The sequence below is a fragment of the Enterobacter sp. A8 genome (assembly GCF_004296595.1).
Lineage (GTDB): Bacteria > Pseudomonadota > Gammaproteobacteria > Enterobacterales > Enterobacteriaceae > Enterobacter > Enterobacter cloacae.
Genome location: NZ_SCMF01000002.1, coordinates 747,054 through 794,235, shown reverse-complemented (window position 1 = coordinate 794,235; position 47,182 = coordinate 747,054). Strand labels below are relative to the sequence as shown.

Below are 47,182 nucleotides of genomic sequence, written 5' to 3'. Positions count from 1 at the left end.
GGACGGCAGCAACGTGCTGGGCACCACCACCGCGGGCGCGGACGGCACCTGGAGCTTCACGCCGAGCGTGGACCTGGGCCGCGGGGACCACACCTTCACCGCCACGGCGAAGGACCCGATGGGCAATGAATCGAGCAGCAGCAGCTGGACCGTGACCATCGACACCGATGCACCGGTGAAACCGACCATCGACGCGGCGCTGGACGACGTGGGCAGCGTGCAGGGTAACCTGGCGAACGGCGGCACCACCGACGATCCGACCCCGACCCTGAGCGGCAAGGCGGAAGCGGGCAGCACCGTGAAGATCTACGATCAGAACGGCCTGCTGGGCGAAGTGACGGCGAAGGCCGACGGCACCTGGAGCTTCTCACCGGTGGCGAAACTGCCGGAAGGCGAGCACCGCTTCCACGTGACGGCCACCGACAAGGCGGGCAACACCAGTGTGGCATCGGACGACTTCGTCCTGACCCTGGACTACACCGCGCCTGATGTGAGCAAAGTGAGCATTACCGATGTGGTGGATGATTTTGGTTCCGTCACCGGATCGATTGCTTCGGGTGGTAAGACGGACGATAACACGCCGTTGATCAAGGGTACGGGCGCAGAGCCGGGCAACACCATCACCGTCTACAACGGCGACAAGGTGATCGGCACCGCGAAAGTACAGGCTGACGGCACCTGGGAACTTCAGGTCACGAAAGCCCTGCCTGATGGGACGTACAACCTGACGGTGAAAGAGACCGACAGCGTGGGTAACACCACGGCGGCATCACCAGAATACATTATTCAGATCGATGCTGGCGGTCAGCCGCTGCCACCGACCCTGAGCAGTGTGGAAGATGATGTTGCGCCGCATACCGGCCCATTACAAAAGGATGCGACAACCAACGACAACACCCTGTTGTTGACGGGTACGGCTGAAGCCGGTGTCACGGTTCGCATTTATGGCGGCCCGAACGGTACCACCCTGCTGGGTGAAACCAAGGCCGATGCCCAGGGTAAATGGAGCTTCAATACGCCGAAACTGGCGGACGGCGTTCATACGTTTGTCGCGGAAGCGATTAACGACATTGGTCAGGTAAGCCCGCAGACTGGCGGCTTCCCAATCACGGTCGATACCAGCGCGCCGGGTGAGGTCACTGGCTTTATCGTGAGCGATAACGAAGGTCCGAAGACCGGTACATTGTCCAATGGCGATACCACTGACGATGCGACACCGACGATCAGCGGTAAAGCAGAGCCAGGCAGCGTTGTTCACATCTATGTGAACGGCCAGGAAAACGGTACTGCGATTGCAGACGCGAACGGTAACTGGACTTACACCACCGGTTCTCTGGTGGATGGAGAATACACCTTCACCGCGCGTGCTGAAGATTCAGCAGGCAACCTGGGGGCTGAAAATGCCGGAGTCACCGTCACGCTTGATACCTCCAGCGTTCCGGTCACCATCGTCCGCGTAATGGATGATAAAGGCAGCGTCACGGGTGAACTGAAGGCGAACGACGTCACTGACGACGCGCGTCCGGAAATCATCGGTAAGGCGAAAGCAGGCAGCACTGTCACCATCATGGATGGCAACGTGGTGTTGGGCAGCGTCAAGGCCGATGCCAGTGGCAACTGGGTATTTACGCCTACCAGCGATCTGGGCGATGGTGTACACAACATTACGGCAATCGCGAAAGATCTGACGGGTAACGAGGATACCTCCAGCACCTTCAGCTTCGAAATTGACAGTAAAGCACCGAACCGTCCGAGTATCGATTACGCGGAAGATCAGGTGGGAACGATCAAGGACGATCTGAACAGCAACGATGTCACTGACGATCCGCAGCCAATCCTGCACGGTACGGCTGAAGCGGGCAGCACCGTCAATATTTACACCGTTGACGGCACCCTGCTGGGTTCAGTCACCGCGAACAGCAACGGGGCATGGAACTTCAAACCGGGCAGCAAGTTACCGGAAGGCAAAAACACCTTCTACGTGACGGCCACGGATGAAGCCGGCAACGTCAGTGACAAGTCTGCGGACTTTATTCTGACTACCGACTACACCGCGCCGGATGCGAGCAAAGTGACCATTGATTCCGTAACGGATAACGTGGGTAACGTTCAGGGTATTGTTGCAGATGGCGGGGTACTGGATGACTCACGTCCGGTGATCCGTGGCTCTGGTGCTGAAACGGGCAACGTCATTACCGTCTATACCACCGACAAAGACGGCAACACGAAAGTGTTGGGCACGACCAAAGTGGATCAGAATGGCAAATGGGAACTGACGCCATCTGAGTCTCTTTACGGTGATTCAATCAACAAACTGACCGTGACGGAAACCGATAGTGTTGGCAACGTGGCGAAACCGGCTGACAGCTATGACGTCATTATGTCTGACACCCCGAATGCGCCAGCGATTGTTAACGTCCTGGATGATACTGGCACAACTGTTATCAATCTGGCCGACAATGCGTTGACCAAAGATGACACGCCGACCCTGAAAGGGACTGCGGATGGTGTTGCAGGCGATACCATCACCATCTACAACGGTAGTCAGGTTGTGGGTAAAACAACGCTGAACAGCGATGGCACCTGGAGCTTTACGCCATCACCAGCGCTGGCTGATGGTAACTATATCTTTACGGTGACCAATACCAACAGCGCGGGTCAGGAGAGCGATCGTAGTGGTTCGTTCACCCTCACTATTGACTCAACAGCACCAAATCCGGTTTCCGGTTTACAGGTGGCTGACGATCAGGGGGCCTGGAAAGGTCAGTTAACCGACGGTATGACCACCGACGACAACAAACCGACCTTCACGGGTAAAGCAGAGCAGGGTAGCACGGTCACTATCTACGATAACGGCCAGGCGATTGGTTCAGTTGTTGTGACTAACACTGATGGTAGCTGGCAGTACACGCCAACCACGCCATTAGCAGATGGTGAACACCAGTTTGCGACCCAGGTAACGGATCCGGCGGGTAACGCGAGCGCGATCGTTGACGATATCACCGTTAACGTCTCCACGGGCGCAAGCTATCTGCAACTGCTGCAGGTGGTGGATGATGTCCAGGAAACGGGCGGCTCACGCGTGCTTCGCGAGGGTGAAGTCACCAACGACAGCCAGGTACAGCTGGTTGGTAAGGCGACGGCAGGCAGCACCATTATCATCACTGACGTCGGTGGCGTTCAGCTTGGCACGGTGAAAGCAGATGCCAACGGTGACTGGGAATTCACGCCGCTGAGCAGCCTGAGTGATGGCGCGCATACGCTGCGTATTACCGGGACCGATCCGTCAAATAACCCGCTCACCCCGATTGACTTCGATCTGGTGGTGGACACGGTTGCGCCTGTTGCGCCGGTTATCACAAACGTGCTGGATGATGTGAACCCTGTTCAAGGTTCCGTTGCTCACGGCAAGCCTACCAACGACACCACGCCGGAAATCACCGGTACGGCGGAGAAGGGAAGCACGGTCAATGTGTACCATCAGGTGGATGCGACCACGCGTATCCTGCTGGGTACCGCCGTTGCCGATAGCACGACGGGCCTGTGGACGCTGCAGATCACTGACGCGAACAAGCTGACTGAAGGCACCTGGAATCTGGTGGCAACCTCCACGGATGCGGCTGGCAACATCAGCACGCCGAGCAACACCTGGACGATTGTTGTCGATACCACCGTGTCTGACGCGGTTATCAATATCAGCTCTATTTCAGAAGACCGGGGGGCATCAGATACTGACTTCATCACCAGCGATAACACGCTGTTGATTAACGGTCAGCTGACGAAAGCCCTGCAGGCGGACGAATGGGTTGAGATTAGCCTCGACAACGGTGCAACCTGGACGCGTGCCTCAACGGTGACCAGTACATCCTGGACTGTGGATATGCAGAACACGCCGCTGAATGATGGTGCTTACACCATTCAGGCTCGCGTGGTGGATAACGCCGGTAACGTTGGCAGCACTGATTCTCAGGCGCTGCAGGTGGCAACAGGCGGCAGTGACATGAATGGTCTGTCTACGACCACCAAAGTCACCACCGATACCAGCCATGGTCTGACGACCGGTGATCACTTCAGCCATGCTGCGACAGCAACTAACAGCGACATGGTTACCCGTGACCGTACGGTGACCATCAGCGGTAACCTGAGCGCGGCGCTACAGGCGGGTGAGCATCTGCAGATCTCCCTGGATAACGGCAAAACCTGGCAAACGCTGGCACTCAACGGCCAGAGCTGGAGCTATGTACTGCCGGAAGCGACAGCAAGCACCACTCACAGCTTCAAGCTGCAGGTGATTGACGTTGCGGGCAACCCAGGTACGAACACGAAGTTTGCGGATAGCTACAACGTGGTTATCGATCTGGATTCTCCGAACGGTATTACCGGGGCGCCAGATGTGCCGCAGCACACCACCACAGGAGATTCGTTTACCTTCTCCAGCGGTCAATACGGTCGTGTTGAAGCGGGGGCGATTGTCTCGCTGGTGAGTGACGTCAACAACAACGGGACATATCAGGAAGGTCTGGATCAGGTCATTGGCTTCGTGAAGGCTAACGCTGACGGCTCCTGGAGTCTGAATACGTCACTGCCTTCTGGCGCACATAACCTGGCCTTTGTGGTCTGGGATGAAGCGGGTAACCGCTCAAGCATGAGCGCCAGCACCAGTACAGGTGTCACCGAAGGTGGCGGCAGTACGCTGATTGAACAAACCTGGGGGGGGACGACCGATGCGGATAGCCGCGGTCTGAACGCCGCTGCGGTGACCATCAGTCAGGACGGTTTGTGGTCATTCTTCCAGAGTGCTCGCGGCACGTCAGGTACAACAACCGCTAACGCCGGACGTGTCTATGACGCTGTCACGCGTGAAGACTACGATTCAACGTACCTTGCGCAACCGTCCACCGGAAATGGTGCAGGCTATAACGTCGATGACGCGTCCTACAGTCGCTATATCAACTCGGCAGCCTTTGCGGACATTAACCGTGATGGTTATGCCGACGTGATGTCGCAGGTCAGTAGCTATGGTAACGCGGGTCGTACCGCCTACTGGCTGCAGAACGCGGACGGTAGTTACTCCGCGAAGGCGCTGGATCAGGGCACCCTGAACCACCTCGGCGGCGTGATTTCCTATGACCGTGAAGGTGATGGCTATCTGGACTTTGTGCTGGGTGACTCCGAAGCAGACTCCATTTCGTTCATCAAAAATACGCAGGGCACGCTGAGTTACGAGGACAACTCCGGCTTCTCTGACGGACATCCTGGCGGGGCATTGCCAACGTCGCTGAGTGTGCTGCACGAAGTCGGGGCTGTGGATATCGATAACAACGGTACTGTAGATATTACGGCACATATTGACTACAACGGCGCTGGCAACCTCGTCGGCAACAACTCCCGCGGTCTGGGTATCTTGTATAACCAGACTACCGGGACGTCGAACACCAACTTCGGTGAAGTTGGCTACTACGCGAACGTGTTCCGTGACGATGGCCATGAAGACTACGGTAACTTGTCTATCTCCATGACCTATGCGGATTACAACAACGATGGTTGGCTGGATCTGTTCCTGAGCCGTGGTTCGAAGGGGGGCAGTAACAGCGACGAGAGCCGTATCTATCTGAACGATGGTACCGGTAAGCTCAATGCAACGGACAGCCAGGCGCAGTGGTTTGGCGATAACGTTGATGGCGGCACGTCGCTGGCAGTGGACTGGAACCACGACGGTAAGATGGACATCATCGAAGTGCCACGCTCTGGCGTGACTGGCTCGCCGATGTTGTATACCAATACCGGTAGTAACAACTGGGGCGCCAATAAAGTCAGCCTGACAGGTAGCACGACGTTCAACAACATGACGGGTGCCGTCGCACTCGACTATGACTGGGACGGTTCGATGGACCTGGTGCTGTACCGCTCTGGAGCAGATGCTGATGTCGTGGCAAGAGACGACGCGGGACGCACGATGCTGGTGAAAAACACCAATATCGCGGCGGACGGCACGAGCCTGCAGATCCGTATTGTTGACGGCAACGGCATCAATACCTTCTACAGCAACACCGTGAAGTTATACAACTCAGCGGGCGAGCTTGTGGCAACCCAGTTGATTAACCCGCAGTCCTCTGGTTCCAGCAACAGTATGGGTCTGGTGAGCTTCTTCGGGCTGGATCCGAATGAAGTTTACTCCGTGCAGATGCTGCGCATTACCGATGGTAAAGCGGATCACGTTGGCGCAACGAGCAGCATTGGTGGGTACACCAACGGTACGGTAAATGAGAGCTGGGGGGGCCTGACAACAGGTAAAGCCCATGACTCTTACGTACTGACGGCGGAAAGCAGCAATGCGGCGAACAACACCTCCGGAAACAACGGGATCATCGGGACGGGCTATAACGACACCTTCTTCGGTTCTGCAGGCAACGACACCTACAACGGTGGCGGCGGCTGGAACCAGATTGTGAGCGGTAATCCGGTCTGGAGCGAAACTGCCGGTATGGACGTTGTTGACTACAGCCGTTCAACCACTGCGATCAACGCGAACCTGTGGACAGGCACTGCAACCGGTAACGGCACCGATCAGCTCCTCAACATCGAGGGTCTCGTAGGTTCCAGTCAGCAAGATACGTTTACGGATAACTCCGCGAATAACGTGTTTGAAGGACGTGGTGGCAATGACGCCTTCTACCTGGTCAACGGCGGTAACGATACGCTGATGTACAAGGTGTTGGCAGGTCTGAGCAACGACAGCACCGGTGGCAATGGTCATGACACGATCCACGGCTTTAAGGTGGGTAATCTGGTGAAAGATAGTGATGCAGATCTGCTCGATATGAGTGAACTGCTTGACTACAAAGGTTCTATCTCCTTCTTCGAAGACGAAGGAAAACTGGAGCTGGATTACTCCTCCCGCGGCGTACTTGACTACGTCAAGGTGGAAGTTGTGGGTAGTGATACCGTGATCAGTATCGACCGTGACGGTCAGGGCGGACAGCATGGATTTACGCAGGTTGTCACGCTGGCTGACGTGCAAACGGATTTGGTGACGCTGCTACAGAATAACCAAATCATGATGTAACCCAGTAAATACCCGCCATCTTCGGATGGCGGGCTTTCTGCACGCATCTACCAATCGTTGTTACACAGTCATTCACTGGGTTAATCGGGAATTTGATAAATGAAAGTAACCCTTAATAAGTTTAAAAAAATAAACCTGGCGTGTGCGATTACTGCCGCGCTCAGCATATTGATATCCAGCACTGCATATTCGGCAGAACGAGTGAAGCACGTCATCGATATACCGGAAGACGTCAAAACCACTTCAGGGAAGACGGCACCACAGCCTTACCGTCCGGTTGCGGATGTGACACCGGAACTGGCACAAATTGTGGTTTATTACCCTGAGGGGAGCGTGCCCGCGACGATTTACGTCGACCGCGAGCTGCAGTCGGTACTGCTGCCGGGGCAATTTACCGTCCTGTGCGCCGCGCCAGGCGCGCATGCGGTGGAGTCCTGGTTCAACGATCACCCTGCTTATCAGGGGAAACAAAATCCTCTGCAACAGCTCAATGCCGAGAGTGCGCAAACCTATTTTATTCAGGTTAATCCAGGTACGTCAGGAAATACGGCGGCCCTGGAAGAGCGTTCCCGGGCTGAAGCCCTGTTGAGTAAGATGCATAAACAGACCAAAATTATTAACCGTGCATCGCAGGTAAAAACCTGTGATTACATTAATAACAGCGGTGTGGTGCTTATTCAGGAGCAAGTCCTGTTCCGCTTTGCGGCAAGTAATGCGGCAGGGATTTTTGCTGAATCCCGCAATAAGCTGGACGAGGTGGTGAAATTCACCAAAAAGGCGAATAACGTCAGTGAGATCCAGATTGTGGGTTATACCGACGCAATTGGTAGCCGTGAGGCTAACCAGCGCCTGTCTGAAGCACGTGCCGATACCGTTCGTTCATTGCTGATCGAGAAAGGGATTAAACCGGAGCTGATCAATAACACGACGGGCAAAGGAATAGCACAAAGCGCTGAAGGCTGCGGTACCTCTGCCAGCCAGCAAGCGGCAGGATGTAACGTCAATAGCCGCCGCGTAGAAATTTTAGTGAAAAGCCACTAAGTCAGCATCGATACAAAAATACGGATTGCGGAGACGCTTTCCGTATTTTTTTTTGTGAATAATTTGACGGTGTTATGGAGACACGGGGGACGTGTTAGAGGCGGTGAGGGATTAAGCAGTTTGTGGTTCGTACATCTTAATGTGGGCAATGCTGTAGTACTTTTTCTTTTCTCTGATTATGTCATGGTCAATCGAGGATTTAATGATTTCGCCGCAGGAATAGATTTTCTTTAAAGAGTTAAACCCCAACTGTTTCATTATGCTGTTGCTGTAGGTATAGGTGGTTTTGGGTTTGATGTTATATAAGGTACTGATGTCATCAATCGTGTAGCCTGAGATCATTAACTTCAGGACACAGAACTCCATATGCGTCAGTTCGATATGTTTTTTGACGATCCCGCTTTTGCTGGGGTGACGCTGGGTATGCATTTTCCTGACGATTTCATCGTTGGTCAGATTATTGATATTCACGAGACGATGTTTGTAATGCGAGCAAATGCAGGCGAAAAGCTCCGGAAAGATATCCGAGTGGTAAGCGATGATGATCTCTTCAATGGCGTGGAGGTTTGTTTTCTGTTTTAGTGAGATAAGCCACTGAAAGTAGATGATGTTGCTATAAATAGAGTCAGGAAGCACCAGGTACAAGGTAAAAAAACTATCTTTTTTCATACCTTTTACCCAGTCATGAAAATGGTGCTGATTATAAAAAGAGAGAATCTCTTCTTTTTTGAACGTATTGGAAAGTAAATGGCGCAATCCGATGTTGCTGAAATGACATCTTGATAATATGACCCGCGACGTATCCATTTTTATCCCTTTGGTTAATGTATTCTGCACGCCTCTTTTTGGTGTAAGATTTGCATGCTAACGATCTTATGATACGGTATGTATATATTTTCATTTTACACGATGTCTCAGAGTTAATATGTGAGAATAGTCTTCGCATAAATGGGAATTGTTTACGTGCCTGATGATTGGACCGCTTTCTATATTAATAATAAGAAAGTGATGTCAGGGGTTAGGATTACTCCACGTCTACAGGATATGCATACTTTTAAGGTTTATCATTTAATCAATTGTGGAATGCCACGCTTCATTCTCTCTGCACCGCCATGGGTGATTGATTAATTATAAGGAAATGTCATTTCACCGAAATGGCATAAAGAAAAGTATGAGAAAATTGCCAGCTCTGTTTATTTTCACCACGCTATTTTTACTGGCAGGGTGTCAGATAACCCCCGGAAGCCATATTGATACCGACGGAAAAACGGTTGTCGAAACGCCCGACCCCGATAATATCAATGACGTAAAGGTGAATGTTTACCCCGTTACGCCGGCGCTGATTGAGAAATTACGTGAAAACGTCGTAGTCGCCCACGCCAATGCGGAGCTGAATAAACGACTCGAAGCGTATGAGTACCGTATTGGGGTTGGTGACATCATTATGGTCACGGTGTGGGAACATCCTGAGCTTACCACCCCGTCTGGCCAGTATCGTAGCGCCAGCGATACGGGAAACTGGGTCCATTCAGACGGCACTATTTTTTATCCGTACATCGGGAAAATCCATGTTAAGGATAAAACGGTCACTGAAGTCAGAGAGCTGATTACCGAACATCTGGCGAAATACATTGAGTCCCCACAGGTCGATGTGGGGATTGCCGCGTTTCGCTCTCAGAAAGTGTATGTCTCTGGTGAAGTTAATCAGTCCGGGCAGCAGCCCATCACTAACGTTCCATTGACCATCATTGATGCGGTTAATCTGGCGGGTGGGCTGACTGAAAACGCAGACTGGGGGAATGCTGTTTTAACCCAGGGGGGTAAAAAATCAATCATTTCGCTGCAAGCGCTTATGCAGTATGGCGATCTGCAGCAGAACAGGTTGCTCTATTCCGGCGATATTCTGTATATCCCGCGTAATGATGATTTAAAAGTCTTTGTTATGGGCGATGTGGTGAAGCAAACCACCATGAAAATGGATCGCTCAGGCATGACGCTGACCGAAGCGTTGGGTAATGCGGAGGGCATGAATCAATTAACCAGTGATGCCAGCGGTATTTTTGTGATCCGTTCGGAAAACAAACCGGATGCGTCAAAGGGAAAACAGGCAAATATTTATCAGCTTGATGCCAGGGATGCGACGGCGCTGGTGCTTGGCACCGAATTCAGGCTCAAGCCGTACGATATTGTGTATGTGACGACCGCACCGATTGCGCGCTGGAACAGAGTCATTAATCAATTAATGCCAACCATTAGTGGTGTCTACAGCCTGACTGAAACGACGCGCTTCATCAGAAACTGGAGTAATTGATATGAATGGCAGGTATCAGTCCATTCTTGTCGTCTGCACAGGCAATATTTGTCGTTCCCCGGTAGGGGAACGCATTTTGCGTTCACGCTTGCCCAATATGATCGTAGATTCCGCCGGGATTGCTGCGTTAACGGGTGAAGCGGCAGATCCCGTAATGGTTAACACTGCACGTGAGAATGGCCTTTCGTTAGAGGGTCATTGTGCCAAACAACTTACACCGCTGATGTGTCGTGAATATGATTTGATTCTGGCCATGGAGCAAAACCATATTGAAGCCGTGACCCGCCTGGCAATGGAAGCCCGGGGAAAGACATTTTTATTCGGATATTGGCTCCAGCAAATGGAAATTCCTGATCCTTATCGTCGGGGTCGAGATATCTCAGGTGTTATTTTTCAACAACTTTTTTCCGCTGCCGAAGAATGGGTCAAGGTTTTCCAGCAGGTTAAATAATCAGGGCTGATTAGAGCATGTTTGACAAACAGATTAGCAATTCGCAAACCGATAATGTTCCGCGGCAGGAGGATATTGACATCGTTCAACTCCTCAAAGTCTTATATTACAGTAAGGTCTGGATAGCGGCGACGACATTACTGTTTATCGCTTTCGGCATTGTTATTGCTTACACCTTAGCGCCGGTCTATAAAAGTGATGCGTTAATTCAGGTTGAGAGAAATGCATCTACGGGGCTGTTGAATAAGCTCTCTACGATGCTGCCTGAAGGTTCCGGGGTCGCTTCAGAATCTGAAATTTCGTTAATTAAATCGCGGATGGTGATCGGTAAAACCGTGCGCGATCTGGGGCTGGATATCTCCGTGACTGAAAAACGCTATCCATTTGCGAATGGCCTGCTCCTGCGCCTGCTTGGTAAACCCACGGGTAACATTGAGGTTTCAACCTTAACTGTGCCCGAGGAGTTCCTGAACGAAGCGTTGATCCTGACGATAACTGCTGCGGGTGAGTACACCCTGCAGGTCGGCGAGGCCGTTTTACACGGTAAAGTGGGGGTTCCTCTTCACGCGCACGGCATTGATTTTATGATTGAACGTGCCGAACTGACCCAGGACACCGTGTTCATTTTACGTAAGCACAATGAATATTCGGTAATTGATGAGATCAAAAACAATATCGTCGTGGATGGAAAATCCGGTGGCAATGGGATGCTGCATCTGAGCATGACCGGCACCGATCCGGTCATGATCAGCAAAATCCTTGAAACCATCAGCCACAATTATCTTGCCCAGGACGTTGAGCGTAAGTCAGAAGAGGCCAGCAAGAGTCTGGCCTTTGTGAACGAACAATTACTGCAAATCAAAAACAATCTGGTGACGGCAGAAACGAAACTCAATGATTTCAGAAAGAATAACGAGTCGGTGGATTTATCCCTTGAAGCGAAATTCATTTTAGACAATGTGGTGTCCATTGATACCCAACTGAATGAATTAACCTTTAAAGAAGCTGAAATATCAAAGCTCTATAAACGTTCGCATCCGGCTTATAAAGCGCTGTCAGAAAAACGTGCGGTACTGCAGGAAGAGAAAGAGAAGCTCAATCAACGTATCAGTACGATGCCGCGGACTCAGCAAGAAATTTTGAGCATGACCCGTGATGTGCAGATGGGAAATGATATCTATATGGTGCTGTTGAATAAGCAGCATGAACTCAATATCAATAAGGCCAGCACGCTGGGCAATGTTCGCATTATTGACAATGCCGTCACGCAGCATAAGCCGATTAAACCGAAAAAAACGTTGATTGTCATCCTGTCGGCGCTGTTGGGCTTCCTGTTCGCCTCCGGTGTGATTCTGCTACGCAACATGTTAATTAAAGGGATCAAACAACCCGCGGAGCTGGAAAAACGGGGCATCCCTGTCCACGCCGTCGTACCGCTGGCACCTGAACTGACAAAGAGCAGACGCTGCCGGGCGATTACCACCTATCAGTCTGATGAGCTGTTAGTGAAATCGTCGCCAACCTCGCTGGCGGTCGAAGCGATAAGAGGGCTGCGGACCAGCCTTCATTTCGCCATGCTGAAGTCAGAAAATAAAATATTAATGATTTCAGGCACCTCTCCGGGGGTGGGTAAATCCTTCGTCAGTTCAAACCTTGCGGTGCTGATGGCGCAGGCCGGTTCACGGGTGCTGCTGATTGATTGCGATCTGAGAAGGGGATATTTGCACAGCATCTTCTCCCAGACGGAAGGCCATGCCGGGCTTGCCGATTATCTCTCTGCGAATGCGGCGGTGTCCCAGGTGATAGAAGAGACAGAGTACCAGGGCGTCGATTTCATTGGCCGGGGAAGAATGGTCAATAACCCCGCCGAGCTGTTTATGACGGAGAAATTCCAGACACTCGTTGACGCCTGTTCAGCGCAATACGATGTCATTCTTCTCGATACACCGCCAATTCTGAGCGTTACGGATGCCGCGATTATTGGCCGATTTGCCTCAACGTCTCTGATGGTCGTCAGGTTCGAACAGAACTCGGTCCAGGAGGTGGAAGCGGGGCTGCGTCGATTCAATCAAAACGGGATTGCCATCCAGGGGGTCATATTCAACGGCGTTGAAAAACGCGCTTCGGCCACCTATAGCTATGGCGATTACTCATACCAGGAGTAATTCATCTCTCTTCTTTTAAGGAATAAGTCTTGACAGGCCGGGAATGTGTAATATTCCTAATGCCTGTTGACTTGTTCCTGGTTAAAAGTTCCCGTTATGTAATGCAGTCTGAATGCCAATTCCAGATAAAAATGCCAGAATTAATACCAAGGAATGCTCTTAAAATCTAAATTAATGAACCATCAGGGAACCACAAGGGGGATAAACAGTAATCAACGGATGTGAAGTAGTTATTTAGAGTGGTGATGTTATATTTTGAAAAAATGTAATGATTCCGAAATAAAGAGTCGATTAAATGAATAGTAATAAAAATAAAGTCTTTCAACTCGAGTTGAAGTGGCATCCTGTTGCCGCTTCTGTGCTACTCGCTCTGCCAATTGTTGCGCACTCAGCAGAGATCAACATCAAGAACGGCGTGGTTTATACTGCCGGGAATGTGCCTGTCATTAACATTAATAAAGCCAACGATAAGGGGCTTTCTCATAATGTGTATGACAACTTAAACGTTGATAAGAATGGGCTTATCTTCAATAACAGCATGACTGAATCAAATACCGTTCTGGCGGGTAAGATTCAGGGGAACAGCAATCTGACGTCCGGGACGGCGAAAGTCATCCTGAACGAAGTCACGTCTAAAAATGCCTCTGCGATTAACGGCATGATGGAAGTGGCTGGCGATAAAGCCGATTTAATTATTGCTAACCCGAACGGTATTACCGTTAACGGTGGCGGCTCCATTAACACCAGTAAACTGACCCTGACAACCGGTACGCCGGATATTCAGAACGATCAGTTAGCCGGTTATTCTGTTAACGGTGGCACCATTACGCTGGGTAAACTGAATAACGCCAGCCCGACGGAAATTTTGTCTCGCAATGTTGTCGTGACCGATAAAGTGACAGCTAACGAGCTGAACGTTGTCGCCGGTAATAACTACGTTAACGCTGCAGGTCAGGTGACCGGTTCAGTAACCGCAGCCGGAACGCGTAATGCCAACAGCATTGACGTTGCTGCACTGGGCGGTATGTATGCCAATAAGATTAACCTCGTCAGCACCGAAAGCGGTGTCGGCGTGCGTAACCAGGGCATTATTGCGGGTGGCATCAACGGCGTAAATATTGACGCTAACGGTCAGTTGCTGAACAACACTGCGCGCATTGAGTCCTCTGGTCAGATCAATATTAAAACCAACGGCGCACTGAGCAACGTCACCGGGGATATTACCTCTGTGGGTACCATCGCGCTGGACACCAATAAAAACAGCCTCAACAACAGCCGTTCAGGCAACATTTCGACAATGGGAGACCTCTATGTTAATAGCGGCGCCATTGATAACACCAACGGCAAAATGGCGGCGGCAGGCATGCTGGCTGCGGATACCAACGGCAACACCTTAACCAACTACGGTAAAGGGAATACTGTCGGTATTGAAGCCGGTATCGTGGCGTTAAAAACCGGTACCCTGAATAATAGCAACGGCCAGATCAAGGGCGGGTATGTGGGTCTTGAATCTGCTGCTGTGAACAACAACAGCGGTTTAGTCGACTCCCTGGGCGATGTGAACGTGGTGAGCGGCGGTAACGTCGATAACAACCGGGGCATGATCCGTTCTGCGGGCGGTTTCACCAAGATTGCCGCGAAAGGTACGATTAACAACGGCGCGACCAAAACCGCCGACACGGCCAGTAATGACTCGTTAGGCATTATCGCTGAGAAGGGCGTGCAGATTGCCGCGAACAGCATCAATAACAACGGCGGGCAGATGGCGTCAAATGGCGATATCTCCCTTGAAAGTGCCGGCGCGATTGATAACTACTCGGGCAAACTGAACTCAAACAGCAAGGTTATTGCCAAAGCGGCCTCTATGCGTAACGACAACGGCGGTGTTGCGGGTCGTACCGGTGTGAGTGCCGCAGTGGGTGGAAACATCACCAACTACATCGGCGTCTTCAGCTCTGAAGAAGGGGATGTTGCCCTGGCATCGAATGCCCTGAACAACCGCGGTGGCTTCATTATGGGACAAAACGTCACCATTAATGCCAACGCAGGGGTGAACAACAACACCGCGTTCATCGTTGCCAGTAAGGTATTGAGCGTCACTGCAGGCGATAACATCGAAAACCGTTACGGTATCGATTTCGGATCCACGTTTGGTACCTACTTCGGCATGCCGCAGCAGAACGGCGGTATGGTTGGTAAAGAAGGTGTCTCGCTGTCCGGGAACTATATCTATAACGGCGAAAGCCGCATCATTGCTGAAAATGGCCCGCTTACAATGCAGGCACGAGGCAGCATTGATAACGCGCGTTCGTTGCTGGTCAGCGGCGGGGATGCCTCCATCAAAGCGGGAAGCACCCTGACGAACAACTACGCAACCATCTACAGTATGGGCGACCTGCTGATTGATGCGAACAGCGTGAGCAACTACAGCAACGGTGCGCTGGAAGATAACAACGCGACTGGCGTTATCGCGGCAGATAAAAAACTGACCATGAATGTGAAGAACAGCTTCACCAACTATGGCTGGATCAGCAGCCTCGGTGATGCCATTCTCAATATTCTGAACGGTTCTTTAACTAACCGTAATACGCTCTCCGCTGAGAAGTCTCTGACCGTGTCTGCACAGACCGGGGTTGAAAACCTGAAAGATATCGCCGCGGGCGAGCATCTGGTGGTGAACAGCCAGCGTGGTGTGACCAACAACTCCAACAGCAATATGGTGGGTGATAAGGTCACGATCTCTGCGGTCTATGATATTAACAACCGTGGCAATATCGTGGCTGACAGCAGCCTGGCGATGAGCGCTAAAGGCAATATCTATAACGATCTGTATATGATCAGCTATGGCGACATTGCGTTAAGTGCCAATAACATTGATAACGCCTCGCGTAAAATCAAAGCGGTGGGTGATGTCACGCTGACAGCGGCCGGGAATGTGAGCAACAGCCGCGGCGAAATCAGCTCTGAGACTGGCGATATCACTATCAATGCGGGTGGCACCGTAGATAACTACTACGGCCAGCTCCTGTCCGGTAGCGATATTGCGCTGAAAGCGAACCGTCTGAACAACGACTACGGTCGGGTTGCCGCTTACGGCAATATCGATCTGGCGCTGACGGGGTATTTCGACAGCAACCGTGGTTCCGTCCTTTCTCAGACGGGTGATATCACACTGGCTGCCAACACCGTTGATAACAACAACGGTCTGATTGCCGGTAAGAATGTCACCGTCGAGTCAAAAGGTGCGGTTTACAACAACACTGCGATGATCGTGGCGGACAAAAAGCTCTCCGTGAACGCGGCAGGGAATGTTGAAAACCGTGACGGTAACAACTTCGTACGTAATCATGGCGAAACCTTCGGTGTGACGGGCGATGTGGGTGGCATGATTGGCCGTGAAGGTGTCGCGGTTTCCGGTCAAAACGTCTACAACAACAACAGTAGCATCATCGCTGATAACGGTGCGCTGAGCGTGCTGTCCAAAGGGACGCTGGACAACACCCGCGCTATGCTGGTGAGCGGCGCTGACGCCATCATCAAAGCGGCCGGTACGTTCTATAACAACTATGCCACCACCTATAGTGCAGGCAACCTGGACATCACTGCAGGTACGCTGAACAACTACAGCGATGGCAGCATGGAGAGCAACACGGCGACCGGCGTTATCGCGTCAGATAAGAATCTCAATCTGACGGTTGATAACAACGTCACCAACTACGGTTGGATCAGCGGTAAAGGCGATCTGAACTTCACTATCCTGAAAGGTGCACTGACTAACCGCAATGCAATCTCTTCAGGTAACGCTCTGGCGATTAATGCCCTGAACGGTGTTGAGAACTTTAAAGACATCGTGGGTGTGGCCAGCGCGAAAATTGATACTCAGCGTCATGTTACCAATAATGCCAACGGCAATATCCTTGCACAGAATATCGTGATTAATGCCGGTGCCGACATTAACAACCGCGGTAATATTGTGAGCGATTATACGCTGTCTGTGAAAACAGCAGGGAATATCTATAACTACCTCAATATGCTGACTTATGGCGTTGCGGGTGTCACTGCGAATAACGTGACAAACAGCGGTCAGGATGCAGTATTTGGTGGCTTATACGGTATGGAACTGATTACCAATAAAGTGACCAATACCGGCACGATTGTTGGTATGTAATCTAAAGGTGTAACAAAAGGCAGCAGCTATTGTCTGATAGCGCAAAGTCAGCACGAGACCCTGCTGCCTTTTTTTCTGAGAAAGTGAATGGAACTGCGATTTAAATTTTTACTGTCATTGCTGGTAATGTCGTCTCAAGCGTTTGCAGTTGACGATATTAATGCCCTGATTAAACAGCAGCAAAATGCAGATCTAAATACTTTCAAAGAACACAAGGTGTATCGGCAGGATGTTTTCTCCAGCACCGAACGTAAAGTATTTAGACTGGACAAATTATCTGAGGAGAAAAACTGTTTTACCCTTAAAGCACTTGTTCTTGATAATGATTTTTTGAAACGTAAAACCGAAAAGGCGATAAAAAAAGAGATCGTCGGACGCTGCGTGGGCAGCATCGGTGTGGTGAAAATTGCCGCCGCGTTACAGGATTTTTATATCGATGCCGGTTACATCACGACCCGCATTACGATCCCTTCGCAGAATATTTCGTCTGGCACGCTGAAGCTTGACGTCAATGCGGGGAAAATAGAAAAAATTATTGTCGAGCATAATGATATTAATCCATGGATGCTGCCGTTTGCGAAGGAGGACATCCTTAATATTCGCGATATCGAGCAGGGTCTGGAAAACCTGCAGCAAGAACCCGGCGTGGATGTGAAGATCAATATCGAGCCGGGTACGAAGCACGGGTATAGCACCATTCGCATCAGCACCAACCGGGAAAAACAGTGGAGCGTGCGGGCGAGCTATAACAACTGGGGCGATAAAGCGACAGGTGAACACCTGACCTCTGTGGTGGGCTATCTCTATAACATCGCCCGGTTTAGCGATCTGTTTTATCTCGCCGGAACGAAGAGCACAACGGGTCAGTATCAGAGTGTAAGTGGTTACTATGCCTTGCCGGTAGGCTACTGGAACTATTCGCTGTTTTATAGCAGCAGCAAGTCGCGTCAGGCGATACCGCTCTATTACACCACGGTGGATTACGCCGGTAAGAGTGAGTACGGCAGCGTGAAGGCGACGCGCACGGTCTACCGGGATAAAAGCCGGAAGGTGACGGGGAATGCCGAGCTGATCCGTCGAAAAGCCAGCTATACCCTTAATGGCGAGGAACTTGTCTTACAGAAGCGTGACATGGACAACGTCAGGTTTGGCGTGAATTACACGCAGCAGCTGGCAAATGCACACTGGGATTCAACGGTATCCTGGCAGCGTTTTGTCACCTGGTTCGGCGCCGAAAAAACGCCGGATATGGTGTATGGCAATGTCAGTCCCGTCAGTCAGCTGGTGAATGTGGAAAGTCGCTATACCCGACAATTTTCTCAAACCGCCTATAGCGCTTTTTTTTTGGCGCAATACGCACCGCGTGAGCTGACGCTGCAGGATCAAATGACGATGGGCGATCGCTGGAGCGTGCGCGGGTTTGAAAACAGCATTGGCCTGACCGGGAACAGCGGGTACTACCTGCAAAATACATTTTATCGCCCGGTGCGAGGAATGAACGCAAATTATTATGTTGGCGTAGATGCCGGTCATATAAGACGGGACAGTGTCTATGGCGAAGAGATTATCGTCGGCAGCACCCTGGGTATTCAGGGGAATGTGAAAAGCCTGGCGTACGATTCATCAGTCTCCATGCCGGTTAAATATCCTGGCAGCATGGACGTGAATAAATTTAATTTTAATCTGAATCTTTCTTATCAGCTTTGAAAGGGAAGCACGATAAATGCGTATCGGCACGGACATTGTGGAAGTTTCGCGCATACAGCGAGCGATAACAAACTGGCAAAGCGATTTTTTACAGCGCGTCTTTACCCCGCAAGAAAATATAAAAATTAACCGGGAAGATCCTAACTATGAACGCGCATCAGGTTTCTGGGCCGCAAAAGAGGCGGTCGTTAAGGCGCTTGGCTGTGGATATCGCGACGGCATCACCTTTAAGGATATTGAAATAAACCATGACGAATTGGGTTGTCCCCATCTGATTTTCTCTGGGCGAGTCAAAGAGCTGCTTATTGAAAAGCAGATGGCGAATGCCTCGCTCAGTATTTCGCATTGTCAGCACTATGCGACAGCCGTTGTCATACTTTATTAACCTAACTAATTGTGAATATTATGTATCAATACAATGATCTTAAGGAAAAGACGGTTCTGGTCACCGGCGCCAGTGGTGATATTGGCCTGGCGATCTGCGCTAAATTTCTTGACCAGAACTGCGATGTTTATGCGCTGTATAAATCCAATGCCACGCAATTAACGGAACTGAAAGAAACGCATCCGGCAGGAAGCAAGCTCACTGTCATTCAGTGCGATCTCGCCGATGCGCAGAGTGTCACTGCACTCTGTTCACGCCTGACCGAGGAAGCGGGCAAGCTTGATGTGCTGGTTAACAACGCCGGGATTGTAAAAGACAGCCTGTTTGCCTCGATGAGCTTTGATGACTTCAGCCAGGTGGTAGACACCAACCTGTTCAGCATTTTCCGTCTGACGAAAGAAGCCTTAATGCTGCTGCGCTCCGCAGAAAACCCGGCCATCATCAATGTGGCGTCCATTGCGGCCATTATCCCAAGCGTCGGGCAGGCGAACTACAGCGCGTCGAAGGGCGCAATCCTGGGATTCACCCGCACGCTGGCGGCTGAACTGGCGCCGTATGGCGTGCGCGTAAATGCCATCGCGCCGGGGATGATTGAATCCAAAATGGTGAAAAAAGTATCCCGCACGGTGGTGCGTGGCGTAACGGCATCTATTCCATTGCGACGTCTGGGTAAATGCGACGAGGTTGCCAATACCGTCGTTTATCTGGGCTCCACTGCCTCCAGCTACATTGTGGGTCAAACCATCGTTATCGATGGCGGCCTGGTGATGCGGTGATTTATGTCTAAATACGTTATCCCCTCGAAGATCTTTCTGGAAATGGGCGGCTGGCGTCAGCCGCTGCTGATGGTCGACAGAATTGATGACTTCAAATATGGCGAAAATGGCTTTGTGAAGGTGACCAAACACATCACCTACAACGAGCCCTATTTGCTCGGGCATTTCCCGGACGATCCGATCATGCCTGGGGTTATTATTTCTGAGATTTTTGGTCAGGCCAGCGAGTATCTCTCGTTCCTCACCGATATTTGCGATATCTACAACCAGACATACGGCACGGAACTGAAATCGTTACGCGATATTCATGCGCTCATTCAGCGTGACGAGATGCGGGAGATCATTCGCACGCGCCGCGCGCAGGTTCGCGGTGTTCTGGCGGCCCAGAATTTGAAATTTAAAGATATTGCCTACCCAGGTGATTCGATTGAAGTGACCAGCAAGCTGGCATTTTCTGATGCCCATGGCTTTAAGCATTATTCCGTGACGGCTAACGTCGGCAAGCGGTTAATTAGCCATGGCACCATTATTAATTTCCGCGAAACAAAGTAAACCCCTGAGAGAGTTAAAACCATGTCTACAATGAAAAACGAAATTGACCAGCGCAAGGACGTGCTGATGACAATTAAAACTGAGATTATTCAGCGTTTAAATATTCAGCGCGATGAGTCTCAAATTGATGATGATACCGCCCTGTTTGGTAATGGTTTAAAACTGGACTCCGTTGATGCAACGGAAATCGTGGTCATGCTGGATAAAGTTTTCGATATCAAAGTGAGCGAAAGCGATGATCCTTCTTATATGAGAAGTATCAACAATCTGGCGACGTTTATCATCCAGAAGAAAAAAGCTTAATTTATCATTGCGAATAACAGGATCACGTTATGAAGTCTCTTTATGATTTTCATTTAAAAAACAATGCGAAAATGGGCATTTACAACAATGCCAACGTTCCTTCTGCCTATCACGATCCGATGGTGGAATATAAAGCCGTACGTGAAAATGCCCTGCTGGTGGACTATTCACACATGTCCATTGTCAGCGTGATGGGTGATGATGCCTGGGCACTGGTGAATTATTTTGTCTCTGCCGATGTTTCAATTATCCGTGACGAGCAAGGGATCTACTCGCTGGTACTGAATGAAGACGGTACGGTGCGCGGTGATGTATATGTGCTCTGCTCATCCGACGGCTATTACATCATGTCCGAGAATATTCCGGCGGCGGAAATTATCGCTGGCCTGAACGCCCTTCTGGAAAAAGCCGACGAACTGGATATCCAGGAAACCCCTGAAATTGCTGACATGCGCGAGCAGAACTGGGGCGCGATCATGGTAGAAGGACCGTACTCCTGGGAGCTGATGTCTGAAATCCACGGTTTCGACGTGATTGGTCTGCCTTATTACGAGTACATGAATACCGACGACGAGCTGATGGTATTCCGCTGCGGTAAACACGGGGAATTCGCCTATATGGTTATTGGCCAGCAGGAACAGCTGCTGGATCAGTGGCAGCAACTGCTGGAGCACGGCGGCAAATACCTGCTGCAGACCGGTGGGCTGGACTACCAGAAAATTGTACGTATCGAAAACCCAGGCTGGGATGACGCGCTGTGGGCTGAGTACAACCTCAATCCGGTAGAGCTGCAGTTGCAATGGGCTGTGCAGTACGACAAAGAGGGATTTGTAGGTAAAGACGCGGCCGAAGAGCTCTCTCACCGCGAAGGCGCACGCAAGGTGATCGGCATGATTGTCGAGGGCGAATGTTCGGGCATTGAATCCGGCGATAACGTACTGGTTGAAGGTCAGGTGGTAGGGAAAGTCGCTAAGGCTATCTATTCTCCAGCCCTGCAGTGCTTTATTGCCCTGGCGCTGATCGACAATGAATATGCATGGTCTGATATTAGCGGCTTTGCTATTCAAACGCGCTCTGAAACGGTAGCCGCGAAAACCAAAGGTATGCCATTTATTTATAACCTGAGCATGCTGGTTAATCCAACTGAACACAGTTTTGTGGATGCCTCTAAAGCGAAAAGCGCACTGTAATTATTAATCGATACAGCGAGAAGCGAATCCGTGGGAATAACACCACGGATCCTTTTCGCTGCTCATTACCTGTACATGGCGGTACATATATTTATGAAGACAAACAGAAAACGGGTTGTCATTACCGGGATCGGTATTCTCTCTTCGCTGGCTGAAAACCTGCAGGATTTCAGAAACGCCTTACTGAATAAAAAAAATGGCGTCACGGACAGCGTGCGTTTTTCAAAATGGTTTGAAAACGCCAGAGCCGCTGAAGTCTTGCATGACATTGACTATTCGGAATTACCGGACGACGTTATCGCCTCCCTGGATAATGCCGCACTCTGGGCCTACAAAGTGGGTAAAGATGCGCTCAATCAGGCGGGGCTGGCTGAGAACAAAGCGCACCTCAAAGAAACCGGTTTAATTGTTGGCGTGTCATCTGCCGGGACCGAGGCATTTCTGCCGCTGTTTGAGCAACGCATGGAAGACTTTTCCCTGCGTAAGGCGCTGTTCTCTGGCGGTTTCTCCTCCTGCTGTTCCAGCGTCTCCACGCTGCTTGGGTTACAGGGCGGTGTTGAACTGGTCGCGACCGCCTGTACGGCCAGCCCTAACGCGGTCGGCATGGCGTTTGACTACATCCAGAACGGCAAAAGCAAAACCATGCTGGCCGTCGGGACAGAACCTATCTACCTGCCCACCTTCGCGGGCTTTTATGCCCTGAACGTGATGCATCCGGACGCCTGCACGCCGTTCTCCGGCAATTCGGGTATGTCCATCGGTGAAGGGGCCGGGGCGATCGTGCTTGAAGAGTACGAACATGCTGTCGCACGTGGCGCCACCATTTACGGTGAAATTCTCTCTTATGCCACCTCCTGCGATGCGTTCCACGAAACCGGACCGGATCCACGCGCCAGCGGCGCGGTACAGGTGATGCATAAGGCGATGGAAAATGCCGGCGTCACCCCGGATCAGATCGAATATGTCAACGCCCACGGTACCGGAACAGAAGCCAACGATCGTATCGAAACGCTGGCGATGAAAAAGGTGTTTGCCAACAATGAGAAACTGTTGGTGAGCTCTACCAAGTCTTATTTTGGTCATAACATCGGCGCTGCGGGGATCGTCGAACTGATCGCCTGCCTGGTCACGCTGCCGGATAACCGCGTTCTGCCGACGCTGAACTTCACCAACGCGCGTCCAAACTGCGATCTGGATTACGTGCCAAACGACTTCCGTGACCAGAAAATCAACCTCTTCATGAAGAACAATTATGCCTTCGGCGGTAACAACTGCAGCATGATTATCAGCATGGAGCCTTGTTCGATCCCGGTCAGTACCTACGACGAAAAGCGCGTGGCGATCACCGGCCTGGGTGCCGTTTCCGCGATTGGTCACACCGTTCACGAGATCCTCGACAACGTATGGAAACAGAACCATACCGTTGAGCTGGGCGGCGTCACCTTCCCGGAAGACACGCTGGAAGAGGCAAAAGAGTTACTGGATGTGCTGGAAACCACCCGTCAGTTCGAAGCGCTGTTTGGTGACGATTTCAACGCGCTGGCCGAAACGCTGCCGGAAGCGAATGAACACTTTAAAACCTTCCAGGTTTCCGGACTGGAACCGCGTAAACATCTGCGCCGCTTTGACCCTCGTAAGGCCACGCGTGGCGGTACGTTCGCATTGATTGCCCTGTCCGAAGCGCTGGAGCAGGCGAAGCGTAAAATCAAGCGTGATGGCGATGAGCTTGGCATGGTCATGGGAATGTCCAGTGGCCCGCAGGAGACGACCTACAAATATCTGCAGAGCCTTAAGCCAGACCCACGTAAAGTCAGAACCTCTGAATTCCCGGGATCGTTGATGAACTCCATCCCGACGTTCTGCGGCATTTCGGAAGGGATCAAGGGCTACACCACTACGCTGGCGACCGGCGAGAATGCGGCATTAGGCGCATTAACCTACGGCTACGAAATCGTGCGTCAGGATCTGCAGCCGCAGGTGCTGGTGGGCGGCGCGGACGAGTATTTCCCGTCCATGTCACTCTATATGGGCGCTGTTACCCGCAAGCTGCATATGACCTCCGACGCCAGGGAATATCAGATCTACGGTAACGATCCGAAGGGTTACATTCCTGGCGAAGGTGCCTGCATGTTGCTGCTGGAAGATCCGCAGCGTGCAGCCGCGCGTGGTGCAGAAGTGCTGGCGGAAGTGGCCGGTTACGGTAAAGCCTGTAGCAACAGCTATTTTGATGCCTCTCAGCGGGACGAGAAATCCTCCTCCATGGCGCTGGCTATCGCCCGTTCGCTGGCGGATGCCGGTGTAACGGCGCAGGAGATCGACCTGGTCTGTGGTACCAGCAACGGTAGCGATGAGAGCTCACGCATTGAAATCGATGCGATTTACGCCACCTTCGCCCAGGCAAAACCGGACGTACCGGTCGTGAACTACAACGCCTGCTTTGGCTTTGTCGCGTCTGCTGCCGGACTGCTTAACCTGGCCGTCATCATTGACTGTTTTAAGACGCAGGCGGTTCCCGCTATTCCTCATACCGTCGAGTTTTTCGATAAGCGAATTAACTTCGTTCGTGAACCGTTAAAACTTGCCCTGAAGCACGTATTGCTGGTGGGTGCGACGGAAGGCGGTAACTACTACGCGTTTGTGATTAAAGGATAATATTGTGGATAATGCCGCTATCATTTCGGGGTTCAGTTCTTGTCTGCCATTTGCCGAAGACAGTCTTCAGCTTATTCAAAATCTGAAGCTGGGCAAACGCGTTGAAAGAAAGCCATGGTTTAAATCCGACGACGAGGCAATTAAATGTGGGTTCGATGGCAATAAACATATTGCCACGCTGGATCATACGGATGATAGCGCATTAGATCTGCTTTATCGTCTGATTGACGATGCACTCGACCAGGCCGACCTGGATGTTCAATGGCTGGCCGGGTGCAATGCCCGGGTTTATTTAACCGGTATTGGCCCGCGGGTCGATGGCATGGCCTTTAAGAGTTTCTATAACAAAAATGATGTGGAAGATATTTATCTTTCAAAATCATTAATGCAGCTGCATGTGGATAATATGTCGCAGGATCGTATTGCCGGTCACCTTGCGCGTAAATATAACCTGCAGTATTTACCCCCGAATATGAATTGCACCAGTAATTCATCCATGACAGCCGTGCATTTAGGTTGCCAGGCCATCGAGCATGGCGGCGTAGATATTGTCCTGGTGGTGAACTGCTCAAAAATTAAAACGCAGGATATCTGGTTTCTGGATACGCAATCCATGCTGGATAGCCATCTTGTTCAGCCCTTTGGTGAAAACAGCCAGGGGGTGCTTTTTGCGGAAGGCTATAGCGCCATTCTGCTGGAAAATTCCCGCCACCGTCGCGCCAGAAAGGCGAAGGGCGGCGTGCGGTTGCAAACAACCTATACCCAAATCAGCGCAGGCAGAAGCAACGACAGCTCATGGCTCAGCACCAATATTTTAAAAGTGATGCAGGCCACAATGAAAAAAGCCGAACTGGACGTTGAGGCACTGTGCGCGATTATCCCTCACGGTAACGGTTCATCCGTCAGCGATAAAGCGGAAGCCAAAGCAATAGCGATGTTGACGGAAGGACATCCGGTTCCGGTTCTGGCTTATAAAGGCCAGATTGGCTATACCGCCACCGGCTCTGGGATTGTCGATTTAATTATTGGTCATCATTCGCTCACCCAGCAGGAGCTTATTTCCCCCGTTGGTAATGACACCATTATTGATGCCGTTGCTCAGCATGTTTTGATTGACCGTGGCGTTATTGGTCATCACAAAAACCATCTGCTTAAAGTTGGGGTTGGCGTGGATGGATCCATTATTGGCGCCGTCATGTCTACGGGTCATCCAGGCTGTTGAACGATCATGGAGAGTAACATGTATTTATCCTCATTTTCGCTCATTGAGCCGGAAGATAAATTTTATTTCTATCAGCCCAGCTGGCTAAACGCGTGGGAGTCGCATTTATTTAATAAAGCGCTCAAATCAACCCATGCAAACGGCTGGGGTCTGAAACGTTTTGGTACGCAGCCGGAGTTATATGCCGGTGAGATGATCCGCAATCCTCAGTATCAAAAATACCTGGATGCGATGGAGCAAGCGGCGGATGACGCGCTCATGGCGCTGCCGGCGAAAGAGCGAATGAAGCTGCTAAAGCAGCGTACGGCATTTATTTATGTCGACTCCTGGGGGGAATCCGGGCCGTTTGAAAATATCTCCAGCGCATTACACATCTCAATGATTGATACGCTGCCAAAAAACCTGGTGAAGAAATTCTCTGTGAATTCACCGACGTGCAAAATCCGGGGTGAAAGGCAATCCTTCATCCAGGCCCTGAGTCTGGCAAAGGATTATCTGAGCTGGGATGTGTTTGATTACGTGGTGATCTGCGCCGCCTACCGTGCGATCCCGGTGCTGGTGTTTTCGGACGAAGATATCGCGCTGAAGTGGGGAGAGAAGCGCAGGGGGAAAGCCCAGGATGTCAATTTAACCGTTGAGCGCGCGGGCTGTTTCATCTTTAGTCAGCATGAAAGTGCAATCCGGGTGAACGGCGGTCAATACGTGATGGCCGATACCCTTGAGGACATGCAGGCAGCGGATCGCGTGGCGTTTGCCGGTCTGCGTAAAGAGATGCTGTCTCGCTCAACCGTTGCGCCGCAAAAGACGTTAGATCTGGTCGATACCTTTGGTGCCAGCGGCTGTCTGACGCCAGCATTAAGCTTTGCGTATCTCCAGCAGGCTCCTCATTTTGCGGGAAAATTAAGAACTGTCGTTCCCGATAAACAGTTCGGTTACAGCTATTTCGACATTGACTATTGCAAGGAATAACGGCACCCCCATGAGCGGAATGATTAAAGAACTCCCAATGATATCGCTGAACAATATCTATAAGAGTTATGGCTCGGGCGAAGGCAAAGTCGATGCCCTGAAAAATATCAATCTTGAAATAGAGAAAGGCGAATTTCTGGCACTGTGCGGCCCCTCCGGCAGCGGTAAAAGTACGCTGTTAAATATCCTGTCGGGTATTGATAAACCGGGATTTGGTTCGGTGATGTTTTTGCGAAAATTACTCAACAATTTACCGGAAGAACAATTAGCAGAAATTCGTGGCAAGCATCTGGGGTTCATATTTCAGTTTTTTAACCTCATCCCCGTGCTGAGCGTATTTGATAACGTTTTTTACCCGCTGGTGCTGAATGGGCATATTGGCAAAAAAGAGGCGAAAGAGCGGGCGCTGCATTTTATCGAGAGCGTAGGACTGGCGGGATATACCGATCGTAAGCCGGGCCAGCTTTCGGGTGGACAACAGCAGCGTGTGGCTATTGCCCGTGCACTGGCGCATGACCCTCAGGTCGTGATTGCCGATGAGCCAACCGGAAACCTCGACCTGGTCACCGGTGAGGCCATTCTCGATCTGCTGCTGAAAATCAACCGGGAGACACGCACCACTTTCATTATTTCGACGCACTCAAGCCAGCTGAAAGAGCGCGCGCGGCGTGTGGTTGAAATTAAGGACGGAGTATTAGTTCATGATTCACAATCGTAATTTCTTCATTCTCTGCTGGCTATTGATCTGCATGGCCTATGCCGGGAGCGTTAAAGCCGCCGCGGCCCCCATGGCTGAGCAGGTGATAAAAAATGGCTTCCCGACGCAGGCCGATAAGCTAGCCGATATCACCCGTGCGTTGTTTACCGAATACAAGGCCAATGATAACGCGCTGTCGCTGGTTTTTTATGCCTACGGCATGCTGCGCCAGGCGGAGCATGCCCTCAATACCAATGACGTCATTCGGGCGTCTGAGTATGGCAAAACGGGCTTTTTCTATCTCGATGAAGCGGTGGACCTCTACGAGGGCAATCAACGGGTGCGCTACATGCGTGCCCGTGTGGACGCGTACCTGCCAGCCGATATTGGCCGCTGTGTGGTGACGTTAAAAGATACGGAACAGATGGCGAAAAGCCCTGACGTATTCAGTGCCGGGTTGATGAAGCACATTGACGAAATGCGTTATCGCGCGCTGTTGAGCTGTAACCGTGCCGCCGAGGCAGACGCGCTGCTGGCGCAAACAGAACTGCGTCACGCCAACTCTGCATTACCACTGGCTTCTGGCGACGCGCCAGAGTGGGATATCAACGAAGTGACAGAGGTCTTGTTACCGCTGGTGAAAGGGAACTAAATGTCCGGGGTTATGGTGTTAGCGAATAGTGTTGTTGTACTGATTCTGATTTTTGTCCTCTGGTGCGTATTATTCCGCTCGCGGGATGTGAAGTTTGCTTTTTTAAACCTCTTTCGCCACAAGAGACGATCTTATTCAACCATTGCCGCCATTATGCTCGGTGGCGTGTCGATTTTTCTGTATGGCGGGTTTATCGATTACTCTTTCTGGATTTTGAAAGAGCAAACGATTCGAACCAATATTGGTCACGTGCAAATTTATAATGAAAATTATTTCCAGACGTCGAATAAAAATAAAAGCCTGATTGCCGATTATGCATCCCTGAAAAAGGCGATTCTCAACGATCCGGATCTTGCACCGCATATTTCGACGCTGTCCGGTCAGCTGGAATTTACCGGGGTGATTTCGCAATATGAAAGCGAAACGTCCAGCTATTTTTCCGCACTGGGTGTGGAGCCGCTGCCTGCGTTAAAGCTGGGATCGTTTGATAAATTAATTTCCGGCAGCGATCTCTCCCGGGTGCGTACCGACGAAATCACGCTGGGCAGTGGGCTGGCGAAAACGCTCAATGCCCACTACGACGACTGGCTGGATGTGCTGGTGGTGAATACCGAGGGCGGGCAGGGCGCGTTATCGATGAAGCTTCGCGGCATCTTTGAGTCCGGTATTAAGGATTACGATGATGTGGCGATGAAAATCCCGCTTGATACCGCACAGCGCATCATGGGAACCAACAGCGTCAGTAAGGTATTAATCCTGCTGAAGGACGACGATACCGCCGTCTTTAGCGCCAAACTGCGTCAGTTTATTGCGAAGCATCATTTACCGCTGCTGGTCAAAGACTGGAAAGAGACCTCGATCTTTTATCAGCAAGTCGAAGGCTTATTATCCGGGATCTATTTCTTCATTAAGCTCATCGTCGGATTGATCGTGATCTTTATGATCGGCAATTCGATGACCATGAATATTATCGAACGTACCCGGGAAATAACCACCCTCAGGGCGATTGGCCTGAAACCCCTGCACGTCACCAGGCTGTTTTTACTGGAAGGGATTTTCATTGGTCTTATCGGCGCCCTTGGCAGTCTGGCGACAGGTTATGCCATTGCCTCTGCCATCAATCTTTACGGTATTGCGATGCCGCCGTCACCGGGGCAATCGCTGGGCTATACGGCCTTTATTAAAACCGACAGCGTAGCACTGACCTGGATAACCCTCGTATTACCGATCCTGGCCGCAACCGGCGCCTCTGTGCTGCCTGCATTACGTGCTTCACGGCTGAATATTTCAGATGCTTTTAAATTTTCGTAAGGAAGCGATATGAAACGCGTTGTCATCACAAAACTGCTCTTTTGTCTGTGCCTGTTTTCCTCGGCGGTATTATCAGCGCCGGTGGATAACGAAGCATCAGAGATTATTCGTCGTGCCGATGAGGTCCGTTCCCCGAATAAACCTTTTCGCTACACCCTGACCATTCATGAATATAAGTCGGGCGCATCTCAGCCTGACAATAAGCAGGTGCTGGATATTTCCATGCGCTTTATGAAACCCGAAGGGGGAATGAAAGCCGATGCCCGTTCGCTGGCGCGTTTTATTTATCCTCCGCGGGACAAAGGCAAAGTGCTGCTCTCTGACTGGTACGATCTTTGGTTCTACACGCCAGAACTGCGTCGACCGGTGCCCGTTTCGCGCCAGCAGCGCCTGATTGGACAAATATCCAATGGCGACGTCATTGTCACCAATTTTGAGTATGCCTACCACGCCACGCTGCTGGGCGAGGAAGCATGCGGCGATACGCAGTGCTATAAGCTGGAGTTGGTGCGCAAAACGGATGACGTTACGTGGCCAAAAGTCATCTATTACGTCGAAAAAGAGGGGGAGAACCGTCCTTTTAAAGCGTCGTATTACTCTCTGGATAATAAATTGATGAAAGAAGTGCTGTACCAGGATTTTCAGATGGTATTAGGGAAGATGCGTCCGATGAAAATTATTGTGAAGGAGGCCCGTCACGGCAACAGCTATTCGGTGATGGAGTACAGCGATGTTCGCCTGGAATCCTTGCCTGAATCCCACTTTACTCGCGAGTCTATTCAGCGAGGTGCCAATTGAAACGCACATTACTGGGGTTAACCCTGGCACTCTCCGCTCTGCCGGTAAGCGCACTGGCGGACTGCCTGTCCGGTTCCGACTTCGCACAAAACAGCACTGTCACGCTGTATGAGCAGGTGTCGCTGGTCAAAAAACAAATTTCAGACTGGCGAATTAACGGCCGAAATCCGTATACCAGACACAATATCTACAATGACGCGGGCGTGAATCTCACCAGCAAGTGCGCGATCGTTGATAATGCGCTGGATCTGGATTTGTCTCTCTACGGGCTCACCTGGTACTCACCGCGCAAGGTGGGGGCATTTGAAGAGGACGACAGCCGCTCTCATCTGCTGATTGAGCGTCTGAGACTGGTTTACGCCGTTTCAGACAGCGTGCAGCTTGAAGTGGGAAAACTTCAGGCGAAGCAGGGTCTCTTTTTCCTGCGCTCACCTTCCGATCTGACTCCGCATTACTACGCCGGGTTCAAACCGACGCGGCTTTACGATCCCGCGCTTCGCACTGCGTATCAGTCCTCGTCCTGGGCCGCGACGCTGTCAATGGACAACCGGGATGAGTCGCTCTCGCTGACCATGATTCCGAAGCTGTCGACGATCGATAAATACTATCTGACCTCCAGCAACTGGTCCGCGAACCAGCGTGGCAACAGCAGCGAGGCCTGGCTTCTGAGCTATACCTCACATGCCTTCCGTCAACATACGCCGGGGATGCGCATTCTGCTGGGAGACTCGCAGTCGGTTGCCGTCTCTGACAGCTATCACTACACCCCACAGCTGACCCTGAATGCCGGGATGGCCTGGCACCGGGAGCAGCGCTGGCGTCATCTCTCTGAGGAGAAAAGTGCAGAAGTCCAGAACTATGCATTTCCTTCGTCGCTGTATGAGACCGAGGACAAAAATGGCGTAGAGCTGGCGGTGGGCGGGCAATATACCACTGATACCTTTAACGTTTTCGGCCTGGAATATTATTACCAGAGCGAAGGCTACTCCCGCACGGAATGGCGCAAACAGCGCGAGCTGATGACCTTTTTGAATACGCCGACAGGCTATGCGCCGCTCGACAGGGTGTTTGATTCCTATAAGTACCTGATGGCGTCTGAAATCAGCAATACGGGCAATAAAGGCATGTTGCAGGGGAAACACTATCTCAACGCCTGGTCCAGCGTGCAGCTCACGCATCAGATCGCCGTGCAGCCTTATTTTATCGTCAATCTGATGGATAAAAGCACCCTGTCGGGACTCCACATCAGCGCACCGCTGACCTTTATTGATGACCAGCTGGAAGCGTATACCGGCGTCTATTCAGCACTGGGTAGCGCAAATTCTGAGTTTGCTTTCTTCGGCGATGTTGCCGGTGGCTATGTTGGCTTTAAGTATTACTTATAAGGAAATGACTATGACGCTTGATAATCCATCGCAGCCTGTGGTGCTGCTGTTTTCCGGCCAGGGAAACCCGGTGATTGGTATGGGCAGCGATCTGTGGGATCTCAATGCAACGACGAAACAGATCTGGGATTGTGCCAGCGATGTGTCGGGTCTCGATCTGCGCCGACTCTGCCTTAAGGGGCCGATGAACAGGCTGATCCAGACCACGGTACAACAGCTGGCCGTTACGGCGATCAACGTATCGCTTTATAGCCTCTGCCGCGAGCGCTTCCCGGCGCTGCGCGTCGTGGGTGCCTGCGGCCATAGCGTTGGCGAATACAGTGCCCTGTACGCGGCAGGCGCGATCTCGCTGGAGACCCTGTTCCGTACGCTGCATTTTCGCGCCAGTACCATGGATTCGGTGAGTAAAAAGCAGAAAGGCGCGATGCTGGCGCTGAAGGGGGCCGATTTTGCCACGCTGAGTGACATCATCACCCGTTCCGGGATCGCGCTGGATATCAGCTGCGACAATACCCCGCGTCAGCAGGTGATTGGCGGGACCCCGTCTGCGCTGAGTGATTTTGCCAAAGTGCTGGCCGATGAAGGCTATGAGCCGATCAAGCTCGGCGTCAGCGGGGCCTGGCATACCCGTTTAATGGCTGAGGGCGTGCAGCTGATGCGTGACTTCCTGGCGGGACAGCCCTTCACCTCGCCAGCCTATGACGTGCTGATGAATGTGACCGCCAGAGTCGAAACGGTGCCGGACAATATCAAAGAGAACCTCTCCCTGCATCTGACGCAGACGGTGAAATGGGCCGATTCCATGGCCAGATTCATCCATCATCCAGACCAGCCGCTGTTCCTGGAGATGAGCAACAAACCCTATCTGGGACAGATGCTAAATGATTTTTCCGGTTTTTCTGCCGGGCGTGTCCTGCACTGCAGAAAAGTGTTAGGGATGTAATGGCCGAGCTATGATTCCAGATTATTTAACCTTCATCCGCTATCAGGATAAAAGGAACGTGCTTTTTATCTATATCGTGACGTTTATCCTGCTGGGCTTTTACTGGAAAAATGCCGGTTTCTCTTTTTCCCGGCAGGATGCCTGGGTCGCGAGCGGTATTTTCGCGCTGATCGGGTATAGCTTCATTGCCGACCTTAAGGCCTTCTGGGCCTATAAATGCGTCGTCAAGAATGTTGATTTGTCGGTATTTGTCGGCAAAGAGAGCCCGAAAACGAATTCGGTCATCTTCGAACCGTTCGTTGTGCTTGCCGTCTCGATCCTGATTTTCGCGGGCATCACGGGACTCTTCCTTGCGCTGACCACGCCAGGCATCACGCTGCTGATCATGGTTTTCGTGGCGCCGCTGATTATCTGGGGGATCTTTGCCGCGCTGCGCCATGTCTATATTCAGCAGGTCGTTGCCTCAGCCAGAGACAAGGCAAAATACACGCAGCTTTCACAGTATGTGGCCGTTGCAGTCGTGATGAGTGTGGTGATGAATCTCCTGACCATCAGCCCCTTACGCAACAGTGCGCAGTTTGATCTCTATGGGCGCTACTTCACCTTAACCGCCATCATTACCATGGTGGTGCTCTGCGTGGTGGTGCTGGCAATCAATCTGCTGTTCTTGCGCTTTACCCGACGCTATGTGTTTCTGGGCCATCTGTTCCTTAACGAGATTGATCTCTATTTCTCCCCGTCAATCCCGTGGAGGACGCTGTCAGAGAAACCATTATGGCTGCGGCTGGTGATGCTGGTGGGCGTGGAATGTGTCTGGTCGGCTGTTATCGGCGTGCTGCTTACGCTTTCGGGATGGCAGGTCTGGTTTGAGGTCTATTTCCTGCTTTGCTATCTGCCATGTCTGGTGTACTACACGCTGCACACCTGGTGGAAATGGCATACCGATTTTATGATGTCGAGCGATATGTATCTGCGCTGGGCGGAGATCAGCAGAGAGGACACCCCCTGGTAGTCGCCTTCTGAAAGACATAAAAAAGCCAGACCCTCATCACTGACGGTCTGGCTTTTTATTACGTCTGTTTCGCTTAGCTCATTTTCATCCATGACAGCAGCATGGAGGCGCTGGCAATGACGTTAATGTTGGAAATATAGCCGTCGTAGCGGTTGTTAATGGCAGAAAGCTGATTATTAAAATGATCGTTTTCTGCCGTCAGCACGTCGAGCAAGGTGCGTTTGCCAAGGTGATACCACTGTTCGTAGAACATACGACGCACCCGATCCGTTTCACTTGTCAGGCGATCGTAATCATCGGCGCGCAGGAAAGAGGAGTCACGTACCTGAATCTGATAGTTAATCTGATACTCCAGATCTTTATAACTCACTTCATATTGCTGCTGCGCCATATTGGCTTTCGCCCGTGCCGACATCTCAGCGGCACGCTGAGAGCCGCCGCTAAACGCCTCCCACTCGACGTTTAAACCCGTATACCAACCCGCTTCGTTGCCGTTGCTGTCTTTGGCGGTGCTTTTGGAGATGACCCAGTTCACCTGCGGCAGGGCCGACGATTTAATGCTTTCTGCCTCATACTCCGCCGCCCGGACTTTGGACTGCAGGTTCAGCATCATCGGGTTCTTATCCAGCCCAGAAAGCGCCACCGACGCCGGGATGACCGTGTCGTGCCAGCTTATGCCTTCCGGTAATTCAGGCTCGATCCCCAGCAGACGCACCAGTTTGATTTTGCTGGCACTCAGCTGATGCTCAATATTGTCGAGACTTGCCTGGGCCGACATCAGTTTTGCTTTGGCCTGCACCAGTTCACTCTCTCTGCCGCGGTCTGCCTGGGTAATTTGCGATAGCATGGTGACCAGCTCTTTCATGCGGCCAACATACTGTTTCGCCACAACCTTACTGTGCTGGTAACGCCCCATGTTCATCAGCTCGGACACGGTGTTGTAGGCCAGCTGTTCGCGGGAATACTCTTTTGAATAACGGGCTGCTTTTGCCGTTTCCAGAGAGTTGTCCACCTGGTTACTGATCCTTCCCCAGTCAATAATCGGCGTATTAACGGAGACCGTGCCGCTAGAGTCGCTGATATGGCTATTGTTGGATGACGACTGGCGATCGCCGCCCACGGTCGACAGCGGCGAGGTTACGCCCAGACGTACCTGGGGCATGCGCTGGCCTTTTACCTGATCGACCATGTAGTCAGACGCCATCACCTCTGCTGAGGCGGCCCGCAGTTCCGGGCTATACGCCAGCGCTCTGGCCACCATGCTGCGCAGGAAAACAAGCGAATCCTGACTGCCGGCACGGTAGCCCTGCGACATGCCGCTGATGGCTTGACGCGCACTGCCGTCACGACGCACCCCGGCGTACGCCGGGTCCGGTTTGTAATACTCGGTGACGGGCGGGAAGAAGTCTGCGTTTTTCTTTAGCGCAGCCCGGCTTTCCGCCGGTTTTGACGGGGCGGGGGCAAACTCCCTGGCTGTCGGTGCAGAGGCGTAACGTTCAGGGCGCGCAGTGGCTTGCGTTGGCATCGCCTTTTGCGTACTGACGTATTGCGACTGGGTACGCATGGCGGGCAGCGAACGCGGCGATGCCGCACTGTGCGACACCGTCCGCTGCACAGGCTGCACTTCGCGGTTGAGCTGTGACTGTGTGCGCATCGGCGGCAATGACGCCAGGCTGCTTTTAGCCTGAGCAATGTCAGCCGCGTGCAGCGGAATGACAAAAGAAGAGCAGGGCAAGCAGAGTGCAACTGCGGTTGCTACCCTTGCCCAACGACGCTCTTTACGTGCCTTAACCATATAATTATCTCTCCCTGAAGGCTTCGCGCGCTTTCAGTATCGGTTTGAGGATGTAAGACAAAATGGTCTTCTCCCCCGTTCTGATTTCTACGTTTGCCACCATTCCCGGCATGATCGGGAATGACTTGTCTTTTACCTGTAACGCGGCACGGTCGGTGCGGACGAACACCCGGTAATAGGTAGAATCTCCACGCCCCTGACGGGCTTTCTCTTCATCGATCAGGGTGTCTGAACTGAGGTGTTCAACGACACCGTTTAATCCGCCATAAATGGCATAGTCGTAGGCGGTAATTTTTACCGTGGCGGGCAGGCCCGGATGGATAAAGGCCACATCAGAGGGTTTGATTTTGGCTTCAACCAGCAGGTTATCTTCAAGCGGAATGAGGGTCATGATCTCCGCCCCCTGCTGAATGACGCCGCCACGGGTTGTCACCCGGATGTTGTTGACGGTGCCGCGCACGGGCGCCACCACCGTGGTACGGTTCATTACGTCCTGGCGTCCGCGCAGAATTTCTTCCGCCTGCGCCAACTCGGATTCCAGTCGGTTCAGTTCGCTGTTGGCATCAGAGCGGAAGCGGTTGGTACGCTCGGTGATCTGCAGGCTGAATTCGTTCGCCTGGCGCTTGAGGCGCAGGATTTCGACATCCGACATTAACCCTCTGCGCGCCAGCGGCTCCGACAGACTGACCTCGTTTTGCGCCAGCGTCAGGCTCCGTTTTAAGGCCTCTACGCTTTCATTCAGGGTTTTCAGGCGGGCGTTATAGGCCTGGGTCTCATCACGCACGATTGACTCAATCCCGGCGATATCCGGCGGGAAGGTCAGTGGCGTGTCGTAGGCTTCCGCCCTGAGACGGGCAATGCTGCCTTTCAGCCCCTGCACTTTGGACAACGATTCGCCATAGCTGGCCCCGGCGCGAGTCGGGTCAATCTTCAGCAGAATCTGGCCTTTCTCGACGATGTCGCCTTCCTGCACGTTTAGCTCTTCGAGAATGCCGCCTTCCAGGCTCTGAATGAGCTGCTCGCGGCTGGCGGGGATCACTTTCCCGTCGCCACGGGTAATCTCCTCAACCCGGGCGAAATGCGCCCAGACCAGCGCCACCACCACAACCAGGGTGATGGTGTAGAGCATGATCATGCTGAAAGGGGTCTTCTGTGCGATCAGCGCGCCCTGCAGGTCGTGCATGAATTTCAGATCGTCGGCTTTCACTTTCCCCGTTGGCTGTGCAGGGTGTAATGCCAGCCCGGTGCCCGCTCTCTGCGTAGCGTTCACGTTTTCCAGTGCCGTTGAGGGTACGCCTGCATCCGTTTCGGCCTCTCCCTTTGAGGCGTTATGATTCACTTCGTCCTCGTTCATCATTCATTCACACCTTGTTTCTGTTGCTTCTCTTCGACTGAATGCATTGCTTGTTTTTTCTTCATGACATTCTCATTCAGGCTGGCCATCACCTGATCTTTGGGACCGTCTTTCACTACGTGTCCGTCTTCCATGACGATCAGACGCTCTACCAGGCTCAGTACGGACATGCGGTGGGTCACAATGACCAGCGTTTGTCCTTGCGTCGCTTCTTTGAGCCGACGAAGGAACAGGGTTTCCGTCATCGCATCCATTGAGCTGGTGGGTTCATCCATCAGCAAAATCTTTGGCCGCAGCAACAGGCAGCGGGCGAGGGCGACGAGCTGTTTTTGTCCACCGGAAAGGCAATTGCCCATTTCGCCGATAGGCATGTCAAAACCCAGTGGATGTCTGGCCGCCACGTGATCAAGCCCGGTCAGGCGAACCACCCGCAGAAACTCTTCCGTGCTCACGCCCGGGTTACCAATAACGATGTTATGGCGCAGGGTGCCGTAAAACAGGCGGCAGTCCTGCCCGACGTAGCCCACCGCAGCGCGCCAGTCGGCGGGATCAACCTGTGTCGCATCCACACCATCAATGAAAAGCTGTCCGCTGCTCTGCTGGTACAGGCGCGCCATCACGCGCAGCAGGGTCGACTTCCCGCTGCCAATTTTGCCCAGCACGGCCACCTGTTCCCCGGCCTCGATGTTGATATTGATGTTGTCCAGAATGCGTGGCGCGACCATCATTCCTGGTACCGGATAGGTGAATCCCACCTTTTTCAGACGCAGGCTGCCGGTGAAATTGGGCGTCGGCAGATAATTGATCAGCGCATCGCGCTCGGTCGGCGTTTCCATTAGCTGGTTAAGGGATTTCAGCGCGGTTTTGGCGTGCTGATAACGCAGCGCCAGACCGACCACGGAGGCCAGAGGCGCGAGCGAACGGCTGGAGAGGATCACCACTCCAATCATGGCCCCCATGGTCAGCTCTCCGGCGTGGATTAAATAGACGCCGAGCACCACGATGCAGACGGTGGTGATTTGCTGCACAAAAGAGACAAAGTTGGTGGTCAGCATTGAGAGATAGCGGGTTTTCATCGAGGACGCTGCAGCCAGTGCGCTGAAATCATTCCAGCGCTTTTGCATCACCCCTTCGCCCTGAGCGGCTTTTAAGGCCTCAAGCCCTTCGATGCTCTCGATCAGCAGACCCTGCTTAAGCGAAATTTCCCGGACGTTTTCTTCCATGTAGCGACCCAGTGGCCACTGGATAATGACGCTGACAATCAAAATCAGTGGCATGGCGACCAGCGGTACAACAGCCAGTGGGCCGCCAATCATGTAAATGATGAACATGAACAGCAGACAGAACGGCAAATCGGACAGCGTGGCGAGGGTCGCAGAGGTGATAAAGTCGCGGACGGCCTCAAAATCGCGTAACTGGTTCGCAAAGGTTCCGGAGGATTGCGGCTTGTATTCCATGCGCATCGACATCACCTGGCGAAACAGCTTCGCCCCGAGGATCAGATCTGCTTTTTTACCGGCGATGTCGATCAAATAGGCGCGGATTTGTCGGCTGGCAAATTCAAAAATAATGGCAATCACCACGCCAATCGCCAGCGACCACAGGGTGACGTACGCCTGGGTGGGGATCACGCGGTCATAGACGTTCATGGTGAAGAAGGTACCGGCCAGCGTAAGAATGTTCGCCAGCAGCGCCGCCAGTGCCGCGCTGTAGAAGTAATGCCGGTAGCGCCACAGCGTCGAATAGAGCCAGTGACCTTCATCCTTGGCTTTCGGTAACAGCTGGTCTTCAGCACGCGCGTCCAGCGTGGGTTTTGGCGTCGTCACAAGGGCATAACCGCCATAAGCCTCGTGTAAATCCGCCTCTGCAACGAGGAGAGTTCCGTCGTTTTCAGGTACCACAATCTGATACGTATGTTGCCCGCGCTTTCCCTTGCGTGCGGTAAGAATGCAGTATGTCCCGTCTTTGCGTGCAATAAGCAAAGGGAACAGCCAGGAGGAAAGCGAATTCAGATCGCGCTTAACCCAACCGGCGGATATGCCCATCTGCTCAAGCATACGTAATGCCATTTCAGGCTCCAGCTTGTCGCTTTTTGGCAGGCCTGCATACAGCACCTCTTTGCTGGCATACTTAGAATGATGCCCACAAAGCCATTCAACGCCCCACAGAAGAGAATCTTTTTCAGGGGCTTCAATATCATCAAGAGTATGCTCTGAATTAATTTTTACCGTGGAGAGATGCGTATTCATTTTGAATTCAGACCTGTAGTTGCGTTCCTCACTTAGAATTAAAAAGTAAAGAATATGTTATTTAAAAACGACCAGGGGCATCCGTAAATACAACGGGTGACGCGGGTGGATTATGTAAAAATACAAGCACTGGTAATATCGTAGTGTAGGGTTTTATCCCTCTTACACACAATAAGGAAAAGTAACTGTTCCTTTAAGAATACTCTACGTCATATTTGCTATGCTGATGTTTTAACGTCTCTTTCTTACGTGGACGTATTAGCTCGCCAGCCTTGAAATGGGAACGCCCAGCTTTGTTTCAATTCTTATTTTCATGGCGTAAATGTTTTTGACATTCGTGGCATTTTTCATGGCAATCTTTTTAGGCAGTTGGCCCTTATAAAGCTCAGAAAAGAGTGCATATTCATTTGCGCTAAGTTTGGCTCTTTTTTCTGAAGGTCGTATTATTTTTCCCATAAAAGACTGGCTGATCTTCATTTTGATATCCTCGGCCAGGTCATCATGAAAAATAACCGTGCTGATGATCGTGTCTGCCGTGTCGTTGTAGAACCAGTAGTGGGCAATGGCCGCCATTTTTTTATCGGTGATCAGAATCAGGCGCGAGTTTCTGAACTGAGCTAACCAATTGTTTGATAAGAAGTAATTTATATTTTTGTAATTAAAGTCTATCACAACAATCGGTTGTGAAATTATTTTTGAATTAATATCAGCAAAGTATTGTAAAATGCCTTCTATCAGAAATGAGTTATTTTCTGGCCAAATATAAAATTCTGTTCCTGAACATTCATCGCACTTTGTGCTGCGAATGGAAGCATAGGCGCATTTATGCACACATCCGTAACAACGCATAGTGTAGTTGTCATTCTCATTTTGTTTAATAGTAATAATGTTCATGTGATCAAACGCTACGCGTCCATATAATATATGTAAAATATTATGTAATATATCAACAATCAGATAAATTATGCATTACGGAAAAACACGAGTGACAGTCAGAATACGCTCTGTTTGTCCAGGAATTTTCGACAGAGCGTATTGTCAGTTTTACACTAACTTGCAAGCCGCGTGATGGACACGCCCAGCTTGCGTTCAATGCGGTTCTTCATGGCGTAGGTGTTTTTAACACTGGTGCCGTTCCGGTAGGCGATTTTCTTTGGCGACCATCCATTAAAGAGGAATGAAAACAGGCTGTATTCATTCTGACTCAGTTTGGGTCTGTTACCTGTCGGTTTAATCGTTTTTGCCAGGAACGTTTTTTTCAGTTTCGTCGAGACTTCTTCTGCGCTATCGTCATAAAAGATAATTGAACTGATAGTGGTTTCTAACGTGTCGTTGTAAAACCAGTAGTGTGCAATTGCCGTCATCTTTTTATCAGTGACAAGAATCAGTCTCATGTTTTTGAACTGATCTAACCAGTTTTCAGATAAAAATAATTGATGTTTTTATGACTGAAGTCGATGATGACAACCGGCTGCGAAATATATTTATCATTTACCTCGCCAAAGTGATGGCGAATGCCTTCAACCAAAAAGGTGTTATTATCAGGCCAGATATAATATTCAAGTGCGTGGCAATCACGGTTTTGGCCATCTTCAGACGTATTAAAACGGCATTGCTTTTCGCAACCATAACAACGCATGTCAGGGGTATGACAAACAGGTTGTCCACCTGTATGAGATAAATAGCCAGGATTGTTAGTTGCACAGTACATATTATACCTCACACGCGATGTTTTCTTACGTTAATGATATTAAGCCGGAGTCTGACAAACGCCGTCGTTCTTTAGGAATAATCATATGCTGGACCAGGCAATAATCTTAATTAAATAGTCTGAACTGACTATTATGAATGCGGTTTAAGAATTAACTTTATGTAAAACAAGGTGTTATAAAAACCCTTAAATGAGAGTGAGATTCATTTATATTTATCTAAAATGCTGTAATTGTTGTTTTTTGGTTAATTTTTGGCAGAGTCGTTTACTTTCTGAAATACCGGGTGAAAGACACGGTTTAATAAGCCGAAAAAGCACGGACTTTATTAACTAAAGTAAGCGGCGTGGAGCAATAAAATACGCATTTAAATATCGCCGGGGAAAATAGTTGTCCTGTTTATAAAGCGTATTATTTACCTGTTTCTTGTGACTCGTCGTCCGTTATATCAGTGCCCGGCGTTACCAACCGGCGGCATCTTTGCCTGTTTTATCGGTTACATAATCTTTGGTTAACAAAGAATATACATAAATGGTGCATTTATTTAACATTTGATCGTTTTTGGTGCGTTTTGCGCACTGTTTTTGTGCAGTGAGCGGGGTGGCTAATGTGCTGGCGTAACGTTTGACGTGCCAGTTCGTTTTTGATGTTTTGCTTATAAATTAACAGGTTATTACCCTTTACACTGCGAAATTTTGAACCAATATAAAATTGGTTCGTTTATTGCTTAATCATTAGCACGATAAGTAGCGCCTCATATCAATAACTTATCGTTAATAACAATAAAGTCATGATGAAAGCGAGCGAACCAATATGGAAAAACCGTCACGGTTTCTGGCAAATTCCAGCACCGCGCTTGAACAATTGCGCGGTCTTATTCACCAGCACGAGTCAACACCAGGCCTTCCGCTGCCCACGGAACGTGAGCTGTCGGAAACTCTCGGCGTAGGACGACGTGAAGTACGCCGTGCGCTGGATGTGCTGGAAGAAGAGGGGCGGATCTGGCGTAAGCAGGGCAAAGGTACCTTTATTGGTCCTGCTGCGCCTGTGGAACCGCTGGCCCTTCAGGGATTGGTTCAGCAAACCAACCTTCTGGAAGTGATGGAAGCTCGTCTACAGCTCGAACCCGGCTTAGCCCGGCTTGCGGCACTGCGTGCCACCAGGGAAAACCTCGCGCTCATGCAGCGCATGCTGGAACGCATTGATAAGGTCAGCCCGGACGACCGCGATCTGAATGAACTGTGGGACAGCGCCTTTCACCGCGCCATAGCGGAGGCCGCAGGCAATCGCCTGATGCTCGGTCTTTTTGATGCCATTGATGCCGTCAGGCGTGAGCCAGGCTGGCAGCATTTGCGTGAGCTTGCCCGAACCCCCGAACGGGTCGATGTCTACAACGACCATCATCATAAAATCATGTCCGCGATTATCCATCGCCAGCCCAACGAAGCAGCGGCCGCCATGCGCGAACATCTGCTTAGCCTGCAAAACGCCCTGATACAGGCGATCCACCTTGAGGACGACATCACGCTATGACGACGATTCCGTTTAAGGAAGCCACTCCGGTACTGCGCCTGCAAAACCTCAACGTTAAGTTCGCCGGATCGCCGGTGAGCGTGCTTGACGGTATCTCGCTGACGGTCAAAGCGGGTGAAACGCTGGCGCTGGTGGGGGAGTCCGGCTGCGGGAAAAGTATCACCTCCTTAGCGCTGATGGGGCTATTGCCCGCCAGCGCGCAGATTGTCAGCGGCGATATGCAGTTTCGTCGCCACGATTTGCGAAAGCTCTCCCCGCGGGAATATGCCGATCTCCGCGGTAACGAGCTGGCGATGATTTTCCAGGAGCCGATGACGTCGCTCAACCCCGCCTTTACCCTTGGGGACCAGCTCAGCGAAGCGGTTATGCGCCATCAGAACGTTTCGCGTGCGCAGGCGATGAATACCGCGCTGCAAATCCTGGAGAAGGTGCAGATCCCGGCGGCAGAGATGCGCCTGAAAGCGTATCCGCACCAGCTTTCTGGCGGCATGCGCCAGCGCGTGATGATTGCGATGGCGCTGATTAACCATCCGCGTTTGTTGATTGCCGACGAGCCGACCACCGCGCTGGACGTCACCATTCAGGCGCAAATCCTCGCGCTGCTCAACACCTTAAAAGAGGAGACCGGTACGGCGGTGCTGATGATCACCCATGATTTAGGCGTGGTGGCGGAAGTGGCGCAGCAGGTGGCGGTGATGTATGCCGGGCAGGTGGTGGAGCAGGGGAGCGTCGAGGCCATCTTTGCCGATCCGCAGCACCCGTACACCATTGGTCTGATGGGCTCTATTCCGTCCGCGGGCGCGCGTAAAGGGCCGCTCGCCACCATTCCCGGCGCGGTTCCCCTGGCGGAATCCATGCCGAAAGGTTGCCGCTTCGCGACCCGCTGCCCCTTCGCGCAAACACGCTGCCATAACGAAAAACCGTCGCTCACGGCGCAGGGGGCTGACCATCTGGTCGCCTGCTTCCGCGTGCCGCTGGAACAACACATTGCGCTGGGAGAGATCGCATGACCACGCCCATTCTTGAAGCCCTTGACCTGAGCAAGCGCTTCCCCGGCCCGAAGAAGCTTTTTACTCCAGCCCGCTTTGTGACGGCGGTGGATCGCGTCTCCCTCTCCGTGATGCCCGGCGAAACGCTGGCGATTGTCGGGGAGTCCGGGTCCGGCAAATCCACGCTCGGCCGTCTGCTGCTGCGTTTGCTGGCCGCCAGCGAAGGACGCGTGTTTTATCAGGGGGAAGAGATCACACACGCCTCAGGAGCTCGTCTCAACCAGCTGCGCCGGGAATTACAGATTATTTTTCAGGATCCTTTTGCGTCGCTAAACCCGCGCATGACGGTTGAGCAGATTGTGGGTGAGCCGCTGTGGCTGCATCAGGAGATGAAAAAAGCCGATCGTCACTATCGCGTTGCGGAACTGCTTAAAACCGTGGGTCTGCCTGCCGCCTGGGCGGCGCGTTTTCCGCACGAGTTTTCAGGTGGGCAACGCCAGCGCATTGGTATTGCGCGTGCGCTGGCCTCCGGGCCAAAACTGCTGCTGGGAGACGAGCCCGTCTCGGCGCTGGATGTTTCCGTGCAGGCGCAGGTGATCAATCTGCTGGAAAGCCTGAAGCATCAGCTGGGGCTAACGATGGTGATTGTTGCCCATGGCCTGGCGGTCATCCGCCATATGAGCGACCGCGTGGCAGTGATGTATCTCGGGCAGATCGTTGAGCTTGCCAGCGTCGACGAGATCTTTGACGCGCCTCTCCATCCTTACACCCAGGCGCTCATCGCCTCTGCACCGCAGATGCAGCCGGGCGCCCGACGCGCAGCCCCGTTGCTGCAAGGGGATTTACCGAACCCGGCCGATCCCCCGTCCGGATGCCGATTCCATACCCGTTGCCCGTATGCCACGGATGAATGTCGCCTTGCCGAGCCCATTAACCAGGTGCTGGAAGGCGGACGCCAGATTGCCTGCCACCGCTGGCAGGAGATTAACCGCGATCGCAGTGTTATACAGATAGCACCGCCGTCTGCCGCCTTTCTGCGCCGCCGCGCGCTGTTTGAACACGCGGCCTCTCACTCCTCCCTTCCTTCAAGGAACTCATGATAATGACAATGCGTAATTCTCTTTTGACCGTACTGGGAAGTGTTATGTTGCTCGGCGCGGCGCTGCCCGCCCAGGCTGAAAGCGTGCTGCGAGTAGGGCTGGGTGCAGACCCGGATATGCTCGATCCGCATCTGGCGCGTACCTATTATGGCCGCTTCGTTTTTGCCTCCCTGTGCGACAGGCTGGTGGATGTGGACGAAAACCTGAAAGTGGTGCCGGGTCTGGCGAAAGAGTGGACCTGGAGCGAGGATGGCAAAACCCTGACCTTCAATTTGCGTGAAGGCGTCACCTTCCATGACGGCGAAAAATTCGATGCGGCTGCGGCAAAATACAACCTCGACCGGGCGCTGACCTTAAAAGGCTCTCTGCGTAAAAGTGAAATATCGTCCGTGGAGTCCGTTGAGGTCACCGGCCCGATGCAGATCGCCCTGCACCTGAAAACCCCCGATGCTGCCCTGTTAATGCAGCTCACCGACCGCGCCGGGGCGATGATGGCCCCCGAAGCGGCGAAAAAGCCGGACTTTGCCGCCCATCCCGTCTGCTCCGGTCCTTATAAATTCGACAGCCGCGTCTCCCAGGATCGCATTGTTCTGACTCGTTTCGACAACTACTGGAATAAAGACGCTTACCACTTCGACAAGATCATCTATCTGCCGATCCCGGATGCCTCCGTGCGTCTGGCGAACCTGCGCGCGGGCGATCTCGATCTGACCGAAGGCATTGCTGCCAGCGACGTTAAAACCGTCGAAGCCGACAGCAAGCTGTCGCTGGCGAAGGTGACGGGGCTCGGGTATCAGGGCATCACCTTCAATATCAATAATGGCAAGGTGCCAGCGAACGATCCGTTCAAGGACGCCCGCGTGCGTGAAGCGTTCTCTCAGGCCATTGACCGCGATGCGCTCAATCAGGTGGTCTTTGAGGGGCTGTATACGCCTGCCAACCAGCCGTTTTCGACGGTAAGCCCGTATCACGTCAACCTGCCGGTGCCCCCGCGTGACGTCGACAAGGCGAAAGCGCTGCTTAAAGCCGCAGGCCTCGCGACGCCGCTGAACGTGAATCTGCTGGTGCCGAACAACCCAACCTCGCAGCAGGTCGGCCAGGTATTGCAGGCGATGGTGGCTGAAGCGGGCTTTACCCTGAATCTGCAGATGACCGAGTTCGCCACGCTGCTCGATCGCCAGCAGAGCGGTGATTACCAGCTGAGCTTCTCCGGCTGGTCAGGACGCCCGGACCCGGATGGCAGCATCTACGGTTTTATCCACAGCAAAGGGACGCTTAACGACGGCCGTTACAGCAATGCGCAGGTCGATGAGTGGCTGACCCAGGCGCGTCTCAGCAACGATAAAGCCGTTCGCCAGCCGCTGTACGACAAGGTAGTGAAGCAGCTGCAAACCGACATGCCTGTTGCCTACCTCTACTTTGAGCCGCGTATTTTCGGCCTGAACAAAAGCGTGCAGGGCTTTAAGCCATACCCGGACGGCATCGTGCGTCTGGCCGGTGTGACGCTGGCGAAATAACCGTCCCGAGGAGAGATCATGCTGGAACTGATTTGCAAACGGCTGCTGCTGGCCGTTCCGACGCTATTGCTGGTGAGTATGATGGTGTTCGGGCTGCAGAAGCTGCTGCCCGGCGATCCGCTCATCGCCATGGCGGGCGAAGAGCGCGATCCGGCGGTGATCGCCCAGCTGCGCGCTGAGCTCAATCTGGATGCGCCCATCCCGGTGCAGTATTTCCACTGGCTGACGCGCGCGCTGCAGGGCGATCTAGGGGTCTCCTTACGCACGCACGAACCGGTGACCGAGCTTATCGCCAGCAAACTGCCGGTCACGCTGGAGCTGTCGCTGCTGGCGATGATCATCGCCCTGGTGTTCGGCATCAGCATGGGGATCCTCGCGGCGGTGAACAAAAACAGCTGGGTCGATCACGGGGCGAACTTTGTGGCGATCTCCGGGATCTCGATACCGCACTTCTGGCTCGGGATCCTGCTGATACTGGTCTTTTCGGTCAATCTGCAGTGGCTGCCGGCGTCCGGGTTTGTGCCGTTTAGTGAAGATCCGGTGCAGAACCTGCGGACGTTGCTGCTGCCTGCCGCCGTGCTCGGCACCGGGCTGGCGGCCACGCTGATGCGCCATACCCGCGCCTCCATGATCGCCGTGCTCAAAGCTGACTACATCCGCACCGCGCGGGCCAAAGGGCTGCTGCCAAAAGCCGTCATTATCAAGCATGCGTTTCGCAACGCGCTGGTGCCGGTGATCACGCTTACCACGCTGCTGTTCGGCGAGCTGCTGGGCGGCGCGGTGCTGACCGAGCAGGTCTTCACCATTCCGGGATTTGGCAAAATGATCGTCGACTCGGTGTTTAACCGCGACTACGCGGTGGTGCAGGGCGTGGTGCTGATCGTGGCGATTGGCTTCCTGTTGCTGAACCTGCTGGCCGATGTGCTGTACGTTCTCATCAATCCGAAAATGCGAGGTTAACCATGGCGGAACTGACAACTCAAACCGTTGCGCCGGTTCTGCCCCGCGCGCAGAACCGGGTGCTGAAGAAATTTCTCGCCAATAAAAGCGCGGTGATCGGCGCGGTGATTGTGGGCTTCTTTGTGCTGGTGGCGCTGCTTGCACCGTGGATCGCGCCGTTCGATCCGGTGAAGGCGAATTTCCTCGCGGTGCGCAAAGCGCCCTCGGTGATGTACTGGTT

At 52.2% G+C, this 47,182-nt stretch carries 35 protein-coding genes (1 of these 35 running past the window's edge); 28 read left to right on the top strand and 7 right to left on the bottom strand.

Annotated features, from left to right (window positions below; all coding sequences use genetic code 11):
- The first annotated feature begins 13 nt into the window (after positions 1-13).
- Both EQV24_RS11820 and EQV24_RS11815 read left to right on the top strand, forming a co-directional pair.
- Positions 14-7,066, top strand: coding sequence for an Ig-like domain-containing protein (locus EQV24_RS11820; protein WP_130626623.1), 7,053 nt, complete (start codon positions 14-16; stop codon positions 7,064-7,066).
- A 99-nt stretch (positions 7,067-7,165) separates the two neighbouring features.
- Complete coding sequence (locus EQV24_RS11815; RefSeq protein WP_013095694.1) at positions 7,166-8,107, top strand: OmpA family protein; 942 nt, start codon at positions 7,166-7,168, stop codon at positions 8,105-8,107.
- 111 nt (positions 8,108-8,218) lie between these two features.
- On the opposite strand, the gene EQV24_RS11810 is transcribed toward EQV24_RS11815, so the two are convergent.
- On the bottom strand, positions 8,219-8,914 hold the full coding sequence (locus EQV24_RS11810) for a LuxR C-terminal-related transcriptional regulator (RefSeq protein WP_029882406.1): 696 nt from the start codon (positions 8,912-8,914) through the stop codon (positions 8,219-8,221).
- Between the two features lie 364 nt (positions 8,915-9,278).
- Between EQV24_RS11810 and EQV24_RS11805 the strand changes: the two genes are divergently transcribed.
- From EQV24_RS11805 to EQV24_RS11710, 20 genes are all read left to right on the top strand, one after another.
- Positions 9,279-10,418, top strand: a complete 1,140-nt coding sequence (locus tag EQV24_RS11805) for a polysaccharide export protein (protein WP_013095696.1) — start codon at positions 9,279-9,281, stop codon at positions 10,416-10,418.
- A gap of 1 nt (position 10,419) precedes the next feature.
- Positions 10,420-10,869 carry a phosphotyrosine protein phosphatase gene (locus tag EQV24_RS11800; protein WP_013095697.1) on the top strand — a complete coding sequence of 150 codons (450 nt, stop codon included), beginning with the start codon at positions 10,420-10,422 and terminating at the stop codon, positions 10,867-10,869.
- Positions 10,870-10,886: 17 nt separating this feature from the next.
- Positions 10,887-13,034 carry a polysaccharide biosynthesis tyrosine autokinase gene (locus tag EQV24_RS11795; protein WP_130626622.1) on the top strand — a complete coding sequence of 716 codons (2,148 nt, stop codon included), beginning with the start codon at positions 10,887-10,889 and terminating at the stop codon, positions 13,032-13,034.
- Positions 13,035-13,329: 295 nt separating this feature from the next.
- On the top strand, positions 13,330-17,202 hold the full coding sequence (locus EQV24_RS11790; protein WP_130626621.1) for a filamentous hemagglutinin N-terminal domain-containing protein: 3,873 nt from the start codon (positions 13,330-13,332) through the stop codon (positions 17,200-17,202).
- An 87-nt stretch (positions 17,203-17,289) separates the two neighbouring features.
- On the top strand, positions 17,290-18,909 hold the full coding sequence (locus EQV24_RS11785) for a ShlB/FhaC/HecB family hemolysin secretion/activation protein (protein ID WP_130626620.1): 1,620 nt from the start codon (positions 17,290-17,292) through the stop codon (positions 18,907-18,909).
- A 16-nt stretch (positions 18,910-18,925) separates the two neighbouring features.
- Complete coding sequence (acpS, locus tag EQV24_RS11780) at positions 18,926-19,294, top strand: holo-ACP synthase (protein ID WP_014830751.1); 369 nt, start codon at positions 18,926-18,928, stop codon at positions 19,292-19,294.
- 11 nt (positions 19,295-19,305) lie between these two features.
- The gene (locus EQV24_RS11775) at positions 19,306-20,070 is read left to right on the top strand and encodes an SDR family NAD(P)-dependent oxidoreductase (protein WP_126347818.1); all 765 of its coding nucleotides are present in this window, start codon (positions 19,306-19,308) and stop codon (positions 20,068-20,070) included.
- A 3-nt stretch (positions 20,071-20,073) separates the two neighbouring features.
- On the top strand, positions 20,074-20,622 hold the full coding sequence (locus tag EQV24_RS11770; RefSeq protein ID WP_013095700.1) for a 3-hydroxyacyl-ACP dehydratase FabZ family protein: 549 nt from the start codon (positions 20,074-20,076) through the stop codon (positions 20,620-20,622).
- 21 nt (positions 20,623-20,643) lie between these two features.
- Entirely contained in the window at positions 20,644-20,925 is a 282-nt protein-coding gene (locus EQV24_RS11765; protein ID WP_013095701.1) for an acyl carrier protein, read from the top strand.
- Positions 20,926-20,954: 29 nt separating this feature from the next.
- Entirely contained in the window at positions 20,955-22,115 is a 1,161-nt protein-coding gene (locus EQV24_RS11760; RefSeq protein ID WP_029882411.1) for an aminomethyltransferase family protein, read from the top strand.
- Positions 22,116-22,208: 93 nt separating this feature from the next.
- Complete coding sequence (locus EQV24_RS11755) at positions 22,209-24,767, top strand: beta-ketoacyl-[acyl-carrier-protein] synthase family protein (protein WP_130626619.1); 2,559 nt, start codon at positions 22,209-22,211, stop codon at positions 24,765-24,767.
- Positions 24,768-24,771: 4 nt separating this feature from the next.
- Positions 24,772-25,989, top strand: coding sequence for a beta-ketoacyl synthase (locus tag EQV24_RS11750; protein WP_029882413.1), 1,218 nt, complete (start codon positions 24,772-24,774; stop codon positions 25,987-25,989).
- An 18-nt stretch (positions 25,990-26,007) separates the two neighbouring features.
- A complete protein-coding gene (locus tag EQV24_RS11745; protein WP_130626618.1) occupies positions 26,008-26,958 on the top strand; it encodes an ATP-binding protein in 951 nt (316 codons plus the stop codon).
- A gap of 10 nt (positions 26,959-26,968) precedes the next feature.
- Positions 26,969-27,676, top strand: a complete 708-nt coding sequence (locus tag EQV24_RS11740; RefSeq protein WP_045295528.1) for an ABC transporter ATP-binding protein — start codon at positions 26,969-26,971, stop codon at positions 27,674-27,676.
- Entirely contained in the window at positions 27,660-28,307 is a 648-nt protein-coding gene (locus EQV24_RS11735; protein ID WP_062935318.1) for a hypothetical protein, read from the top strand. Before EQV24_RS11740 ends, EQV24_RS11735 begins: the two co-directional genes overlap by 17 nt.
- Entirely contained in the window at positions 28,308-29,618 is a 1,311-nt protein-coding gene (locus tag EQV24_RS11730) for an ABC transporter permease (protein ID WP_029882416.1), read from the top strand.
- A 9-nt stretch (positions 29,619-29,627) separates the two neighbouring features.
- A complete protein-coding gene (locus EQV24_RS11725) occupies positions 29,628-30,416 on the top strand; it encodes an outer membrane lipoprotein-sorting protein (RefSeq protein ID WP_062935316.1) in 789 nt (262 codons plus the stop codon).
- Positions 30,413-31,801: a hypothetical protein gene (locus tag EQV24_RS11720; RefSeq protein ID WP_130626617.1), complete on the top strand. Its 1,389-nt coding sequence runs from the start codon at positions 30,413-30,415 to the stop codon at positions 31,799-31,801. Before EQV24_RS11725 ends, EQV24_RS11720 begins: the two co-directional genes overlap by 4 nt.
- A 10-nt stretch (positions 31,802-31,811) precedes the next feature.
- Positions 31,812-32,744 carry an ACP S-malonyltransferase gene (locus EQV24_RS11715; protein ID WP_029882419.1) on the top strand — a complete coding sequence of 311 codons (933 nt, stop codon included), beginning with the start codon at positions 31,812-31,814 and terminating at the stop codon, positions 32,742-32,744.
- A 10-nt stretch (positions 32,745-32,754) separates the two neighbouring features.
- Positions 32,755-33,756, top strand: a complete 1,002-nt coding sequence (locus EQV24_RS11710; RefSeq protein WP_045295537.1) for a hypothetical protein — start codon at positions 32,755-32,757, stop codon at positions 33,754-33,756.
- 73 nt (positions 33,757-33,829) lie between these two features.
- Here the strand turns inward: EQV24_RS11710 and EQV24_RS11705 are convergent, their stop codons facing one another.
- From EQV24_RS11705 to EQV24_RS23820, 6 genes are all read right to left on the bottom strand, one after another.
- Positions 33,830-35,551, bottom strand: a complete 1,722-nt coding sequence (locus EQV24_RS11705; protein ID WP_130626616.1) for a TolC family protein — start codon at positions 35,549-35,551, stop codon at positions 33,830-33,832.
- 4 nt (positions 35,552-35,555) lie between these two features.
- The gene (locus EQV24_RS11700; RefSeq protein ID WP_013095714.1) at positions 35,556-36,908 is read right to left on the bottom strand and encodes an HlyD family type I secretion periplasmic adaptor subunit; all 1,353 of its coding nucleotides are present in this window, start codon (positions 36,906-36,908) and stop codon (positions 35,556-35,558) included.
- Positions 36,905-39,154 (bottom strand): type I secretion system permease/ATPase, encoded by a 2,250-nt coding sequence (locus tag EQV24_RS11695; protein ID WP_047352043.1) that lies wholly within the window; start codon positions 39,152-39,154, stop codon positions 36,905-36,907. Before EQV24_RS11695 ends, EQV24_RS11700 begins: the two co-directional genes overlap by 4 nt.
- Before the next feature lie 258 nt (positions 39,155-39,412).
- On the bottom strand, positions 39,413-40,048 hold the full coding sequence (locus EQV24_RS11690) for a hypothetical protein (RefSeq protein WP_029882423.1): 636 nt from the start codon (positions 40,046-40,048) through the stop codon (positions 39,413-39,415).
- A gap of 155 nt (positions 40,049-40,203) precedes the next feature.
- Positions 40,204-40,518, bottom strand: a complete 315-nt coding sequence (locus tag EQV24_RS23825) for a hypothetical protein (RefSeq protein WP_243649032.1) — start codon at positions 40,516-40,518, stop codon at positions 40,204-40,206.
- A 44-nt stretch (positions 40,519-40,562) separates the two neighbouring features.
- Complete coding sequence (locus tag EQV24_RS23820; protein WP_243649031.1) at positions 40,563-40,865, bottom strand: hypothetical protein; 303 nt, start codon at positions 40,863-40,865, stop codon at positions 40,563-40,565.
- 811 nt (positions 40,866-41,676) lie between these two features.
- Here EQV24_RS23820 and EQV24_RS11680 point away from each other — a divergent pair.
- The 6 genes in view from EQV24_RS11680 to EQV24_RS11655 are tightly spaced (at most 18 nt apart) and all read left to right on the top strand, a layout consistent with a single transcriptional unit that may run on beyond the window.
- The gene (locus tag EQV24_RS11680; RefSeq protein ID WP_013095718.1) at positions 41,677-42,396 is read left to right on the top strand and encodes an FCD domain-containing protein; all 720 of its coding nucleotides are present in this window, start codon (positions 41,677-41,679) and stop codon (positions 42,394-42,396) included.
- Positions 42,393-43,406, top strand: a complete 1,014-nt coding sequence (locus EQV24_RS11675) for an ABC transporter ATP-binding protein (protein WP_020686305.1) — start codon at positions 42,393-42,395, stop codon at positions 43,404-43,406. Before EQV24_RS11680 ends, EQV24_RS11675 begins: the two co-directional genes overlap by 4 nt.
- Positions 43,403-44,485: an oligopeptide/dipeptide ABC transporter ATP-binding protein gene (locus tag EQV24_RS11670; RefSeq protein ID WP_057072649.1), complete on the top strand. Its 1,083-nt coding sequence runs from the start codon at positions 43,403-43,405 to the stop codon at positions 44,483-44,485. Before EQV24_RS11675 ends, EQV24_RS11670 begins: the two co-directional genes overlap by 4 nt.
- A 2-nt stretch (positions 44,486-44,487) precedes the next feature.
- Positions 44,488-46,002 carry an ABC transporter substrate-binding protein gene (locus EQV24_RS11665; RefSeq protein ID WP_207905503.1) on the top strand — a complete coding sequence of 505 codons (1,515 nt, stop codon included), beginning with the start codon at positions 44,488-44,490 and terminating at the stop codon, positions 46,000-46,002.
- A gap of 18 nt (positions 46,003-46,020) precedes the next feature.
- Entirely contained in the window at positions 46,021-46,962 is a 942-nt protein-coding gene (locus EQV24_RS11660; protein ID WP_058651597.1) for an ABC transporter permease, read from the top strand.
- Positions 46,963-46,964: 2 nt separating this feature from the next.
- Positions 46,965-47,182 carry the 5' portion of an ABC transporter permease gene (locus EQV24_RS11655; protein ID WP_102752171.1) on the top strand. It continues 658 nt past the right edge of the window, so the window shows 218 of its 876 coding nt (coding positions 1-218); the start codon lies at positions 46,965-46,967; the stop codon falls past the right edge of the window.

Bases quoted from the DNA above. Each gene is read 5' to 3' on its own strand.
- EQV24_RS11675 (WP_020686305.1), top strand. From the start codon at position 42,393: ATGACGACGATTCCGTTTAAGGAAGCCACTCCGGTACTGCGCCTGCAA.
- EQV24_RS11725 (WP_062935316.1), top strand. From the start codon at position 29,628: ATGAAACGCGTTGTCATCACAAAACTGCTCTTTTGTCTGTGCCTGTTT.
- EQV24_RS23820 (WP_243649031.1), bottom strand. From the start codon at position 40,865: ATGTACTGTGCAACTAACAATCCTGGCTATTTATCTCATACAGGTGGA.
- EQV24_RS11815 (WP_013095694.1), top strand. From the start codon at position 7,166: ATGAAAGTAACCCTTAATAAGTTTAAAAAAATAAACCTGGCGTGTGCG.
- EQV24_RS11695 (WP_047352043.1), bottom strand. From the start codon at position 39,154: ATGAATACGCATCTCTCCACGGTAAAAATTAATTCAGAGCATACTCTT.
- EQV24_RS11690 (WP_029882423.1), bottom strand. From the start codon at position 40,048: ATGAACATTATTACTATTAAACAAAATGAGAATGACAACTACACTATG.
- EQV24_RS11705 (WP_130626616.1), bottom strand. From the start codon at position 35,551: ATGGTTAAGGCACGTAAAGAGCGTCGTTGGGCAAGGGTAGCAACCGCA.
- EQV24_RS11760 (WP_029882411.1), top strand. From the start codon at position 20,955: ATGAAGTCTCTTTATGATTTTCATTTAAAAAACAATGCGAAAATGGGC.
- EQV24_RS11795 (WP_130626622.1), top strand. From the start codon at position 10,887: ATGTTTGACAAACAGATTAGCAATTCGCAAACCGATAATGTTCCGCGG.
- EQV24_RS11800 (WP_013095697.1), top strand. From the start codon at position 10,420: ATGAATGGCAGGTATCAGTCCATTCTTGTCGTCTGCACAGGCAATATT.
- EQV24_RS11745 (WP_130626618.1), top strand. From the start codon at position 26,008: ATGTATTTATCCTCATTTTCGCTCATTGAGCCGGAAGATAAATTTTAT.
- EQV24_RS11700 (WP_013095714.1), bottom strand. From the start codon at position 36,908: ATGATGAACGAGGACGAAGTGAATCATAACGCCTCAAAGGGAGAGGCC.
- EQV24_RS11790 (WP_130626621.1), top strand. From the start codon at position 13,330: ATGAATAGTAATAAAAATAAAGTCTTTCAACTCGAGTTGAAGTGGCAT.
- EQV24_RS11730 (WP_029882416.1), top strand. From the start codon at position 28,308: ATGTCCGGGGTTATGGTGTTAGCGAATAGTGTTGTTGTACTGATTCTG.
- acpS (WP_014830751.1), top strand. From the start codon at position 18,926: ATGCGTATCGGCACGGACATTGTGGAAGTTTCGCGCATACAGCGAGCG.
- EQV24_RS11740 (WP_045295528.1), top strand. From the start codon at position 26,969: ATGAGCGGAATGATTAAAGAACTCCCAATGATATCGCTGAACAATATC.
- EQV24_RS11660 (WP_058651597.1), top strand. From the start codon at position 46,021: ATGCTGGAACTGATTTGCAAACGGCTGCTGCTGGCCGTTCCGACGCTA.
- EQV24_RS11805 (WP_013095696.1), top strand. From the start codon at position 9,279: ATGAGAAAATTGCCAGCTCTGTTTATTTTCACCACGCTATTTTTACTG.
- EQV24_RS11715 (WP_029882419.1), top strand. From the start codon at position 31,812: ATGACGCTTGATAATCCATCGCAGCCTGTGGTGCTGCTGTTTTCCGGC.
- EQV24_RS11765 (WP_013095701.1), top strand. From the start codon at position 20,644: ATGTCTACAATGAAAAACGAAATTGACCAGCGCAAGGACGTGCTGATG.
- EQV24_RS11735 (WP_062935318.1), top strand. From the start codon at position 27,660: ATGATTCACAATCGTAATTTCTTCATTCTCTGCTGGCTATTGATCTGC.
- EQV24_RS11755 (WP_130626619.1), top strand. From the start codon at position 22,209: ATGAAGACAAACAGAAAACGGGTTGTCATTACCGGGATCGGTATTCTC.
- EQV24_RS11665 (WP_207905503.1), top strand. From the start codon at position 44,488: ATGACAATGCGTAATTCTCTTTTGACCGTACTGGGAAGTGTTATGTTG.
- EQV24_RS11785 (WP_130626620.1), top strand. From the start codon at position 17,290: ATGGAACTGCGATTTAAATTTTTACTGTCATTGCTGGTAATGTCGTCT.
- EQV24_RS11670 (WP_057072649.1), top strand. From the start codon at position 43,403: ATGACCACGCCCATTCTTGAAGCCCTTGACCTGAGCAAGCGCTTCCCC.
- EQV24_RS23825 (WP_243649032.1), bottom strand. From the start codon at position 40,518: ATGACGGCAATTGCACACTACTGGTTTTACAACGACACGTTAGAAACC.
- EQV24_RS11770 (WP_013095700.1), top strand. From the start codon at position 20,074: ATGTCTAAATACGTTATCCCCTCGAAGATCTTTCTGGAAATGGGCGGC.
- EQV24_RS11680 (WP_013095718.1), top strand. From the start codon at position 41,677: ATGGAAAAACCGTCACGGTTTCTGGCAAATTCCAGCACCGCGCTTGAA.
- EQV24_RS11710 (WP_045295537.1), top strand. From the start codon at position 32,755: ATGATTCCAGATTATTTAACCTTCATCCGCTATCAGGATAAAAGGAAC.
- EQV24_RS11810 (WP_029882406.1), bottom strand. From the start codon at position 8,914: ATGGATACGTCGCGGGTCATATTATCAAGATGTCATTTCAGCAACATC.